Source organism: Gordonia sp. OPL2 (assembly GCF_003797825.1).
In the GTDB taxonomy this organism is placed as follows: domain Bacteria; phylum Actinomycetota; class Actinomycetes; order Mycobacteriales; family Mycobacteriaceae; genus Gordonia.
Genome location: NZ_RKME01000009.1, coordinates 57,672 through 115,342, shown reverse-complemented (window position 1 = coordinate 115,342; position 57,671 = coordinate 57,672). Strand labels below are relative to the sequence as shown.

At 68.0% G+C, this 57,671-nt stretch carries 40 protein-coding genes and 1 riboswitch (1 of these 41 only partly in view); of the genes, 16 read left to right on the top strand and 24 right to left on the bottom strand.

What is annotated here, in order from left to right; all coding sequences use genetic code 11:
• Positions 1–3: 3 nt before the first annotated feature.
• From EEB19_RS11645 to EEB19_RS11635, 3 genes are all read left to right on the top strand, one after another.
• Positions 4–1,473, top strand: coding sequence for an MFS transporter (locus tag EEB19_RS11645; protein WP_187586345.1), 1,470 nt, complete (start codon positions 4–6; stop codon positions 1,471–1,473).
• Between the two features lie 59 nt (positions 1,474–1,532).
• Complete coding sequence (locus EEB19_RS11640) at positions 1,533–2,261, top strand: transporter (protein WP_262365598.1); 729 nt, start codon at positions 1,533–1,535, stop codon at positions 2,259–2,261.
• A 68-nt stretch (positions 2,262–2,329) separates the two neighbouring features.
• On the top strand, positions 2,330–3,211 hold the full coding sequence (locus EEB19_RS11635; RefSeq protein ID WP_187586343.1) for an NAD(P)-dependent oxidoreductase: 882 nt from the start codon (positions 2,330–2,332) through the stop codon (positions 3,209–3,211).
• A 9-nt stretch (positions 3,212–3,220) separates the two neighbouring features.
• On the opposite strand, the gene EEB19_RS11630 is transcribed toward EEB19_RS11635, so the two are convergent.
• From EEB19_RS11630 to EEB19_RS11620, 3 genes are all read right to left on the bottom strand, one after another.
• Positions 3,221–4,339, bottom strand: coding sequence for a Zn-dependent alcohol dehydrogenase (locus tag EEB19_RS11630; protein ID WP_187586341.1), 1,119 nt, complete (start codon positions 4,337–4,339; stop codon positions 3,221–3,223).
• 106 nt (positions 4,340–4,445) lie between these two features.
• Entirely contained in the window at positions 4,446–5,963 is a 1,518-nt protein-coding gene (locus tag EEB19_RS11625; RefSeq protein WP_187586339.1) for a class I adenylate-forming enzyme family protein, read from the bottom strand.
• Positions 5,960–7,126: a saccharopine dehydrogenase family protein gene (locus EEB19_RS11620; RefSeq protein ID WP_187586337.1), complete on the bottom strand. Its 1,167-nt coding sequence runs from the start codon at positions 7,124–7,126 to the stop codon at positions 5,960–5,962. The genes EEB19_RS11625 and EEB19_RS11620 overlap by 4 nt, the downstream gene beginning before the upstream one ends.
• 127 nt (positions 7,127–7,253) lie before the next feature.
• Here EEB19_RS11620 and EEB19_RS11615 point away from each other — a divergent pair, with 127 nt between their 5' ends.
• The 7 genes from EEB19_RS11615 to EEB19_RS11585 all read left to right on the top strand — a co-directional run bounded on the left by EEB19_RS11615 (position 7,254) and on the right by EEB19_RS11585 (position 15,233).
• On the top strand, positions 7,254–7,946 hold the full coding sequence (locus EEB19_RS11615; protein WP_187586335.1) for a TetR/AcrR family transcriptional regulator: 693 nt from the start codon (positions 7,254–7,256) through the stop codon (positions 7,944–7,946).
• A gap of 270 nt (positions 7,947–8,216) precedes the next feature.
• Complete coding sequence (locus EEB19_RS11610; RefSeq protein ID WP_187586333.1) at positions 8,217–9,308, top strand: alcohol dehydrogenase catalytic domain-containing protein; 1,092 nt, start codon at positions 8,217–8,219, stop codon at positions 9,306–9,308.
• Positions 9,309–9,348: 40 nt separating this feature from the next.
• The gene (locus tag EEB19_RS11605) at positions 9,349–10,776 is read left to right on the top strand and encodes an APC family permease (RefSeq protein ID WP_187586331.1); all 1,428 of its coding nucleotides are present in this window, start codon (positions 9,349–9,351) and stop codon (positions 10,774–10,776) included.
• Positions 10,777–10,834: 58 nt separating this feature from the next.
• The gene (locus EEB19_RS11600) at positions 10,835–11,878 is read left to right on the top strand and encodes a dihydrodipicolinate reductase (protein WP_187586329.1); all 1,044 of its coding nucleotides are present in this window, start codon (positions 10,835–10,837) and stop codon (positions 11,876–11,878) included.
• Between the two features lie 8 nt (positions 11,879–11,886).
• Positions 11,887–12,090: a hypothetical protein gene (locus EEB19_RS11595; protein WP_187586327.1), complete on the top strand. Its 204-nt coding sequence runs from the start codon at positions 11,887–11,889 to the stop codon at positions 12,088–12,090.
• A gap of 69 nt (positions 12,091–12,159) precedes the next feature.
• Positions 12,160–13,611 (top strand): gamma-aminobutyraldehyde dehydrogenase, encoded by a 1,452-nt coding sequence (locus EEB19_RS11590; protein ID WP_187586325.1) that lies wholly within the window; start codon positions 12,160–12,162, stop codon positions 13,609–13,611.
• Positions 13,612–13,982: 371 nt separating this feature from the next.
• Positions 13,983–15,233: an HNH endonuclease signature motif containing protein gene (locus tag EEB19_RS11585; RefSeq protein ID WP_187586322.1), complete on the top strand. Its 1,251-nt coding sequence runs from the start codon at positions 13,983–13,985 to the stop codon at positions 15,231–15,233.
• A 300-nt stretch (positions 15,234–15,533) separates the two neighbouring features.
• On the opposite strand, the gene EEB19_RS11580 is transcribed toward EEB19_RS11585, so the two are convergent.
• The 6 genes from EEB19_RS11580 to EEB19_RS11555 all read right to left on the bottom strand — a co-directional run bounded on the left by EEB19_RS11580 (position 15,534) and on the right by EEB19_RS11555 (position 31,939).
• Positions 15,534–20,126 (bottom strand): non-ribosomal peptide synthetase, encoded by a 4,593-nt coding sequence (locus EEB19_RS11580; RefSeq protein ID WP_187586491.1) that lies wholly within the window; start codon positions 20,124–20,126, stop codon positions 15,534–15,536.
• A complete protein-coding gene (locus EEB19_RS11575; RefSeq protein ID WP_187586320.1) occupies positions 20,123–25,471 on the bottom strand; it encodes a non-ribosomal peptide synthetase in 5,349 nt (1,782 codons plus the stop codon). Before EEB19_RS11575 ends, EEB19_RS11580 begins: the two co-directional genes overlap by 4 nt.
• Positions 25,472–25,598: 127 nt before the next feature.
• The gene (locus tag EEB19_RS11570; RefSeq protein WP_187586318.1) at positions 25,599–26,573 is read right to left on the bottom strand and encodes a hypothetical protein; all 975 of its coding nucleotides are present in this window, start codon (positions 26,571–26,573) and stop codon (positions 25,599–25,601) included.
• A 35-nt stretch (positions 26,574–26,608) separates the two neighbouring features.
• Complete coding sequence (nbtC, locus tag EEB19_RS11565) at positions 26,609–29,824, bottom strand: nocobactin polyketide synthase NbtC (protein WP_187586316.1); 3,216 nt, start codon at positions 29,822–29,824, stop codon at positions 26,609–26,611.
• Positions 29,817–31,148: a polyketide synthase gene (locus tag EEB19_RS11560; protein WP_187586314.1), complete on the bottom strand. Its 1,332-nt coding sequence runs from the start codon at positions 31,146–31,148 to the stop codon at positions 29,817–29,819. The genes nbtC and EEB19_RS11560 overlap by 8 nt, the downstream gene beginning before the upstream one ends.
• Entirely contained in the window at positions 31,145–31,939 is a 795-nt protein-coding gene (locus EEB19_RS11555; RefSeq protein ID WP_187586312.1) for a thioesterase II family protein, read from the bottom strand. The genes EEB19_RS11560 and EEB19_RS11555 overlap by 4 nt, the downstream gene beginning before the upstream one ends.
• 86 nt (positions 31,940–32,025) lie before the next feature.
• On the opposite strand from EEB19_RS11555, the gene EEB19_RS11550 reads away from it, so the two are divergent.
• The gene (locus tag EEB19_RS11550) at positions 32,026–32,670 is read left to right on the top strand and encodes a GNAT family N-acetyltransferase (RefSeq protein ID WP_187586310.1); all 645 of its coding nucleotides are present in this window, start codon (positions 32,026–32,028) and stop codon (positions 32,668–32,670) included.
• 8 nt (positions 32,671–32,678) lie between these two features.
• Here EEB19_RS11550 and EEB19_RS11545 read toward each other — a convergent pair whose 3' ends face one another.
• From EEB19_RS11545 to EEB19_RS11535, 3 genes are read right to left on the bottom strand one after another with little or no spacing between them, the layout of a single operon-like run.
• Positions 32,679–34,004 (bottom strand): SidA/IucD/PvdA family monooxygenase, encoded by a 1,326-nt coding sequence (locus EEB19_RS11545; protein ID WP_187586308.1) that lies wholly within the window; start codon positions 34,002–34,004, stop codon positions 32,679–32,681.
• A complete protein-coding gene (locus EEB19_RS11540; protein ID WP_187586306.1) occupies positions 34,001–37,585 on the bottom strand; it encodes a non-ribosomal peptide synthetase in 3,585 nt (1,194 codons plus the stop codon). The genes EEB19_RS11545 and EEB19_RS11540 overlap by 4 nt, the downstream gene beginning before the upstream one ends.
• Positions 37,586–37,635: 50 nt before the next feature.
• Complete coding sequence (locus EEB19_RS11535; protein WP_187586304.1) at positions 37,636–38,976, bottom strand: salicylate synthase; 1,341 nt, start codon at positions 38,974–38,976, stop codon at positions 37,636–37,638.
• 144 nt (positions 38,977–39,120) lie between these two features.
• Between EEB19_RS11535 and EEB19_RS11530 the strand changes: the two genes are divergently transcribed.
• Positions 39,121–40,770 carry a (2,3-dihydroxybenzoyl)adenylate synthase gene (locus EEB19_RS11530; protein WP_187586302.1) on the top strand — a complete coding sequence of 550 codons (1,650 nt, stop codon included), beginning with the start codon at positions 39,121–39,123 and terminating at the stop codon, positions 40,768–40,770.
• A 244-nt stretch (positions 40,771–41,014) separates the two neighbouring features.
• On the opposite strand, the gene EEB19_RS11525 is transcribed toward EEB19_RS11530, so the two are convergent.
• The 6 genes from EEB19_RS11525 to EEB19_RS11500 all read right to left on the bottom strand — a co-directional run bounded on the left by EEB19_RS11525 (position 41,015) and on the right by EEB19_RS11500 (position 47,070).
• Positions 41,015–41,947: an ABC transporter substrate-binding protein gene (locus tag EEB19_RS11525; RefSeq protein WP_316245469.1), complete on the bottom strand. Its 933-nt coding sequence runs from the start codon at positions 41,945–41,947 to the stop codon at positions 41,015–41,017.
• Positions 41,944–42,744, bottom strand: a complete 801-nt coding sequence (locus EEB19_RS11520; protein WP_187586300.1) for a hypothetical protein — start codon at positions 42,742–42,744, stop codon at positions 41,944–41,946. The genes EEB19_RS11525 and EEB19_RS11520 overlap by 4 nt, the downstream gene beginning before the upstream one ends.
• A 306-nt stretch (positions 42,745–43,050) precedes the next feature.
• Positions 43,051–44,043 carry an ABC transporter substrate-binding protein gene (locus tag EEB19_RS11515; RefSeq protein WP_187586298.1) on the bottom strand — a complete coding sequence of 331 codons (993 nt, stop codon included), beginning with the start codon at positions 44,041–44,043 and terminating at the stop codon, positions 43,051–43,053.
• Between the two features lie 32 nt (positions 44,044–44,075).
• Positions 44,076–44,930 (bottom strand): ABC transporter ATP-binding protein, encoded by an 855-nt coding sequence (locus EEB19_RS11510; protein ID WP_187586296.1) that lies wholly within the window; start codon positions 44,928–44,930, stop codon positions 44,076–44,078.
• On the bottom strand, positions 44,927–46,015 hold the full coding sequence (locus EEB19_RS11505; RefSeq protein ID WP_187586294.1) for an iron chelate uptake ABC transporter family permease subunit: 1,089 nt from the start codon (positions 46,013–46,015) through the stop codon (positions 44,927–44,929). Before EEB19_RS11505 ends, EEB19_RS11510 begins: the two co-directional genes overlap by 4 nt.
• On the bottom strand, positions 46,012–47,070 hold the full coding sequence (locus EEB19_RS11500; RefSeq protein ID WP_262365597.1) for an iron ABC transporter permease: 1,059 nt from the start codon (positions 47,068–47,070) through the stop codon (positions 46,012–46,014). Before EEB19_RS11500 ends, EEB19_RS11505 begins: the two co-directional genes overlap by 4 nt.
• 136 nt (positions 47,071–47,206) lie before the next feature.
• Here EEB19_RS11500 and EEB19_RS11495 point away from each other — a divergent pair, with 136 nt between their 5' ends.
• On the top strand, positions 47,207–47,395 hold the full coding sequence (locus tag EEB19_RS11495) for a hypothetical protein (protein WP_187586292.1): 189 nt from the start codon (positions 47,207–47,209) through the stop codon (positions 47,393–47,395).
• Positions 47,396–47,419: 24 nt separating this feature from the next.
• Here the strand turns inward: EEB19_RS11495 and EEB19_RS11490 are convergent, their stop codons facing one another.
• Both EEB19_RS11490 and EEB19_RS11485 read right to left on the bottom strand, forming a co-directional pair.
• A complete protein-coding gene (locus tag EEB19_RS11490) occupies positions 47,420–48,178 on the bottom strand; it encodes a siderophore-interacting protein (RefSeq protein WP_187586290.1) in 759 nt (252 codons plus the stop codon).
• 85 nt (positions 48,179–48,263) lie between these two features.
• Positions 48,264–48,611, bottom strand: a complete 348-nt coding sequence (locus EEB19_RS11485; RefSeq protein ID WP_187586288.1) for a GNAT family N-acetyltransferase — start codon at positions 48,609–48,611, stop codon at positions 48,264–48,266.
• Between the two features lie 213 nt (positions 48,612–48,824).
• A riboswitch (TPP riboswitch) is annotated at positions 48,825–48,939 on the top strand.
• On the opposite strand from EEB19_RS11485, the gene thiC reads away from it, so the two are divergent.
• Positions 48,930–50,609 (top strand): phosphomethylpyrimidine synthase ThiC, encoded by a 1,680-nt coding sequence (thiC, locus tag EEB19_RS11480; protein WP_187586286.1) that lies wholly within the window; start codon positions 48,930–48,932, stop codon positions 50,607–50,609. (Overlaps the previous riboswitch by 10 nt.)
• Positions 50,606–51,475, top strand: coding sequence for a bifunctional hydroxymethylpyrimidine kinase/phosphomethylpyrimidine kinase (gene thiD, locus EEB19_RS11475; RefSeq protein ID WP_187586283.1), 870 nt, complete (start codon positions 50,606–50,608; stop codon positions 51,473–51,475). The genes thiC and thiD overlap by 4 nt, the downstream gene beginning before the upstream one ends.
• A 118-nt stretch (positions 51,476–51,593) precedes the next feature.
• Here the strand turns inward: thiD and EEB19_RS11470 are convergent, their stop codons facing one another.
• From EEB19_RS11470 to EEB19_RS11455, 4 genes are all read right to left on the bottom strand, one after another.
• Positions 51,594–53,261 carry an ABC transporter family substrate-binding protein gene (locus EEB19_RS11470; RefSeq protein WP_187586281.1) on the bottom strand — a complete coding sequence of 556 codons (1,668 nt, stop codon included), beginning with the start codon at positions 53,259–53,261 and terminating at the stop codon, positions 51,594–51,596.
• Positions 53,258–55,345, bottom strand: coding sequence for an ABC transporter ATP-binding protein (locus EEB19_RS11465; protein ID WP_187586279.1), 2,088 nt, complete (start codon positions 55,343–55,345; stop codon positions 53,258–53,260). Before EEB19_RS11465 ends, EEB19_RS11470 begins: the two co-directional genes overlap by 4 nt.
• The gene (locus EEB19_RS11460; protein WP_262365609.1) at positions 55,342–56,367 is read right to left on the bottom strand and encodes an ABC transporter permease; all 1,026 of its coding nucleotides are present in this window, start codon (positions 56,365–56,367) and stop codon (positions 55,342–55,344) included. The genes EEB19_RS11465 and EEB19_RS11460 overlap by 4 nt, the downstream gene beginning before the upstream one ends.
• Before the next feature lie 96 nt (positions 56,368–56,463).
• Positions 56,464–57,447, bottom strand: coding sequence for an ABC transporter permease (locus tag EEB19_RS11455; RefSeq protein ID WP_187586276.1), 984 nt, complete (start codon positions 57,445–57,447; stop codon positions 56,464–56,466).
• Positions 57,448–57,590: 143 nt separating this feature from the next.
• Between EEB19_RS11455 and EEB19_RS26920 the strand changes: the two genes are divergently transcribed.
• Positions 57,591–57,671, top strand: partial view of a hypothetical protein gene (locus tag EEB19_RS26920; protein ID WP_262365596.1) — the 5' end (the start) only. Its footprint extends 441 nt past the window's final position; 81 of the gene's 522 nt are visible here — the first part of the coding sequence; the start codon lies at positions 57,591–57,593; its stop codon lies beyond the right edge, outside the window.

Sequence of the window (57,671 nt, the reverse complement as noted above, 5' to 3'; positions counted from 1 at the left end):
CCCATGTCAGACAGCCTCACGGTGCCCGGAGACCTTGCCGGCGGCAACACCGTCGAACGGTCACGTCGGCTCCTGCTCATCGGTGTCGCCGCACTCATCGTCATCTTGACCAATGCGGTCACCTTCCTCCTTCCACCGCTGCTGCCCGTACTCCAGGCCCAGTATCACGTGACGTCGGTGTCCGCGGTCACCTGGATCTTCACCCTGCTCACCCTCGGTGGCGGCGCAGGCTTCGTCGTCCTGCCGAAACTGTCCGACGTCATCGGCGACCGCAGCACCGCCGTCATCGCATGCGTCGCGTTGACCGTCGGTGCAGTGGTGGCGGCGGTGGGTGACTCGTATCCCGCGATCCTGGTCGGTGCCGCGGTCATGGGGTTCGGCGGCGCCGCGCAACTGCTCCCGCTGGGATTTCTCCGGCGGACGTTGGGCGAGGCGGGACTGGCCATCTCGGTTGCCGTGCTGGTGGTCGCGACCGGCGTCGGCATCGTCGTCGGCATGATCGGCGGCGGGTTCATCGTCGAGCACCTCTCGTTGCGCGACTTCTTCGTCATCCTCGCCGCATGCTTCGCTCTCACGACGCTGGCGACCTACGTCGTGCTCCCGCGTTCGGCGTCAGGAGACAAGGCCGAGGGCGGTGTGGCGATACTCGGCACAGTGTGGTTGATCGTCTGGGTCGGCCTCCTCCTGCTGGCGCTGACCCAGGGCCTCGTGTGGGGCTGGGGAGCGTTGGTGACGCTGGCCGTGGCTCTCGTCGCGGCCGTGGCGTGGGTGCACTCGCAACGACGGTCGTCGAACCCTGTCTTCGATCGGGCGCTCTTCACCGCGCCGTATGTCGTCGTGTCGTCCGTCGTGATCGCCCTGATCGCAGCTGTCAATGCGGCTTTTCTCGTGCTGCTGAGCACATTTGCGCAGACCGACCCGGCCTTCCTACCGACATCGGACGCGTACGGTCTGGGCCTGAACGCTTTGCAGACCGGTGAACTGATGGTGCCGTTCGCGATCACCTTTCTCATCGGTGGCGTGGTGGCCGAGCGTCCGCTTGCCGCTGGGCGAGGCCCGTCGGTCCTGATATCGGGAGCGATGCTCAGTGCCGTCGGTCTGGCTCTGCTGGTGGTAACCCACGACCAGGCGTGGAGCTATCTCGTTGCCGCCGGCGTGATCGGATTCGGTTGCGCCATAGTTTATTCTGCGTGTTTCGCACTGGTTCAGAATGCCGTTGACGAGCGCGAGGCCGGCATGGCGGGTTCGATGGTCGGTACCGCCATGGCAATCGGATTCGCCTTCGGGTCCGCGCTCATCACTTGCGTCCTCGGTTCATCGACGATCGCCATCCCGGGCACCGACATCCAGGTTGCGAAAGAGGGTCTGTTCGGCGTGAGCTATGCGATCTCGATCGGTCTCGCGGTGCTCATCGTGTTCGCGGTCGGGGTCTCGACGATACGGAGACGGCAAGCGGCGACACTGCCTGCGTAGACGATGCCCAAACATTCACTGACAACAGGTTTCACCCTCATCCCAAGGAATCTTCAGACATGAAAGACGTAATCTTCCTACTTTCCGACGTCTGGCTCATCGTCGCCGGCTTCGTGTTCGGATGGAAGTTCATCCGCAACTACAGCAACCATCTGCTCGGGATCGAATGGATGATCGTCGGGGTATCGGCCACCAACTTCTTCATCGGTTCGCTGCTGGGCTCGACGGGCGGCCTCCCCTTACAGATCTCGTTCTTCCTCGACGCGTTCTCGCGGTCATTCGGCTTCACGGTGATCCTCGTCGTGGGCCTCATGGCCGTGACGCATGGGTACAAACCGCCGCTTGCCGTCGAGATCGGCCTCTTCGGGATCACCATCGCGGCTGCGTTCCTTTTGCGGCCCTTCCACGATGACACGCTCCATGTCGGCCCCGCGACGTTCTACCTCGTGATGAACCTGCTCACGACGCTGTTCCTGGCCTACTTCGCCACACGACTGTGGTCGGCCGGATTGCGAGGCCTGGCCGTCGCCACCGGCGTGGTCACGATCGCGGCGACGGTGATCGCCATCGCCTATGACTTCGCCCCCTTCCCCTTCGACGACGCCGATCGCACCTTCTTCTACACCGCGGCCCTGGCGACGTGGGGAGCGCAAGGCGCCGTCTACTACTACGCCTACCGCGCATTGCACGCCCATAACGAGGCCGCCGTTGCCAACGGCGTTCCTCGCGCCCAGCGGCGCCGTCACGAGGACGGCACCGTGGCCGGCGAGCAGCGTCGGGTTCGCTGACCCATCCCCACCCACAGACCCACGAACACCACTGTCGTCGACTTCATTTCCGAACGGAGAGCCACATCATGCCTACTGAATCACTGTCTGCGAACTCCCCCACCGTCGCCGTGCTGGGAATGGGGAACATGGGCTCGGCCATCGCACGTGCGCTACTGGCCGCTGGACGGACGGTGGTGGTGTGGAACCGAACCCCCGAACGTGCCGATGCCGTGATCGCCGAAGGTGCAACAGCAATGACTACCGTCAGTGCGGCGGTGCGGGCCGCACCGGTCACGATCGTCTGCTTGAGTTCGTCCGACGATGTCCGTGCGGTCTTGGACGAGGTGGCTGACCAGGACGTCGCCGGTCGTGCGGTCATCAACGTCACGAGTGGTACGCCGGCGGATGCGCAGGCGCTGAGCGACCGGGCGAGCACGGCGGGCATCGGGTACCTCGATGGCGTGATCGGCGCCTATCCCGAACAGATGGGCACCGCCGAGGCCCTGATCATGGTCTCGGGCGCCCCTGAGCTGTGGGAGACCTATCGTGATGTCGTCGTCGCCGTCGCCGGCAGGTCAACTCACGTCGGCGACGAGGTGGCCGCCGCCAACGTCATCGATGCCGGCCTCACCGGTGCGTTCTACATGTCCAGTCTCGTCTCGTTCATCGAAGCCGTGCGCTACATGAACGCCGTCGGCGTCTCGAATGACGCGGTCGCCGAGCTCGTCGCCTATGCCACCGGGGTCTTACAGCACCAGATGCTGGCCGCACTGAACCACATCGACGAAGGGAACCTTGAGACCGATCAGGCGACGATCACGGTCTTCGCGAACGCGTCGGCGGCGTTCGCGGAGGCGATGGGGACGGTGGGCGAGGCAACCATGATCGAGGCGGCGGCCGATATATGTCGCCGCGGAGTCGAGGCCGGCATGGGCGACCAGGATCTATCCGCTCTCCACAAGCTGTGACTCGGCCGATCAGTACGTGATCACCGTGCGGATACCGTTGCCGCGCTTCATCTCCTCGAACCCATCGTTGATCTCACCCAGCTCGATCACGCGTGTCACCAACGAATCGAGGTCGATCCGCCGGTGGAGGTAGTGGTCGACGAGGTTCGGAAAGTCGATGTCGGGCCGACTGGAACCGTAGTTGGATCCGACGAGCGACAGTTCTTGATCCGACATGACGAAGGGATCGATGGAGACAGTCACGCCATCGGCGACCTGCCCCGCGACGACGGCCCGTCCGCCGCGCGCAAGGGCGCCGTAGGCGGCTTCGATGGTCTGTGGCAGGCCGATGGCCTCCACAGCGACCTCCACGCCGCGTCCACCGGTGATCTGATCAATCCGTTCACTGAGTTCCTCAGTGGCGGTGTTGATCACGTCGTGAGCGCCGAACAGCCTGGCTTGCTCTAGTTTTCGGTCAGAGATGTCCGCCGCGATGATTCGGCGCGCACCGACGAGCCGAGCACCCTGCACGGCATTGAGCCCGACCCCTCCGCACCCGATGATGAGCACCGTATCGGTCGGACGGATCGCCGCGGTGTTGACCACGGCACCGATTCCGGTGGTGACAGCACAGCCCACGAGTGCCGATTGCTCGAACGGGGCGGCCGGGTCGACGGCAATGGCCGCCGATTCCGGCAGCATCGCGTACTCGCCGAACGTCCCGAGGCCGGCGAAGCTGTAGACCTTCTCATCATCGGAGGATGTGATGCGGGTGCCACCGTCGAACGAGACATGGTTGGCCGAATGCTCCGCAGCCTTGTCGCACAACACCGGTCGACCGCTGACGCAGTACCGGCATCGTCCGCATGACGGGGTCCACGACAGCACCACGTGGTCGCCTGCTTCGAGGTGGGTGACGCCGACGCCGACGGCTTCGACGACGCCCGCACCTTCGTGGCCGAGGACCATCGGCGTCGGCACACCGTCCCACTCACCGACGATGACATGCAGATCGCTGTGGCAGAGCCCGCTCGCCTTGATCCGCACCAACACTTCGCCCGGGGGCGGCGTGGACGGTATCGAGACCGTCTCGACGGTCAAAGGCGTGTTCGGCGAGCGGAAGACGGCGGCCTTGAACTCGATGGTCATGGTTGTTCTCGCTTCTGTGGGGTGGTCGGCTCTGGGTGTCGAGCCCAGGCCGGGTGGATGAGCGTCTTGTCCCTGAGGCGGCACAGGCATCGACGTGGGCGACGTGTCAGCGTGATGTCTGGTCTCGGCCCAGGTCCGCACGTAAAGCGCGGCGATCGAACTTGCCCGAGGCATTGACCGGCAGCCTGTCGCATGTCACCCATGTGTCGGGAATGGCGTAGTCGGGCAGTGTCGTACGGAGGAACGAGCGAAGATCGTCGACATCGAGCATCGCGCCGTCGCGGAGTTCGACCGCGGCGGCAATCCGTTCGCGCAGGATCTCGTCCGGGTACCCGAAGACACATGCGGCGGCGACGGTGTCGTGGCGAGCGATGTGCGACTCGACGACTGTGGGCATGATCTTCTCGCCGCCGCGGTTGATCACGTCGTCGACGCGACCGTGAAGCCACAGGAGACCGTCGGCGTCCATGCGTCCGACATCCCCCGTCCGCAGCCAGGGTCCGACGAGCTTCGTCGCCGTCAACTCCGGCGCGTTCCAATAGCCGAGCATGCGAGTCGGCCCGGACAACCACACCTCGCCGGACTCCCCCCGCTCGACGTCGCGTCCGTCGTCGACGACTCGGACCTGCACTCCGGGCAGTGGTTTGCCGGCGGATTCGGCTGCAGTAGAGGCGAGCTCACTCGGCAGGACGGTGCAGACCGACGTGAACTCAGTCAGGCCGTAGGCGTGTGCCAGCGCCAGATGAGGCCACCGTCGGTGCAGTTCGTGCACCCATGCCTCGGGAATGGCGCTACCGCCGTACATGATTGTTTGCACGCCGGCAAAGATCGCGTCGGCGTCGCTGTGCAGCATGAGCATGCGCAGCATGCTCGGCACGGCGGCGAGGAATGAGGCAGGGCGAGCGATCAGTTCGGCGGCGGCATCGTCGGTACGGTATCTCCGCAGCAACCTCGTGGTTGCTCCCGCGGCGACCATGTGTGCCAGCTGATCGGCGAAACCGGTGTTGTGGAAGATCGGCACGATCACCAGGGTGCTGTCGTCGGGACCGGTGCCGAAGTACCCTGCGAACTCGTGCGCATACACCGACAGCGCGGATCGAGACACTGTGGCGCCCTTCGGTGTACCGGTGGTCCCCGACGTGAAGCTAATCAGTGCGGGTGCGTCGTCGAGATGATCTTTGTCGTCGGCGACACCGTTCGACTGCGGGCCGACGCGCAGTGCGTCGACCACGGCGGCGAGCTCCACGCAGTCCACTCCATCCAGCGATGGGATCTCGGAACGTGCGTCGAACAGAACGACTGTCGCCTCCACCGCACGCACCTGTTGCTCGATCTGGGACTGCGCCAGCCGGGTGTTCATCGGAACGACCACCGCCCGCGCTCGCTGACAGGCGAGGAATGCGACGACCCAGTGCAGACTGTTCTCCCCGAGCAGCACGACGCGGTCGCCCACCCCCACGCCTCGGTCGTGCAGGTCCGCGGCCAACCTGGTCATCGTCTGGTCGAGCTCCGACCAGGTGACAGCGTCGCCCGCGCACTCGACGGCGATCCCATCAGATCGCACCTCGGCCCAGTGACCGACGGCGCTCGACAGCGTGCGCCGGTTCGACACCGCGGTTGTCATGACGGTGCCGAACCGGCGGGAGACTGGATCCCCGGACCAAAACCGCCCAGCGCGAGCCCGATTCGCTCATACTCGCGCAGAGTGAACTGCCACGGGAGCACCTCCGGACCCCAAGCACCCGCGGCCGGAGGCTCACGCAGTGCGGCGAGGACCGCAACGGCGGCGCCCAGTCCCGTGCCGCGGGACATCGGCGCGTCATCGAGCACTGCCAGCGAGCCGAGGACCTCCGCTCCGCCCGCACCGGCCGATTCGCGGAACACCTGCACCATCAACGCGGTCAGTGCCACACCCTCGTCACCGCGAGCTGCGGCATCGTGTCGCGCCCACATCATCTTCCACAGGAACTCAGCCGGTTCGATGTCATGACCCGCGACGTCGACCGCGAGGTCGTGGTATCCGAAGCCGATGCGACCCAGGGTCGAAAAGGCCGCATTGGCCCACGCAGGCCGTAGTGATCCCTTGCAACTCGCGGTGGTGAGACGAGGGTAGTAGCGGGCCAGCGTACGCGGTTCCGGATGAGCTGTGTCGTACGCCTCGATACGGCCCAGCGGCTCCGGGAAGTCGAACTCCGCTGCGGTCTCCGGAACGAATCCGGGAGAGTCGATCCACTGACCGCCGGACCATACCGGGCACGGGCTGACGGCCATGTGAAGCATGTGTCGAAGAGGGGCGAGACCGCCGGGGTTGCGTTCGTGCGTTGCCCAGACCACCTGGACACCGTCGGCGTCCGGATGCTCGTCGAGCAGCCGTGCAGCGCACCAGTTCGTGACGCCGGGCGACCAGCCCGCACCGGTGATCAGCGCGACGCCGGCCGCTGCGGCATCCGCGTCGAGCGCCAGGACACTGTCGGTCGCCTCCAGGTCGTCGCCGATGTCGATATAGGTGATGCCCGACCGCAGAGCGTCGTGAGCAAGACTCCCCGAGCCGGCGAAGAAGGGGCCGGACATGTTGAGCACGAGGTCGAGTCCAGACAGGTCCACCGACTCCGCCGAGACGTCGACGACTCGTCCGCCGACCCGCTGCGGATCGAGCGCCTCGGCGCGAGCGAGGGCCTCGGGTGCTCGATCCATCGCCAGGAAGCGCGCATCGGGCATCTGCTCCAACAAGATTCGAAGCGCCGCGCCGCCCATCTGGCCGACGCCGACAATTCCCACAGACACCATGGCGAAGCTCCTTGATCAAACGAACGAATATTCGTTAAGCTAGCGTCCATCGCCACCGCCGTCAACAGTTGGTCGCCCCGTTTCCGTTCCGTCTGTCCGTTGTGGAGGTCGCGGTACTGTTGCGCCTATGCGGCCGGCCGAAGGAGGAGACATCGCATCGACAGCGGGGGTCCGGCCTGCTCGCGCCGCACGTTCGGCAACCGGGAACCAGCAGGAAGAGTTCAGCAGCCTCGAACGTGTCTTCAACAGGAACGTCGGGCGAGAGCGCATCCTGGCCGCAGCGGTCACCATCGTCGCGACCCGCGGATTCGGTGCGTGCACCGTTCGCGAGGTGGCCCAGGCGGCGGGCATCAAGGCACCCGGCCTGTACAGCCACTTCCGCTCGAAGGAAGAGATCCTGACCGAGGCCGTCTCACGCGTGCTGGCCGATTTCACCGAGAACGCGGCGGCAATCGAGCGCGGTAGCCCGGAAGAGGAACTCCGCGACACCGTTCGTCGGCATGTTCTCTATCAGATACAGAACGTCCACCTCGCTCGCGTCGCCGACATGCTCCTCGACACCGCCTCCGCGGGCGACTTCGTCTCGCACGACGACTACGAGCGACTGGTCTCACAGCAGCGCGACTACCTGGAGTTGCTCGGTCGACGAGTGGCCACGTTCGCTCCGACACTTCCTGCACCGCAGGTGAACGTCGTTGCCATGGCGATCCTTGCGATGTGTGATCGGGTCGCGATCTGGTACGACAACGATGGTCCGTTCACGCCGGACGAGGTGGCGGACCTGCACTGGCAGCTCGCCCGTCGGATGGTTGCCGAGTAGGCCCGGCGCTCTCACCACCACCCGTGGCATGCGGGGCGGAGCGATCCATGCGCCTCATGGCGACTGCGATCCGCCCCGGTGGGTGCACTATGCACCGCCGCTGACAGCGATTGGTTGAGAAGTGCTGTAGCTGTCGAGGGCTACGACCGGCGATGGTGAGAGCCACACCACTTTTCGCATTCCGATCTCGATGCGCTGATCACTGCCGGCCCCCGGTGCCCGAGCGCGAAAGTCGTACCATCCGCGCCGGCAGAGAAGAGGAACAGGCCCATGCGCGCTGCGCTGTTCACCGATACAGACACCCCGGTCGACATCGTCGACGTCGACCTGCAATCCCCCGAGGCGAACGAAGTACGGATCCGTATCACGGCCGCAGGGGTCTGCCATTCCGAGTTGCACCTCATCCGGGGCGAGTGGGAGGCGCCCGTTCCGCTCGTCCCAGGACACGAGGGCTCCGGGATCGTCACCGAGGTCGGCCCCGGCGTGGCGCACCTCCACGAAGGCGACCACGTGGTGCTGTCCTGGAATCCCTACTGCGGAGAGTGCCGTGAGTGTGTCGCAGGTCGTGAAACCCGTTGTCACAAGGTGGCATCGGTCATCAACGCCACCGGCACCCTCCTGGACGGCACGAGTCGACTCAGCATCGACGGCACCCCCATCCACCACTACCTCGGGGTCTCGTCGTGGGCCGAAGAAGTCGTCGTCCCCGCGACCGGTGCGATCAGGGTTCGCGACGATGCGCCGCTCGACGCGATCGCACTGGTGGGCTGCGCGGCAGCGACCGGCGTGGGCGCCGTCGTCAACACAGCGCGGGTCACACCGGGCTCCACGGTGGCCGTGATCGGTTGTGGTGGAGTCGGACTCAATATCGTGCAGGGCGCGCGCATGCAAGGTGCGGAGCGGATCATCGCCGTCGACCTCTCCCCGGATCGGGCGGAGTTGGCCAGGACCTTCGGTGCCACCGATGCCGTCGGCAGCGCCGTTGCCGCCGAGGCGATCCGAGAGCTCGAGCCACACGGCGTGGACTTCGCGTTCGACGCGATCGGACACGTCACCACCACCGAAGCAGCGATCAACTCACTGGGCTTGGGTGGCGCCGCGGTGATCGTCGGCCTCCCTCCGGCCGGGGCGACGGCGTCCTTCGAGCCGCTCGCTCTCGCCGAGATGGATGCCCGCATCCTCGGCTCCAACTACGGCAGCATCCGCCCGCAGTACGACATTCCGAAGCTTGTCGATCTCTACATGACCGGCGAATTGCTCCTCGACGAACTCATCACCGCCCGCCGGCCGCTCGACGAGGTCGCCCAGGCCGTCACCGACCTCGCCAGCGGCGCTCAGCTCCGACAACTGCTCATTCCCTGAGCGCACCCGCGCCGACCTGGTCACCGAGAAGGAACATTTCATGAGTACAACGACCGCCGAGAACTCCCCGCAATCCCGCGAATCCGGGCGTCTGTCCGGCACACTGGGAGCCTTCTCGATCTCACTGATGATCATCGCCGGCGCCGCACCCCTGTGCGTCGTCGGCGGACCGATGGCCCTCGGCCTGGCGCTCGGCAACGGTGCCGGCCTCCCGGCGGCGTATCTGGCCACGCTTGTCGTACTGCTCCTCTTCGTCGTCGGGTTCACCACCATGACGCCGTTCGTCCGGTCCGCGGGCGCCTTCTACTCCTACGTGCACGCCGGCCTCGGCCGCGCGGCCGGGATCGGCACCGGATACCTGGCCATGCTGTCGTACACCTGCATCTACGTCGGGCTGTACGTCCTGCTCGGCATAGGGGCCAATGGACTGGTGGAGTCCTACGGCGGCCCTTCGATGCCCTGGTGGGTGTGGGCTGCGGTGGGACTGGCGATCATCTCGTTCCTCGGCTACCGGAACGTCGAGGTCTCCGGAAAGGTGTTGGGCGTCCTGCTCGCCGCAGAGGTGGGCCTCGTCCTCGTGCTGAACGGCTGGATCATCCTGGCGGGCGGCGGTCCGGAAGGCCTGTCACGCGGGGTGTTCTCCGTCGGCGAGATCTTCAGCGGGGCTCCCGGAGTGGCGCTCATCTTCGCGGTCCTCAGCTTCATCGGGATCGAAGCGGCCGCGGTCTTCCGCGACGAGGCTCGCGACCCCGTCCGCACGGTGCGTCGTGCGACGATCATCTCGGTGACCGTGGTCGGCCTGTTCTACGCGATCACATCGTGGGCGGCGATCAGCGGTGTCGGTGACAGCAAGGTCGTCGCGACCGCGGCTGCCGACCCCGAGGGCTTCCTGCCGTCGATCGCGTTGCAGTATCTCGGCGGCGTCGGCGCCGACCTGGTGGTGCCGCTCTTCGTCACCAGCACCTTCGCGGCGGCACTGACCTGGCACAACATTCTCGCCCGCTACACGCTGTCGCTGTCGTCGCGCGACCTGCTGCCGGGCCGCCTGGCCGCGGTGCACCCGAAACACGATTCGCCGCACCGCGGTTCGATCGCCGTGATGGTCGTCGCGGCCGCCATCATGATGCTCAGCGTGGCCATCAGGCTCGACCCGATGAGCCAGCTGTACACCTGGACGTCGGGGTTGGGGTCGATCGGATACATCATCCTTCTGGTCCTGACATGCTCAGCCGTGCTGGCCTTCTTCCGCCACGAGTCCCATGGGGCCTCGGTCCTCGGAGCCCTTGTCGCACCGCTCCTCGGACTGGCCGGGCTTCTGGTGATCCTGGTCGTGATGCTCCTCAACCTCGATCTTCTGGCGGGCGACAGCAAGGGCGTATCGATCGCCATCATCGTGCTGCTCGTCGGCGCCTGTGCACTCGGCCCGGTGATCGCGAGGATGCGACCCACCGCCGGGCAGGAGCAGTGACCGCCGTCGACGTCTGTCCGGTCGATCACCGTCACCATCACCCATCACTACCCAAGGAATGACGTTGGCACACACCATCGTGCTGGTCGGCCTCGGTGCCACCGGCCTCGCCATGGCGCAGTCACTGCTGCGACGCACGGACGTGGACATCGTCGGTGCGGCCGACCGCAACCCCGCGGCCATCGGCGCCGACCTCGGCACACTCGCCGGGCTCGGCGCGCGCGGGGTCACCGTCATCGAGGATCCCGCAGGACTTCCCGCCGCCGACTTGGCGATCGTGGCCACGACGTCAGATCTGGAGCAGGTCGTCGGCACTCTCGTGCCGTTGCTGGAACGGTCCTACAACGTCATGAGTATCTGTGAAGAGCTGTCCTACCCATGGGCGAGTCATCCGGAGCTCTCCCGGCGCCTCGATGAGACCGCCAGGGCGCACGGCGTCACCGTCGTGGGCACCGGGGCGAACCCCGGCGTGCTGATGGACACCCTGCCGCTTCTGCTCACCACACTGACCCAACGTGTGGATCGCATCTTCATTCGTCGGAGGACGAATATGTCGCGCTACAACGCGATTCTGTCGAAGTTCGGCTTGGGTTTGACGCCAGATGAATTCGCCGACGCGAAGGACTCCGGCGCTGTCGTCGGGCATTACGGATTCGAACAGGCCATCGGTGCACTCGCAGCCGGTCTCGGCTGGTCGCTGGATGCGGTCGACGTCGGCCCGGTGACGCCCTCGCTCGTCAGTGACACCGTTCGCGTCGGCGAGCACGTCACGATCGAGCCCGGCCGGATCGCGGCTGTCACCCACGCCGCACGCGGCATGCTCGGTGGCCGAGCAGTGATCGATCTGGAGATCATGTTCGGCTTCTTCGACACGGGTGACCGGCTCACCGCTGGGGACGACTACCGTATCGAGGGCTCGGACCAGGTGATAGCGCTCTCCGCCCCGATCGGATTCGAGTCCTTCATGAGTACGATCGCGGCAGCGGTGAACGTCGCGACAGCGGTCGTCGATGCGCCCTCTGGGTTCCTGTCCATGGGTGATCTGCCCACGAAGGAAGTGGCATCCAAGGGCTCTCGCCTCCGTGCACGGGGGTCACGGTGACGCACTCGATGTCTGCACTGAATCCGGTCTGCTTCCTCGATAGGGCGGCGGCACATCATGGCGACAAGGTGGGTGTGATCGACGGCGCTCGATCGCTGACCGTTCACGGTCCCGGACCGGATCGAGTCCACCTCGCCCCCAAGACCACGACCGGAAAGATCCAGAAGCTCGAACTCAAGAGCCGGTTGGCCGCCGATACACGAACGAACTGACGTTCCTGTCCCCGAATGCATATCGCTCAACGACATCACCATTCCGACAACAACCACAGGAGGATCATCATGCTCGACACGACCGACTACAGCGCCAAGAACCTGATCAACGGCGGGCTCGTCGACGCAGCCTCCGGAGAACTGCTCGATGTCATCGAGCCGGCCACCGGAGAAGTACTGGCACGTGTACCCGCGAGCGGTGCGGACGACGTCGATGCGGCAGTGACCGCGGCCGAGCAGGCGTTCCGTTCGTTCAAGCGCACCACCCCTGGTGAGCGCGCAGAGATGCTGCTGACCCTCGCCGCCAGGATCGAGAAACACGCCGAGCACCTCGCCTACTTGGAAGCACGCAACGTCGGCAAACCCATTCCCGTAGCGCGCGAGGAACTTCCACTGGTGGTCGACAACCTTCGGTTCTTCGCCGGGGCCGCCCGCACGATGGAAGGACGCGCCGGTGGCGAGTATCTGCGGGGCTACGAATCCTACGTGCGACGCGAGCCGATCGGCGTCGTCGCCGGCATCGCCCCGTGGAATTACCCGCTCCTCATGGCAACCTGGAAGATCGGTCCAGCACTTGCTGCCGGGAACTGCAGTATCCTCAAGCCGTCTCGCCAGACGCCATTGACCGCCCTCTACGTCGCCAAGCTCGCGCAGGACATCTTCCCCGCCGGGGTGTTCAGCGTCATCTCGGGCTCGGCCTCCGACATCGGCGATCAGTTGGTAGCCGACCCCCGCATCGGACTGGTCTCGCTCACCGGCGACACCAGCACGGGTCGCCACATCGCACGGGTCGCCGCCGACCACGTGGCACAGACCCATCTCGAGCTCGGTGGGAAGGCGCCGGTCATCGTTCTCGACGACGCTGATCTCGACGCTGCGGTCGCCGGTATCGTGGCCGCCGGGTTCGCCAACAGCGGCCAGGACTGCACCGCAGCCTGCCGGGTGATCGCCACCCAGGGGATCTACGACCGCCTGCTCGAGGCCCTCATCCCCGCGGTGCAGGCCATCAAGGTCGGAAATCCCACCGACAGTGACGATCCCGACAAGGGCGATCCGGAGATGGGCCCGCTGATCTCCGCCACTCACCGCCAGTCCGTCCTCGACGTCTTGGCCAAGACCGACGGCACGATCGTCGCCGGCGGCAACGCCCTGCCCGGCGACGGCTACTTCCTCGAGCCCACAGTGGTGGCTAACCCGAGCCAGAACGATTTGATCGTACAAACGGAGCAGTTCGGACCCATCGTCTCCGTGCAGTGTGCTGCGGATATCGATCAGGCCTTCGAGTGGGCGAACGACGTCGAATTCGGTCTCGCATCATCCATCTGGACGAAAGACATCACCCATTCGACACGGGCGGCCCGCGATCTCGACTTCGGCTGCGTGTGGGTGAACGATCACATGCCGATCTTGTCCGAGATGCCGCACGGAGGCTTCAAACAGTCCGGATATGGCAAGGACATGTCGATCTATGCGCTCGAGGAGTACACGCGTGTGAAGCACGTGATGACGAAGACGGATTGATCGATGTCCTTTCACTCCACGGTCGAGGCCGGTCGACGAACCTCCTCGCAGCGGTAGCATTCCGTCTCGGTGAGCGCCACACGAAGCTACGGCTACCGAAGAACAGGTCCCTGAACGAACTTCGCGAACCTCGACTTGGTACCCGAGGTGGGTGCGCCGGGCCTATCGGGTCGGCACAATGTCGTCCGGGGTGCCATCGTGGGTCGCCTCTTGTCGCGCTCTGATCGATTCTGTCGGTGCCATGTCGTAGTGTTGTCATCAGCAGGAATGAAGAAGACGAAGCGCGCCCCGTGTCCATCTGCCGGCCCGTCGCACAGAACACGTGAGACACCTGAGTCCTGCTGTCCTGTTCTGTCATTCGGGAGGCCGCCATGTCATCGACCACATCACTGGACGCTATCGGCGACGCTCTACGTGCCGTTCACCTCGACCACGAGTCGATGACCGGGCAGAGCGCCTTCGAGGAGATGCGCGCCCTGTATAAGATCCGAAATCTGATCGACCATCACGCAGCACAGCTGACCGGAACACTCGAGCGGCTGCGGGTGGCGAAAGATCACGGTCGCACCACGCGAGAGTTGTTGATCGTCATCGGCTTCGCCCCGTCTGTGGCGCAGCGTTACGTCCGTATCGCCAGTGCGCTCGCGCTGCTGCCCACCTTATCGGCGCATGCCGTCGACGGCGTCATCTCGAGTGAACATGCCGACGCCATCGTCCGCGGCATCGAGCACATCGGGAAAAGATCACCGGAACCGATCGACGACGCCCACCGTCTAAGGTATGTGACAGATCTTCTCGGACAACACTTCTCCGGCGCCGCCCCCGCTGAGATCGTCGATCGTGCCCGCACCCTGGGCAATGTGATCGCCGACGACACTCCCGGCGGCGTGCCCGCCGCCGAAGACCGCACCATCAACACGCTCACCAAACACAAGACCACCGACGGACGCATACACGTCGAAGCCGACCTCGACGTCGAAGTCGGCGAAAAGTTCCAGGCGGCGATGGAACGCTACGGGGCGCCCAGGCCCGAACCCGACGGCTCGGACGACGCCCGCTCCACCGAACGGCGTTTGGCCGACGCCCTGGAAACCGTTCTCGATATCGCCGCCGCAGGCGGAAATGACCTGAGCATGGCACCGAGAACTCATGTGCTACTGACCATTCCCGCCGACGCACCATCGCTGTCGTCTCTCGAGTTCATGGGATCGGTCACCCGCGCCACGATGAACCGACTGGCCTGCGACCCGACCATCACACCGTTGCTCGTCGACGGCGAAACCGTCCCACTCGACGTGGGCCGTGACAAGCGGCTGTTCACCCCGGCTCAACGCAAGGCCCTGTACATCCGTGACAGGTGCTGCATCAAGTGTGGGGCGCCCGCCGAACGGTGCCACGCCCACCACGTCGTCCATTGGAGCGATGGCGGCGACACGTGCTTGGAGAATGGGTGCCTGTTGTGCCCGTCGTGTCACGCCGACGTCCACCACAACGGGTGGGAGGTGTTCATCGGCGCCGACCACCATGCCTGGCTGATCCCACCGACCGCCGTCGACCCCGAGCAGCGAGCGTTACCCAGTTACAGCAGACGCACACTGACCCTCGACGCCGTCGCCGCCTGACCCCATAACGACTCTCCACCCACCACAATCTCGCACCCGGCCACGCCGGGACCGCATCTGTACCTTGACAACTCAACAGTGTGAAAGCGGCGGCCTGACACCGCTGACCGAGAAGGCCGGCATTCAACAGGCCCTTCTCGGTCAGCGATGTCGGCAACCACATCTGGATCGTCCGGAACCATGTGGCTCGCGCTCGTAACCAGGGTTTCGTGGCATACCCCTGTACCCGGTACCAACGCCACGGCGGCTGTGCGTCGCGCCGAGCTCGCATACCACGTGCAGGCCGATAAAGGACCCGGTCTACGCCTCGAGGGCTCCCGCCAGCGCAACCACCGACCGCTCCCACATCGCCGTCAACTCGGCGACCTCGTCGGCGGTCAGCACGGTCTCGCCGTAGCGCCAATTGGCCACCAACTGCGGACCGTCGTCGGTCGCCCGGATCACCGCCACCACGTCGAGCGCATACCGCAACGGCAGATCCGGTTCCGGGTCCGTCGGAAGATGCTCGTTGACGTCGAGATCAGTGATGGGCGACCACGGTTGCCACTCCGTGTCCGGCGTATGAAGATCGAACCGACCGAGATAGTTGAACTCGATCTGCGGCATCGGCGCCTGCAAACCAGGAATGCGGGAAAAGTACTTGAGGACACCGAAATCCACTCCACCGGTCGGGATCTCCGTGACCTGGCGGGCAACCTCGTCCAACAGCTTCCGTCCGACGCCCGCTTCGGCGAGCACGTCGTCGGCACCGACCGACTGCCCCACACCGAGTCGCACCGGGAAGACACTGGTGAACCAGCCCAGCGTCCGCGACGTGTCGATGCCGGGACCGGCCAGATGATCCTCACGGCCGTGGCCCTCGAGCGCGATGTAGGCACCGCCCGTCGCGTCCTGACCTCGGCGCGCCCGCCAGCCGGCGACAGTGAGGGTGAGCGCGGCGAGAAGGAACTCGCGCACGCCGACAGTGCGGTCGGCCGCCTTCAGGATCGTCGCGGTGACGTCGACGTCCGTCGTGGTGACCGCGGATCGCAACGACGCCCAGGTATCGGTGGTGGGATCGACTGCCCGGGCCCCGACGGCCGGATCGGGTCCGGTGACCCGGGCGGTCCAATAGTCCTGCTGTGCTAGCACATCCGGACTGTCGGCGCGTCCCTGGACGAACCGAGACCAGGCCCGGTAGTCGGTGTGCTCTTCCGGGAGGGCGGGGACCGTCGGCGAGTTGTCGACCATCTCGAGTGTCGAGCCTGCTCGTGCGAGATCAGCGAACAGCACCTGCCAACTGACCGCATCCACGGCGAGGTGATGAACGGCGAGCAACAGAACGTCCGTCGATACAGCTGTGGGGCCGGTGCCACCTACAGAACCGCGGTCATCGGCAGAACTGTCTCGGCGCATCCGGACCGCGGACACCATACGGCCGGCGTCGGGATCGATGCGCTCGTTCGCCTCGCGCGCCGCGGCGGTGACGCTGCCGGCGAGATCGTCGACATCTCGGACCACGAGTACCGAACCGGCATCGACCGTGCCGCGTTCGCGAGTGATCAACCCGTCGGCGGTGACGATCGACCGGAGCATGTCGTGGGCGTCGATGATCACCTGCAGGACGTCGATCAGGCTGTCGTCGGTCAGATCGGGCGGGAGGGCGAACAGCACAGTCTGCGTGAACCGCCGATGATTGCCGTACTCGTACATCCACTCCACAACCGGCAGCGGGGCGACCAGACCCGGACCAGCGGAGAGGGATTCGGTCTCGGCCGCGTCGTCGATCGCGTCGGCGAGGTCGAGCACCGTCGGATACGACAACACCATCCGCGGTGTGACCGTGAGGTCGTGCCCGCGCAGTGCGTTCACGGCGGCCATGGCGACGATGCTGTCGAGACCGAGGTCGAAGAAGTCCTCGTCGGGTCCCGGTGCGGTCCCGAGAACGTCGGCGATCACTCCGGCGACGATCGTCGCGGTCGGAGTGAGGTCCACCTCGTCGGCCGTGGCCCGGGCCTGCAGCGCGGCGGCAGCCGCCTCCGCCAGAACGATGGCATCCACCTTGCCGTTGCTGTTCATCGGGAGGACCGGCACGCCGACGATCCGTGACGGGACCATATGCGCGGGAAGCGTCTTCGCGAGGTCTGCGCGAACGGTGCGGGCGTCGAGGTCGTCTCCGGCGGCGAATCCGACCAGCGCCGGTCCGGCGGCGCGGTCGACGACGACCACGGCGGCCGCGGTGACACCGTCGACTCGTCGGATCGCGGACTCCACCTCGCCGGTCTCGATGCGATAGCCGCGGATCTTCACCTGATCGTCGCTGCGGCCGACGAAGAGGATGTTCCCGGCTGCGTTGCGACGCACCAGGTCTCCGGTGCGATACATCCGCTCGCGTGGGCGGAACGGGTCCGCGACGAACCGGGTGCTCGTCATCGCCGACTTGCGTTGGTAGCCACGGGTCACCTGGGCACCCGACAGGTACAGCTCTCCGGCGACGCCGGTCGGCGCGGGGCGCAGCCGGGAATCGAGGACGTAGGCGCTCATCCGGTCGGCGGGTGTCCCGATGGTGGGCGTGGCCGAATCGGAGACTCGCGCGACGATCGCCTCGACCGTCGTCTCGGTCGGTCCGTAGCAGTTGTGGACGACGGTGTCGGGCAACGCCGACAGCTGACCCCACAGAGCGGGGCCGATCGCCTCACCGCCCAACGCCAGCACCGACAGGTGCCCGCTCGCACGGGTCGAGACGTCTGCCGCATCGTCACCGACCAGACCGGCTGCCGCCAGCTGCCCGAACATGGACGGGGTGGTGTCGATCATGTCGATCGCATCCCGCGCGAGACCTGCCACGAGCCGCCCGGCGTCGCGCATCTCGTCCTCACCGAAGAGGTAGATCGCATGACCGTCGAGCAGACCGGCCAGCGGTTGCCACGAGGCGTCGAAGCTGAATGTCCACGCGTGCGCGATCCGCAGCGGGCGTCCCAACCTGGTCCGTGCGGGGACGAGGATGTGATCGCGGTGGTCGCGGCAGTAGCTCACCAGGGCGGCATGGGTTCCGATGACGCCCTTGGGTTCGCCGGTGGAACCCGAGGTGAAGATCAGGTAGGCAGCACTGGCCGGCCCGATGGTCGGAGCGGTCTCCTGCCCACCAGGTGTACCCGCACGCGCGGCGATTCGCGCGGCGGTTGCGGCGTCGTCCACGACGACGACATCGCCGGCGAATCGGTCGGCATGAGCCTGGTCGGTGACCACCACGGCGGCTCCGGACTGTTGCAGGAGGTTCGCGACCCGTGCGTCGGGGAAGGCCAGGTCGATGGGTACGTAAGCGGCGCCCGCGAGCATCGTCGCCAGGATGGCGATCACGGACTCGGCCGATCTCGGCAACGCGACGGCGACAACCGATTCCGGTACCACACCATGGTCGAGCAGCTCCGCGGCGAGGCGCCGCGCGCTCCCCAGCAGTTCTGCATAGGTGAGCGACCGGGCCTCGCTCACCAGGGCGGGTGCCGCCGGTGTGCGCTCGCACTGCCGGACGAAGGCGTCGACGACTGTCGACGGCAGGTCGGCGGGTGCGTCGCGCCCCGACGGGGCAAGGGCGGCCTGCTCGTCGGGCAACAGGACGTCGAGCTGGTCGACACAGGTGTCCGCGGCGTCGGGGAGCTCACGCAGCACCGCCAGGATGCGCTGGGCGACATCGGCGGCGTCGATCTCGCCCAGCGCCTCGTCGATCGACTCGGTGATGACGATGAGTTCGCCGTCGAGCAGGTAGGCGACCACCGTCAGCGGGTAGTGCGCGAGGCTCTCCATGGCGAGCGGCAGGAACCGGGTGCCGTCGGACGCGCTGACCGGTTCGGTCGCCGCTCCGATGGGCGCGTTCTCGAAGATGAACAAGGTGTCGAACAGCGAACCGTGCCCCGACGACCGCTGGATCTCCGACAGACCGAGATGTCCCTGATCGCGCAGAGCGGCCGAGTCCCGTTGCAGCGCTGCGCACACCGAGGCAACGGTCGCGGGAGCCCCGTCGGCGGAACCGGACAGCCGAACCCGTGCGGGCACGGTATTGATGAACAGCCCGATCATCTCGTCGGCGCCGGCGAGACCCTGGGGCCGACCGGAGATGGTGGTGCCGAAAACGACGTCGCGACGATCGGTGAGCCGCGACAGCACCACCGCCCAGGCGAATTGGGTCACCGTGTTGACCGTGAGGCCCGTCGACCGCGCCCACGCCACCAGCCGTTCGGTGTCGGTGACCGACAGGCGATGCCGGGTGCGAACGGGCTCGGTCACCGGAACCCTCGGCGCGGCGAGCATCAGCGGTTCGACGCCGTCGAGGTGTTCACGCCATGCGGCACGGGCGGCGTCGGTGTCCTGGGCGGCGAGCCAGGCGATGTAGTTGCGGTACGGGCGGACCGGCGGCAGCGACGCGGCGGAACCGTCCGCGGAGTAGATCGCCAGCAGTTCGGCGAAGAACAGGGCGACGGCCCAGCCGTCCATGAGGATGTGGTGCGCGGTGACCAGCAACCGGCGGCGGTCGCCGGGTAGGTCGACGAGTTTCACCCGCAGCAGCGGGCCGTCGCGTAAGTCGAACCGTCGGGCGCGTTCGGCCACGGCGAGCGCGTCGAACTCCGCCGCGGTCGCGGTCATCTCCTCCCACGGAACCTCGACGTGACTCGGCACGATCTGCACGGGCGTCGGTAGGTCCTTGTCCCACAGCGATACCCGCAGGTTGGGATGCCTGTCGACGATCGCGTCGACGCTGCGATGCAGACGGTCGACGTCGAGCGGGCCGGTGATCTCCACGACGAACTGCATCGAGTAGACGTCGAGTCCGTCGCCGGACATCTCCGAGAGCGTGAACAGCCCCTGCTGCAGCGGGCTGAGCGCCAGGACGTCCTCGATCTCCGGGGCGGCGCTCACCGCTGCGACTTCCAGGCGCTGCCCAGCGATTGCAGCATGTCGTCGCTCAGGCCGGACGCACTCATCGGCGCAGCATCCACCGTTGGTTCGGCGGCGGATTCGCCGTCGGGCGCCGATCCGGGATCGCCGGCGTCGACCGCGGCCGCCAGTTCGGCGATCGAGTAGTGGTCGAAGATCTGTTGCGGGGCCAGCGGTAATCCCTCGGCCGCGGCGCGCGCCGACCATTGGATGGAGATCACGCTGTCGCCACCGACGGCGAAGAAGTTGTCGTCGCGGCCGAGGCCGTCGACGCCCAACAGGTCGGTGAGGATCGCGATCAGCCGTTCCTCGGTGGGGGTCTGCGCACCACCGCCGGCCGTTGCGGCCATCGCCAGGACCGTCGGTGCGACGTCCTGTTCGGTGAACGGATCGGTCAGCCGCGATCCCGGTGCCAGCGCCGAGAGCGTCTCCCCCAGCGCCGCTCCGGCGCCCGGACCGGTGACGACCCATTCGCGGACCGACGTGAGATCCGTTGTCCCGGTGTGCGGCAACGCGGCCAGGGTCCGCGGACCGGCGTGTACCCGGCGTGGGTGCTCGCCGGCGATCAGGGCGGCGAGGGTGGCCGGGTCGTCGTCGTGGCGGTCGACGGTGAGCACACCGGGCAGCGCGGGCAGGTCGATGGCGGCGACGACGGTGTCCGCACCGTCGGCGAAACCGCCGAGCATGGCCGCGTACGCCGCGGCGATGCCGTCGACCGACTCCTGGTCGTAGAGATCGGCACTGCCCACCACTCGGCCGTCGAAGCCGCCGTCCGCGGTGACGGTGAGGATGACGTTGAGATCGAGGAACGAGGTGTCCTGCTCGACCGGGAGCATGGTGACCGAGGTGCGCGCGTCGGTGTCCAGTGGTCGGCCGATCGCGTTGGCGTCACGGTCGCGGAAGTGGATCATGCTCTGGAACAGCGGGTTCCGCGAACGCGTCCGTCGGGGATTGAGTGCCTCGACGAGACGTTCGATGGGCACGTCCTGGTGGGCGAAGGCGTCGAGGACGACGTCGCGGCTCCGTCGGATCGCGGTGCGGACGGTCGGCGAGCCGTCGGTTCGGGTCCGCAGGGTGACCATGTTCGCGAACAGGCCGACGAGATTCTCGGTTCCCGGATCGAGGCGGCCCGCCGCAGGTGTCCCGATCGCGATGTCGTCGCCTCCGCCGAGTCTGCTGAACAGACCGGCGAGGGCTGCCGTGACCGTCATGAACTCGGTGGCGCCACACTCGTCGGACACCGCTCGCAGGCGTCGGCGCACCGACGCCGGGACGGTGAGGTCGGCGAGAACTCCACTCTTGGTGAGCGCCTGGGGCCTTGGACGATCGGCGGCGACGGTGATCTCGTCCGGCTGGCCGGCCAGCGCCGCACGCCAGTGCTCGACCTGCGCCCGCCCGAAGTCCGCGTCGGAGGAACCGTCGGACCCAGGCCGGGTCGATTCCGCGCCGACCGGGAACACACGATGCTGCCAGAGCGCGTAATCGGTGTAGGTCAGTTCCGGCGCAGGCAGATCCGGTGCTGCACCCGTCGCGCGTGCCCGATAGGCGGCGACCAGATCGTCGACGAGCACGTCGGTGGACCAGTGGTCGATCACCATGTGATGCACGACGAGCGAGAGGACGTGGTGGTGGTCGGCGACGCGGAACAGTCGGGCACGGACGAGCGGTGCGACAGACAGGTCGAACAGGTGCTCGCGGGCCTGCGCCAGTGCGGCTTCCGTCTCACCGGCGGCCACCTCGGTCACCGGTAGGTCGATATCGACGTCGTCGTGGACCACCGCGATCGGAAGGCCGTCTCGTTCGACGAATGTGGTGCGCAGCGATTCGTGTCGTCGGATCACATCACCGATCCCGGCACGCAGCGCATCGGGGTCGACGGGGCCGTCGAGCCGGAATGCGAGCGGGATGTTGCCGGCGGCACCGGGCCCCTCGAAGCGATGTTGGAACCACATCGCCAACTGCGAGAACGACAGTGGGATCGGATCGGGGCGATCGACGTGGGTCAGCGGGGGCCGGCCGCTCGACGATGCGTCGGCGGCAGACGCCGGTTCGACGACGGCGAGCTGCCCGTCGTCGTCGCCGTCGAGGTCACCCAAGTCGTCCAGGTCGATGCCGAATTCGTCGACGACGGCCGTGTTGACCGCCGCGGCGAGTTGCTCCACCGTCGGGTTGTCCAGGGGCAGGCGGACATCCACGTCGATGCCGAACTCGGTGGTGAGTGTGGTGACCAGTCGGGCGGCGAGCAGTGAGTGCCCACCCAGGTCGAAGAACGACGACCCGGCGGTGATGTCGTCACGTCCGAACAGTCCGGCGAAGACCGCCGCTATCCGCTTCTCGGTGGGTGTGCGCGGTGCGCGGTCGTCGGCCGCCGACGTCGACAGGATGGGCAGAGCCTCGCGGTCGAGCTTGCCGTGGGTGGTCAGCGGGACCTCGTCGATCATCGCGATCGCCGACGGCACCATGTGGCCGGGCAAGGTGGTGCGCGCGAAGCGCAGGACCTCCTCGAGGTCGATCGCCATACCGGCGTGATCCTCCGGGATGACGTAGGCGACCAGCCGCGCGCCGGTGTCGTCGGCCTCGACGAGGACCACCGCGTGAGCGACGTCGGGGTGCTCGGCGAGCCCGGCCTCCACCTCACCGAGTTCAATCCGGTAGCCGCGGACCTTGACCTGCTCATCGGCGCGGCCGACGAACTCGAGCTGGCCGTCGTCGTTGCGGCGCGCGAGGTCACCGGTCCGGTACAGGCGTCCGCCCGGCGCGAACGGGTCGGCGACGAATCGCCCGGCGGTCAGCGGCGGTCGGCCGAGATAGCCGCGCGCCAGTTGCGGCCCGCCCAGGTAGATCTCGCCGACCACGCCGTCGGGCACGAGGTGCAGTCCGGGATCGAGGAGGTAGCTGGTCACGTTGGTGTTCGGGGTGCCGATGGGGACGATCGAATTGCCCTGCGGCGCATCGATCGGGTGATGGGTGGCGGCGACGACGGCCTCGGTCGGGCCGTAGTTGTTCGACAGCGCCGCGTCGAAGGTCGCGGTGAAGGAGTCGGCGACCTCGCCCGAGAAGGCCTCGCCACCGACCGGGACGGTCCGCAGCATGGTCCACTGCTTGACCTCGGGCACCATCAGCAGCGTGGCGAGCAGGGTCGGCACCATGTGCATGACCGTGACCCGCTGCCGTACGAGCAGGTCCGCCATGTAGGCGATGTCCTGCACCGCTGCGGGTTTCGGGACGACGAGGGTCGCGCCGACGGACAACGTGCAGAAGATCTCGAACATGGAGGCGTCGAAGCTCACCGACGACGTCTGCACGAGGCGGTCGTCGGGGCCGAGGACCTCGCCGGCCCCGAACCCGATGAGGTGATCGGCGATGGCGTTGTGCGCCACCGCGACACCCTTGGGCGTCCCGGTCGACCCGGAGGTGTAGATGATGTACGCGAGATTGTCGGGTCGCAGGGACGCGCGCCGATCGGCGTCGGTGGGTGCATCCGACGTGAGGTCTGCCGCCTCGGTTTCCGCGGCGGACAGTGCGTCTGCGTCCAGCACGAGGAGCGGGTCGGCATCAGCGATCAGGAAGTCGGTGCGGTCGGCCGGGTAGTCCGGGTCGATCGGCAGGTAGGCGGCGCCGGCCTTGAGTACCGCCAGCGCGGCGACGACGAACCCGACCGAAGCGGTCATCCGCAAACCGACAAGCGTCTCGGGGCCGATCTCGGATCGGATCATCCAGTGCGCCAGTCTGTTCGCGCGCTCGTCGAGTTCACGGTAGGTGAGGGTCTTCTCGTCGGACACGATTGCCTCGTGGTCGGGGCGTGAGGCGACGGCGGCGGCGAAGAGGTCGACGACGGTTGCGTCGGTCACGTCTGTCTGATGGCCGGTGGAGGCGGCGAGGATTCGGTCGTACGCTGCCGGGGTCAGCAGATCGAGTTCACGCACGGATCGGTCCGGTTCGGCGATGGCCGCCCCGAGCAGTTGCAGGTAGGAGTCGAGGATCCCACCTGCGGCGTCGGCCCCGAAGAGCGCCGTGTCGTACTCGAGTTCGAGCTGCGGTCCGGACTCGGACGCAGCACCTCCGACGACGGTGAATTCTAGTGGCAGTTGACCGTTGGGCGTGCCCAATTCGTCCAGATGGCGCGCGCTGATCCCGTCGAGGGAGAATCCGTCGGCGCTGCTGCGTGCGCTGAGACTGACCGAGACGAGCCGGCCGAGGCCATCGGATCCACTGCTGCGCTCCGGGTTGAGCGCTCCCACCACGACGTCGACCGGTGCGCTCTGATGGGCGATGGCTGCGACGATCCGCTCTGCCGCAGCCGCGACGAGCTGGTCGAAGGTGTCGGTGGCGGACAGACGCGTGCGCGGGAACACCGTGTTGCCGAAGTAGCCGATCAGGTCGGCCGCGTCGGCCGGGCGATGCGTGACCGGCACGGCCACGGTGAAATCGGTGGCGCCGGTGAATCGGTGGACGAGCAGGTCGACGACCGCCGCGTGGATGGTGAAGGGGGTCACCGAGAATCGCCGGGCGGTGGCGTCGACGGCGGTCACGAGGTCGGCCGGGAGCTCGCGGTGCAGCCGTGCGCTGATCCGCGGACCGACGGCCGGACGACGCGATGTCGGCAGTCCGAGGGGTTCCGGGATGGGCGTGAGCTCGTCCCGCCAGAACGCCAGATCGTCGGAAACCGTGTTGCCATCGGCCAACGGAACGTCGACGTACTGCCCTGCCAGAGGGGGCATCTCGGCACCGGGGCCGCCGTTGTAGGCACGGTTCACCTCATCGAACAGCACCGACCAGGATTCGTCGTCCCAGGCGATGTGGTGGACGGTGAGCATCAGGACGTGGGCGTCGTCGGCGATCCGGATGAGCAGCAACCGCAGCGGCAGTTGCGCGGTCAGGTCGAACGGAGTCCCGAACTCGCGTCGCGCGAGCACCTGGAGGCGGCGATCGCGGCTGCGCGGCGCCAGGTCTCGGATGTCGAGTTCTCGCCAGTCGATCTGTCCGGTCGCGTGGTGGCGAGCCCGCGGCTCACCCGTGGGATCGAGTTCATAAGTGGTGCGCAGGATCTCGTGACGGGCGACGACGGTCTCGAAAGCCGATCGCAGACGTTCGGGTGCCAACAATCCGTCGAGCCGGTACGCGACGCCGACGTTGAGGGTGGTGTCCTCCGGGTCACGGTGTGACACGAACCAGAGCCGGCGCTGTGCGGGCGAGAGGTCGTTCGTCGCACCATCCGGCCGAACGGTCGGGCGCTGCTCGGAGACGGCGGCCGAGCGGGCGAGCCCTCCGGCCTCGAGGCGCTGCCGGAGCAGCTCTTTCTTGCGCCGGGTCAGCTCGTCAGACATGCGTGACAGTCTACAGAGGTAACCCTAACCAACGCGGACTCACCGGTCCCTCGTTCGTCCGCCGAGAGTCATACCGTCCGCCTCGTGCTCGTGGGGGCGAGTCGCTACCCGGGCGACGAACAGACGCTCAGAGGCTGCAGGGAATCTGCGCGTACGACCCGATGTCGCAGATCGAGCGATTCGAGAGCTTCCACTGGCCGTCCTTCCAGACCCAGTAGACCGGCATGCGGGCCGGCTGATAGCCCGGCGACCGGAGCTCGAGGGTGGCCTTGGCGGTGTTGCCGGTGACGCTGACCGGACCGACCACGCGATAGGTGAAGCCGAGCGGCTTGAACCGCTGGAGCAGCAGCACGATCGGCTGGGCCTGGGTGGCGGCCCGCTGGCCCCCTTCGAGCCGCTGACCCTTCTGCGCGGCCGAACCGCCACCGACGAGCGCGTTCAGGTCACCCTGCAGCTGTCCGACGGTCGGTGTCGGGCGCGATGTCGGGGTCTGCGCCTGCTGCTGGGTCTGCTGCGGCGCGGCCGGCACCTCGGGTGCGGGCTGCGGGGCAGCACCAGGCGCGACTCCGCCACCGGAGGCGCCGCCACCCGCGGGGAGATCTGCGCTGCTGCCCTCGCCGGGGGGCCCGGCCGGTTCGCCGACGGCCGGAGCGCCGGCGGCGGGAGCGCCGGGGGCCGTCGCCCGCGGTGCGGCCCCCGGTGCGCTGGCCTGCGGGCCCTGGCTCTGCGCGGATCCGAGGTTGACCACGGTCGGTTGCGCACTGTTCGACGCGGCGTTGTTGTCGCGCCCGATGTCGGAGAGCAGCAGACCGACGACACCGATGGTGACGACGAGTGCCGAGATGATCGCGGAGATGCCACCGGCCATGAGCACGGTCGGCCAGTTGACCCCGTCACCGTTTCGCGGCGCGCGCTCGTCACCAGCGGGTTCGGTGGTGTCGGGCTCCGGCGTCGACGCGGAGTAGGCCGGTGATCCGATCGGCCCGGTGGCGGTGTCGTCGTAATCAGGCGACATGGTGGACAACTCCCCTTGCTTCGGCAACAGTGCATGATCGTCGGTCACCCGATGGCCGACCACCCCGAGGGCCCGCCACACTGCCATTTAGCGTGACCTTACTTGATCGGGCGCGGTGGGCGTCACCCCATCAGCTCGATGACCTCGCGCAACGTCGCGCCACCGAGGATCGCCTCGATCGGCAGATCCTGGTCGAGGACGGTCTTGACCCGCTTGCGCAGGTCCAATGCCTGCAAGGAGTCGAGGCCGAGGGCGACGAGCGGGAGGTCGGGATCGAGGTCGACCTGGGCCGGATCCAGGCCCATCGTGACCGCGAGCTCGGACCTCAGCAGGTCCGCGACGGACGCGGTCGTCGCGGGACCGCCCGACCCGGCGGGTTCGGCGGTCGCGGCAGGTTCGCCAGGCTGGGTTGGTTCGACAAGCTGGGTGCGCTCGGTGTCCTCGACGACGTCGGTCGACTCGACTGTGCCCGGAGCCGGTCGCACGATGGCACTCGGAGCGGCCGCGTCGTCCGGGATCTCGGCCAACAGTCGCTGCGCACCGAGCAGTGCGAGCACGTCGCGCAGTTCGGCGAAGTCCGCCGACAACACGATGCTGTCCGTCGACAGATCACTCAACCCGACCGCCAGCGCCGCCGACGGCGTCATCGGCACCACGCCGGCGCCCTGCACCCGCGCGACTCCGGTGACGTCGAGCGGTCCCTGCACCCGCCACAGGCCCCACTGGATCGAGGCCGCACGCGTCCCGTCCGCGCGCAGTTCCGCCGCGACGACATCGAGCATCCGGTTGCCGAGCGCATACAGCGCCTGATCGCGCCCGCCCAGGGTCGCCGACAGCGACGAGCACAGCAGCACACGGACGTCGTCGGCGCTCGGGATCGCCGACAGCACCGAGCGCAGACCGGTCACCTTGGCCCTCAACGCGTCGTCGAGGTCCGCGCGGGTGATGTCGCCGGCCGGTGTCGCGACGTAGTTGACCGCGGCATGCACCACCAGGGTCGCCGGCTCGGGCAGTGCCGCGGCGAGACCGGCGAGTGCGGCCTCGTCGGCGATGTCGCAGCGCACGACGTCGATGACGGTGTCGTGCCGCCGACGCACGGCCTCGATGCGGCGGGCCACGTCGGAGGTCCCGCCGGAGCGGCTGACGAGGGTGATCCGCCCGGCACCCGCCGCGGCCAGATGATCAGCGAACTCGAGTCCCAGCTTGCCGGTGCCCCCGGTGATGAGGACATGGGTGAGATCCGGCGTGGACTCGGTGACGACGTCACCCTCATCGCCCTCCTCGCCATCGTCACCGTCGGCCTGTGTGAGCCGTTTGACGTAGAGCGTTCCGGCGCGCACCGCGAGTTCGGCCTCGTCGGCGACATGCACGGCCGAGACCACCTCGGCACCCGGATCGCCGTCGGAGAGCGGGTCCAGATCGAGGTGCCGGAATCGGACCGCCGGGTGGTCGGCTGCTGCACAGCGCAGCGCCGAGGTCAGCGACGCGTGCACCAGATCCGGAGTCTGGTCGGCGTCGACCACCTGCTCGCCGCCCATGGTCACCCACCAGAACTGCCCGGGCATCGGATCGAGCCCCGCACGCCACCGACCGTCGACGAGGACGTCGGCCAGATGATCCGGCGCGCCATCGGGTTTCGTGCCGGCCGGCCCCACCAGCAGGACCGCCGTGTCGGCGTCCAGGGGCTGATCACCCGCGCCGACGACGACTGCCGATGCGCCCTGCTGCTCCGCGGCGGCCTCGATGGCCCGCGCCAGGCCGGCACCCTGGTCGGTCGGATCGAGGATCGCGATCCGCCTCGGCGGCAAGAGACTCCGACGCTTGCACGGCCGCCACGTCTCCACCAGACGATGGACCGCGTTGCCTGCCTGTCGCGCTGCCCAGCCGGGCAGGTTCACCTCGTCGTCGCGCCCCGCCTCGCGATCGGCCCACAGGTGGACGCGACGCATGACGGTGTTCGGGAAGCCGAGCAGCGGCGGTTCACCGGGGCCGACGGGATCATCGACGGGTTGCAGTGCGTCCCAGCGGAATCCGCTGTCGGCCACGGCCACGGCGGCGACGTTTCGGGTGAACTCCTCGAGTCCGGCGGCGTCGCGGCGGGACGTGCCGATCACCGGCCGCGCAGCGAGGCCGGCCTCGTCGACGTCGGAGAGCGTCTCTCCCATGGCCAGCAGGAGCGTCGGATGTTCGGACATCTCGATGAAGAAGTCGGCGCGGTGGCCGACGACGGCGTCGGTCATCGCCTTGTCGAAGCGGACCCGGTTGCGCAGATTCCAGAACCAGTAGTCACCCAACGACATCGTCTCGTCGACCGCGCGGCCGAGGGTGGCGCCGATGCACGGCATCGCCCCGGCGAGCATCGACTCGTTTTCCAGGTAGGTGCCCAGTGCATCGAGGAACGCCGGCTGATACTCACTGACGATGCTGGTGTGGGCCGGGTACTCGACGCGGATCTCCTTGGCGAACTTGCCCTGTGCGGTCAGCGCGTCCACCATGCCGAGGACGGCCTCGCGTTTGCCCGAGATGCACAGGATGTGGGCCGAGTTCACCACCGACAGTTGCGCCCACCCCGAGTTCCGCGCGAGCAGGTCCTCGCACTCGTCGACGTCGATACCGACGACGGCCATCGTGTGTCCGCGGGGCGACAACTCGTGGACGAGGCGCGCCCGGACGGTCACGATCGTCAGCGCGTCGGACAGGGTCATCGCGCCGCTGCGGTACGCCGCGGCGATCTCGCCCTGCGAATGTCCGACGGTCGCCGCCGGTGTCGCACCTGCCCCGTCCCACATCGCGGTCAGTCCCGCCATCTGCATGAACAGGGCAGGCTGGATGGTCCGGACGTCGGTCGCGGACGGGTCGTCGGCGGCGAGTTCGCCGAGGACGTAGTCGCGGGGCGACTCGCCGAACAGTCTCATCGACTGTGCGTGACACGCATCGACCTCACGCCGATAGTGCTCGGACAGTTGGTAATACGAGGCCCCCATCCCGGGACGCTGACCACCCTGCCCCGGGTAGGTGTAGGCGATCCGACGCGGCGCGGCCGCACCTGCACCTCGTACGACGTCGGGGTGGACGCGACCGGCCGCGAGGGCGTCGAGCGCGTCGAGCAGTTGCGCGTGTTCGCTCGCGAGAACGAGTGCACGATGGCGCCGCGCCGGCCGGGTGCGCAACAGGTGGGCACCGACTCGCGCCGGGCCGACGTCGGGATGCCGACGCACCCAGTCACCGATGGCGGCCGCTTCCTCGACGACGAGTTCGGCCGTGTCCGAGGAGATGAGGATCGGGACGCGGCCGTCGGGCAGGGTGGGCCCCGGTGTGGCACTCGGATGCTCAGACATGGGCGCCCTCGGTGTCGGCGGAGTTCGGGACGGGCATGCCGATGATGGCGTGGGCGTTGGTGCCCGACACCCCGAAGCTCGACACCGCCGCGTATCGGTGTGTTCCCCGGGGAATCCACTCGCGTCGTTCGGTCGCCAGGCGCAGCGCGCCACGGTCCCAGTCGAGTTTGTCGGTCGGGTCGTCGGCGAACAGGCTCGGCACCGTCTCCCCGTTCGCCCCGCAGAGCAGGATCTTGATCAGGCCCATGATGCCGGCCGCCGCCTGGGCATGTCCCGCATTGGATTTCACCGAACCGAGCAGGACCGGGTCGTCGGCGGGTCGTGACGCGCCGTAGGTGTTCTGCAGTGCCTCGAGCTCCATCGGATCGCCGAGCGGGGTGCCGGTCCCGTGGCCTTCGATGACGTCGACGTCCGCCGGGCAGATCCCCGCGGCGGCGATGGTGCGCTCCACGAGCCGCTGCTGGGCCGACGCGCTGGGCACCACGATGGGAGCGCCCCGCCCGTTGTGGTTGACCCGGGTGGCGAGCACGGTACCGAGGACGCGGTGGCCGAGTCGTCGGGCCCGGCCCTCGGGTTCGACGATCACGACTCCTGCGCCCTCACCCCACAGGGTGCCGGTCGCCGACGCACTGTAGGACCGCAGGTGCCCGTCGGTGGCGAGTCCGTTGTTCTTGGCGAACTCGACGAACGCGGCAGGCGATCCCATCACGCAGACCCCGCCGGCCAACGCCCACTCGCAGTCGCCGGAGCGGATGGCGGCCGCAGCCAGATGCAGTGCGGTCAACGACGAGGCACAGGCGGTGTCGACGGTCATCGACGGCCCGATCAGGCCCAGTGAGTGCGAGATCCGTCCGGCGACGGCACCGAGTGCGGTGCCGGCGATCCGGTGACCGGAGTACTCGTTGACGGCGGCCGCACGTGGTCCGTACTCGGCGATCGACGCGCCCATGTAGACGCCGACCTCCTCGTCGCCGAGGGACGCGGGATTGATGCCCGCGTTCTCCAGGGCACGCCAGGCCACGCGCATGGCGACGCGTTGCTGCGGATCCATCGCGACCGCCTCGCGTGGGCTGATCCCGAAGAACAGCGGGTCGAATTCGGCAGCGCCGCGCAGGAATCCGCCAGCGTCCGGCACCGATCCCCAGCCGTCGAGGTTGCCGAGCGCGAGCACCTGGTCGACCGGCCAGTCACGGTCGCGGGGAAAGGGTTCGATCAGTTCGACGCCGTCGGCGAGGGCGGTGAAGTAGTCCTCGGGGGTCTCGATACCGCCGGGCGCCTCCACGGCCATCCCGGCGATCACCACGGGTTCGACGCCGGGTGTCATCGTCGCGCCCGATCCGGTCGGGCGGCATCGCGTGTCTCGGTGAGCACCTCGAGGATCTCCGGCCCGCTCTCGTGCAGGTAGAAGTGCCCGCCGTCGAACACACTGACGGTGACATCGTCGGCGTGTGCCGACCAGGTGTGCAGGTCGTGCGGCTTGATGACCGGGTCGTCGGCGCCACCGATCACCGTGATCGGCGTGGCGATGCGGACGTCCGCGGAACACCGGTATCCGTCGAACGCCTGGTAGTCGGCCCGCAGCACGGGCAGCGCCATCCGCATGACCGCCTCGCTGCCCATCACGCCGGTGCCGGTTCCCTCCAGGACCGACAGGTGCGCCATCAGGCCTTCGTCGTCGGTCGGGTGCGGTGGCAGATCGGCGACGCGGCTCGGTGCGGTCGCGGCGGAGACGACGAGTCCGGTGAGCGGGACGGACCGGCGCTCGGCCCGGCGGACGAACTCGAAACCGACGAGCGCACCCAGGCTGTGGCCGAACACCGTCAGCGGCGCGGTCGCCGCGTCGGGACGGTCGAGGTAGTGGTCCACGGCCTCGTCGGCGAGGTCACCCAGGTCGGCCGCGGCCGGCTCGCGCATCCGATCCTGCCGTCCCGGGTACTGCATGATCAGCACCGTGAACTGTCTGCTGAAGATCTCGGAGAGTGCGCGATAGGCCGACGCCCCGCTGCCCGCGTGCGGAAAGATCAGCAGCGGCGGCAGATCCGGCCGCAGCGGCTGGTGGAACTGTCGCAACGCGCCGAGCGCCGGTCGGGTGGGGCTGTCCTGGTTCTGCGTCATGTCGCCTCCGGGAGTGGGCTGGGGCTGTCGGGGCATGGGTTAGCCTGGCGTGACCGCATCACCGAGACCGAACGGAGACGTCCGGAATGGATTCCGCCGACACGGGGTCGAGCGACCAGTACGCCATCGGCCGTGAGATCACGGATGTCCCAGCCGAAGTCGCGGCGGCGGGACCGCCGGTCGTACCGACGACGGTCGGACGCTTCACGGTTCGTCCGGTCGATCCGGCCCGGGACGCCGCGATGTTGGTGTCGTGGTTCACCCGGCCACACCTCGCGGAGACCTGGGAACAGCAGGACTGGTCGGCGCAGCGGTGGCAGTCCGACTCCGGGCATCGACTGTCCGGGGACTACTCCCGCCCGCTCATCGTCTCCCGCGACGGCACCGACGTCGCCTACATCGAGCTGTACCGTCCGGCACGCGACGAGATCGCACGGCTGTACCCGGCGGACCCGCACGACATGGGCCTGCACGTCGCGACCGCGGATCCGGAGCTGATCGGCAGAGGAGTGATGTCGGGATTCATGGCCGACCTCGCCGGCGTCCTGTTCGACACCGAGCCGCGGTGTCGCCGAGTGGTTCTCGAGCCCGACGCCCGCAATGAGCGGATGCGCAGGGCGCTGCTCCGGCGCGGCTGGACCGATGTGGGCGAGTTCGACGTCCGGCCGGACCGCCGTATCGCGCTGCACATCCTGGGCCGCACCCCCGAGGACGTCCCGCAGGGACTCTGAACGTCGCATCAGCCGACCTCACCGATGGAGGTCGCACGGCTGTCGCGGCGTCGGCGGGTCGAGATCCGCAGAATGCGGTTCGACAACTCCCCGAGGCAGCTGAGGTTCGGGAATCCGGGCCCCTGCGCGAAGCCGGCGAGATTGGGCAGGAACAGCGTCGGCGTCAGGCCGGTGACCGCCAGATCGTGTCCGATCACCGATTCGACGCGCTCGAGCGTCGGCGGCCACCCGAGGGTGAGCTCGAGGAGGTCCGCGGCATCGTCGGTGAACAGGTCGAGGAACCACAGCGGCTGGCCACCGGTCGCGTCGACGACGAGGTCGAAGGTGTGGGTCGCCGACGGCCGTCCCGGATTGTGCAGGGTGACCGCGATCATCTCCCCGGCCCGCCGGGCGGCGACCACCCGACCCTGCAGATGGTTGATCCTGTTGTCGCCCAGCAGGTTGTCCTGGACCCGAACGGAGAACACACCCCGGTCGGTGCGCCGGATCACCTCACGACGCTCCTCCGGGGAGATGTTCGCCCATCCGGTCGGATCGGTGAACATGGCGTTCTCGAAGTAGCTCTCGCCGCGGGTGTAGATGGTCGCGCCCGGCGAGATCACCGACACCGTCATGACCTCGTGGCGGGCGAGTTCGTCGAGTGCCGAACCGGCCGTCTCTCCCCCGCCGATCACCGCCGCGCGTGAGGCGACCGGGAGGTCGCGGCGCGACACCCGATCCCAGAACGATGCGATGGACAGCACCCGTTCGTCGTCGAGCAGCGCCGTCTCGCTGGCGCCCGGCCCGGTGATCATCAGTGCGTCGCCGATGATCTCACTGCTCGTCCCGTCGGCGGCGACGACTTCGAGCGTCCAGGTCTCGTCGTCCGCCGACACCGAACGCACCGTGGCGTTCACGATGTCGAGATCGATGCGGTTGGCGACCCACTGCAGGTAGCGGGCCCACACGTGGTGGTGCGGATTCGGTCGGCCCCGATCGATCCATTCGGCATAGGTCTGGTGCTCGACGAGGAACGACATCCAGCTGTAGTCGAGCATCCGTCGGGAGATCTCGGCGTTGAGATCGCCGCCGGCAGCGTCCTTGCCACCACGCCCGGCGAACGCCGAGCGGTAGGGGAAGCCGATGTCCTTCTCCGGGCTGGTGCCGAGGCGGTGCCGCCCGTCGGTCCAGCCGCCGATCGACTGCCAGTTGGCGCCGACGGCGTGGGCCTCGATCACACGGACGTGTGGCGCCGGCATGCCGAGGTCGCGGCACACCTTGGCCTTCGCCGCCACGGCGAGGGCTTTCGGTCCGGCACCGATGATGAGCAGGCGCTCGGTCGGTTGTGCGGTCATCGCAGCGACTCCGACAACTGATCGTCGTCCATGGCGGCGACCTCCAGATACAACGCGGCCACCTGCTCGAGCCGGCCCGGCCGTTCGTCGGCGGCGTCGATGCGGCGGGCGAGATCGCGGACGTTCCGCGCGGCGAAGATGTCGACGACACCGACCTGGGGCGCGTCGAGCCACTCCCGCACGCGCGCGACCACGGTGGTGGCGAGGACGGAATCCCCACCGACGGCGAAGAAGTCGTCGGTCACACCGAGACGATCGGCGTCCGCACGCAGCACCTCGGCGACGATGGACAGCAACGCGCGCTCGAGGTCGTCGGCGGGCTCGACGCGTCGCTTCGCGTCGCCACCGTCGGAGCCGTCCGCGGTGGCGACCGACCGCGCGATCGCCGCGCGGTCGAGTTTGCCGTTGGAGGTCAGCGGCAACTCATCGACGATCTCGAGCCGCGCCGGGATCATGTACGCCGGCAGCAGTTCTCGGAGCTCGCCGAGGATCTTCTCGGCCGTCGTCGCCGCCGGCGGCGCGTCGGTGGTGATGACCGCGGCGAGCGCCCGCGGGCCGTCCGGGGCACCGGTCAGCATCGCCACGGCGTGACGCACCCCGTCCACCGAGCGCAGCGCTCCCTCGACCTCGCCGAGTTCCACGCGGAAACCACGTACCTTCACCTGGTGGTCGGCGCGACCGAGGAACTCGATGGTGCCGTCCGGCCAGTACCGGGCGAGGTCGCCGGTCCGGTACCAGAGACGCCCCTCACGTTCGACGAAGCGTTCTGCGGTGCGGTCGGGATCGTTGCGGTAGCCATGGGCGACGCCGGCACCACCCACCCACAGTTCTCCGGTCACCCAGTCGGGGCGGTCTCGGTCGCGTGAATCGACCACGCGGCATTCGACATTGCGCAGCGGGGTGCCGAACGGGACGGCGGTCCAGTGTGCGGGCGGGTCGACGACCTCACAGACCGTGCCGTGGATGGCGAACTCGGTGGCCCCGCCCAGACCGGCGAACCGGGCCGCGGGGGCGAGCGCGTGGAGCCGGCGTGGCAGGTCGACGCCCACCCAGTCGCCCCCGAGGAGCACGGCGCGCAGCGAGTCCAGAGTGTGCTGATCTCCTGTCGCCCGGCCGGATTCGGCTGCGGTCAGCAGCATGTCGAGTGCGCTCGGGACACAGGTGAGCACCGAGGCGCCGTGGCGGGACGACAGCTCGAGCCAGGCGGCGGGATCACGGGCGTCGTCGGCGCCCACCGCGATCACCGCACCGCCGGCGCCGAAGATGCCGAAGATGTCGTAGACCGAGATGTCGAACTCCAGGGCCGCGACGGTGAGCGTCCGATCGGCGGGTCCGACGTCGAACCGGTCATTGATGTCGTCGATGGTGTTCATCGCCGCCCGATGAGACACCTCGACCCCCTTGGGGGTCCCCGTCGATCCAGAGGTGAAGAGGATGTAGGCGACCGACTCCCGAGGCGGGAGAACGGCTTCGGTGAAAGAGGTGCGATGGTCGAGCGCGCTCGTCAGGTCGAGGCCGGCGACGCCCTCGGGCAGATCGTCGAGAGCACGTCCCTCACCGAGGACGACCCTGATGTCGCCGGTGCGCAGGATCGTGGCGCGACGTCGCGGCGGGTGGTCGTGCGCAACGGGCACCCAGATGGCACCGGTCGCGACGACGCCCAGGGTGGCGATCACCTGATCGGGCCCCTTGGGCAGCGACACCGCGACCGCATCGCCGGGCAGGACGCCGGCCGACCGCAGCGCGCCGGCCACCGTCAGCGCGCGGCGCGCCAGCTCGCCGTAGGTCAGCTCTCCGTGGCGCCAGATCAGCGCGGTGCGTTCGGGTTCGGAGATCGCGCGGGTGAAGAACTCCTGGTGTAGTACGCGCTCGCTGGTGGCCCCGGCGGTGTCGTTGACCCGTTGCCGGACCGCGCGCTGATCCGCCGGCAGCGACGGCGCGGAGGTCGCCATCCATCCGGCGTCACCGTGGCGCAGACGCTCGACGGCGGAGACATAGTGCGCGAACATCGCGTCCACCACACCGTCCGGGAACACCGACTCGCGCACGTCCCAGTTGAGCAGCAGCCCACCCCGGACCTCGGTCACCTGCGCGTCGAGGATCACCTGCGGTCCCTGCGACACGATCCAGGACGGATCGCCGAGGCGCTCGAGCACGTTCTCGGAGAACAGCTCTCCCAATCCGAGCGCGCTGGTGTAGACGACCGGGGCGAGCACCTGTTCCCCGCGGGCCCGACCGAGGTCGCGGAGCACCTCCAGCGCCCCGTACGCCGAGTGGGAGCCGTTCTCGTGCATCGTCTTCTGCATCGACCGGGTCAGGCCCAGGACCGAATCGGCATGGCGTGTGTCGACGTCGATGAGGATCGACGAGCTGAAGTCGCCGGACACCCGCTCGATGTCGGGATGGACGGGTTCGCGGTGGAACAGCGGCACGTTCAGCAGGAACCGGTCGTCGGCCGACCACGCACCCAGGGTCGACGCGAACACCGCCGCGAGCGCGATGGCCGGGGTGACACCGCGCTCGTGGGCCGCCGCCAGCAGTTCGTCCTTGGCGTCGGCGTCGAGCCAGTGATGATGCCGGACAACGCGGTTCGCGTCGTCGGCGCGCACGTCCGAGCGGGTCGGCAGGGCGGGGCCGGCGGGCAGGTCGTCGAGGCGCCCGGCCCACCACTCGCGGTCACGGTCGTGGGCAGGGTCCGGGTTGTCGGTGCGATGCCGGAGATAGTCACGGTAGGTGACGCCGAGATCTGGCGGGGTGTCGCCGTCGTAGAGGTCGACGAGATCGGCCAGCAGCGCGCGGTAGCTCATCGCGTCGGCGACGAGCATGTCGACGTCGACGTGCAGACGGTGCCGTCCCGCCGACAACAGGCTCAGCGTGATGTCGACGACCTGCCCCGACGCGACGTCGAGTTTCTGGTGGCTGGTGCGGTCGCGGGTCGCCTCGAGGACACGGTCGGCGTCGTCGGCGGCCAGATCACGCAGGTCCTGCACCGAGAACGGGTCACGCGCCGGGCGGGCGAGGACCTGCTGGGTGCCGTCGGGGAGGAACCGTGCCCGCAGCATGGGGTGTCGGGCCACGAGCGCGTTCACCGCCGCATGGAGACGGTCGGGTTCGAGTCCTGCGCCGTCGAACTCGACGTAGAGGTGGGCGGCGACGCCGCCGAGGTCGGCGGCATCCGTCCGGCCGATCCAGTAGGCGTGCTGCATCGGGGCGAGCGGGAACGGGTCGTCGGCGGCCGGTGCGGTCGGTATCGGGGAGTCGATGGATGCCGCGGTGTCGAGCTCTGGGGCTGCGGCCTCGGGAGTGGCGGCCTCACCGGCGTCGGACTCACGCGGGTCGCTCGGCGAGGCGACGGCCGGCGCGGTCGCCGCCAGCATCGTCGCCCACGCGTCCACCGTCGGGGAGGCGGCCAGCTGCGCGAAGTTCAGGCGGTGGCCGCGTTTGCGCCAGCCGCCGGCGATCTTCATCATGCGGATCGAGTCGAGGCCGAGTTCGATGAGGTCGGCGTCGTCACCGATCTCGTCGGCGTCGACACCGAGGGCCGATGCGATGGCCTGCCGGACCTCGTGTTCGGCGTTCATCGATGCGGACTCCTCTCTGTCGGGATGACTGGTGGCCGTGCGGTCGGCGGTCACGACCCGTGCCGGCGCATCACGTGGGGCGCCACGCTGGCCAGCTTCTCGCAGGTCTCCTCGAACTCGCGGTCGGGGTCGGACTGCCCGACGATGCCGGCACCGGCACGCAGCCACGCACCGTCGTCGGAGTCGAAGATCGTCCGCAACGCCAGGGTGGCCTCGAGCTCGCCCGCGGACGTCGCCGTCACCACCGCCCCGGAGTACAGCCCACGGCGGTCCGGTTCCAGCCGATAGATGGCGTCGAGCGCGGCCGCCTTGGGGATGCCGGACGCGGTGATCGACGGGAAGAGGACGGTCAGCGCCTGCCAGGGCCCGGCGTCGGGCCGCAGTTCACCGCGCACGGTCGACGCGAGGTGCTGGACGCTGCCGCGCTCGCGGATCACCATGAACTCGCTCACCGCGGTCGTGCCCGGCAAGGAGACCGACGCGATCTCGTCGAAGCACGCCCGCACCGACATCGCGTGCTCGGCGATCTCCTTGGCGTCGCTGAGCAGCTCGGCTCCGGCCGCGGCGTCGAGTTCCGCGGACCGACCGAGCGCGCGTGTTCCGGCCAGCGGCTCGGTCACGACCGTGCCGTCGGTGTCGACGGCGACCACGAGCTCGGGGCTGAAGCCGGCCGCCGACAGCCCGCCGAGGCTCAGCAGGTAGGACCGCGCCGGGCTGTTCTCGACACGTCCACGTGCATAGGTGGCGGGCAGGTCGACGGGGAATGGGATGTCGACGCGGCGGGACATGATGACCTTCTGGTAGCGCCCCGCGGCGATCTCACCGACGGCCCGCGCGACCCGTCCGCGATAGTCGTCCTGATCGTCGCGGACGTCGATCGGCGACGGCGCCGCGGTAGTGGCGACCGACTCGGCCAGCTCTCGCAGGCGAGCGGCGACCGCCGGCGCTGCGGTACCGGTGTCGATGCCGTCGACGTCCACGGACGCCTCGAACTCCGGGATGATCAGGTGGGCGAGGATCGTGTCGTCGGCGATGCGATCGGCCAGGTCATGATGCGGCGCGCAGTAGTCGAAACCCACCCAGCCGTATACCCGCCACTCCGGCGACGACAGTGCCGACAGGGCACCGGTCAGGGCGGCTGACGGGTCCCCGCTCCACGGGCGTGTGGTTCGCGTGCCGTCGGTCTCGGTGATCTCCAAGGTCTCGGCGGTGAGCACGATGCGTGCCGCGACCCCGGCCGCGAAGACCCATCGTCGCGCACGCTCGTAGACGACGTACTCGGCGACCACACCCGCACCCGCCCAGGCCGCACAGATCTGCGCGGGATGGGCGGTGCTGTCGCCGGACGTGCGGCGATCCCCGGTGGGGGTCGAGTCGACGGTCAACGACATGACCCGGACCTCCTTGTGGTTCGACCAGAGGACAGCACCTCGGACAGAAATGCCTTAGGCCAGGCTAATCTACCGGCCCGGCCAGGCCCAGAACACCTGTTGTGACTTAGGTTGCCCTAATGGCCGATGTGTTTGAATACCTCCATGAGTGACGTCGCCGACGACCTCGCCGAGGGCTTCCGGCCACACCCGCCCGCCGCCGCTGCGAGGTACCGGGAAGCGGGTCTCTTCGCCGAGGTGCCGCTGTGGCATGTGCTCGAGCGTGCCGCGACGCGACGACCCGACGCACCGGGTCTGACCGACGCCTCCATCGACGGGCCCACGACCCTCACTTTCGCCGAACTGCACGAGCGTGTGAGGCGTCGGGCCGCCGGTTTCGTGGCCGCCGGACTCGCCCCGGGCAGCCGGGTGATCCTGCAGCAGCACAACTCCGCGGAGTTCGTGATCACCTTCTTCGGTCTCCTACGGGCCGGGATCGTCCCGGTGATGACGCTCCCCGCCCACCGCATCGCCGAGATCGCCCATCTGGCAGCCGGTTCCGACGCCGTCGCCTACGTCACCGAGGACGGTCGACGCGGTTTCGACCATCGCGACCTCGCCATCGAACTGCAGTCGCGGGTGCGCGGCTTGCGCGATGTCTTTGTCAGTGGCGATCCCGGGTCGCATCAGCCGCTACCCGACGCCGATCCGGCCGAGGTCGGCCTTCCCGACGCAACCGCCACCGACCCGGACACGCCCGCGGTGTTCCTCATCTCGGGTGGCACAACCGGCCTGCCGAAGCTCATCGCGCGTACCCACAACGACTACGCCTTCAACGCACGCCGCTCGGCCGAGATCGCCGGGTTCACCGCCGACGACGCCTACCTCGTCGCGCTGCCCGGCGCGCACAACTTCCCCCTGTGCTGTCCCGGCATGCTCGGCATCATGTGGGCCTGCGGGCACACGATCGTGACCGATGACCCGAGCCCCGACAACACCTTCGATCTCATCGAGCAGCATCGGATCACCGCGACCGCCCTCGTACCCGCGCTCGCCCAGGTGTGGTGCGCCGCCACCGAATGGGAACCCGCCGACATCTCGTCGCTGCGGCTGCTGCAGGTCGGTGGGGCCAAACTCGCCGAACCCGACGCGGTCGCCCTCGACGCCGCACTCGGCGACGTCGTCCAGCAGGTGTTCGGCATGGCCGAGGGGCTGATCTGCTACACCCGCCTCGACGACCCGCGCGACCTGGTGCACCGGGTCCAAGGGGCACCGATGTCGGAGTACGACGAGGTGCGGGTCGTCGACGAGAACGGCGACGACGTCCCCGACGGTGTCGAGGGAGAGCTCCTCGTCCGCGGCCCGTACACGATCCGCGGGTACTACCGCGCCGACGAGCACAACGCCCGATCGTTCACCCCCGACGGGTTCTACAGATCCGGGGACCGCGTCCGCCGACTGCCCTCGGGACATCTCGCGGTCACCGGCCGCATCAAGGACACCATCGTGCGCGCGGGCGAGAACGTCGCCGCCGACGACGTCGAGGAGAATCTCCTCGCACACCCGTCGATCCGCGCGGCAGCGGTGATCGGTGTGCCCGATGAGTCTCTGGGAGAACGGATCTGCGCGGCGGTGGTGTTGTCGCACGAGCATCCGCGCGGCGAGGAACTCCGCCTGCCGCAGGTGCGTGCCTTTCTCACCGATCGCGGGCTGGCGTCGTTCAAACTCCCCGACACGCTGGTGACGGTCCCGGGACTGCCCGTGACCGCCGTCGGCAAGATCGACAAGACGGCACTGCGGGAGTCGTTGGGCTGACGCCCTTTCCGACGCCGACCGGGTCCAGATTCTCGCCGACCGGGTCCAGAATCTCGCCGACCGGGTCCAGTTCTTCGCCGACCGGGTCCAGATTCTCGCCGACCGGGTCCAGATTCTCGCCGACCGGGTCCAGAATCGCGCCGACCGGGTCCGCGATGCCCGGGGTCGCCGTCAGGACTGGGAGACAGCGGCCAGCGCGGGCCTCATCTGTTCGAACGCGTACGGAATCGAGTTGGGTGACGGCTCATTCAATCCGTTGATCTGAACTGTCGACATCATCGCGACGGCACCGGTCCGCACCGAGCGGAGATTTCGATACCCGGGCAAGGCCTCCATGCGCTCCTGCAGGGCGGGTGTCTGCGCTGCCATCCAACAGATCGGAGCCGAGCATCGGGATGTTCTCGGTACTGACCTGGAAACGGGGCTGTCCGGTGCGCGACGACTGTCGGATCACCTGTGGTGCCATGCGCAGCCCCAGCGATGTGAAGAGCTTCGCCGCGCCGTCCGATGCATCACCGAGAACCGACAGCTGATCTGAGCCGTACAGATACGCGAACGTATAGGTCTTACCCCGGAGTCCGGGGAATTCTCTGGTGATCTCATCGGTATTCGCCGTCACCCCGGCGATGATCTCCGTGGCCCTGTCGGGCTGATGCAGGATCGTGCCCATCAGCGTGACCATGTCCTCCCACGGGTCGACCTGCTGACCGCTGATCTTGTCGATGGTCGGCGCCAGCTTGGACAGATTCTCGAAACTGCCCGACATCGAGGCAAACCCTGGCGCGAGGATGAGATCAGGCTCGAGCGCCGCGACGGCCCCGACGACATCCCCCTCGAGTTCGATCGGCGTCGAATCGGCCAGTTTGTCCCCGAACCACGGCGGCGTGCTGCCCGTCTGCTGCCGGAGAGAGTCGAAATAGCCGACGGGGACGACGCCGAAGGACAACGCGACATCGGTCCACTGGCCGCCGAGTGTCACGATCCGCTTCGGAGTGCCGTCGACGGTCACCTGACGGCCGTCGGGCAGGTTGATCTGCACCGGGGCAGTGAACTGCTCATCGGTCGATGAGCAGCCGGCACCCATCAGCGCGACGGCCGCGACGAGGAGCACGACGACCCACGACCTGCGGACCCCGCACAGACCTCCGGTCCGTCGCATGTCGGGCAGCCCGCTCACACCGAGCACGGGATCAATGCATACGAGGCGACATCGCAGACGCTGCGATCGGAGAGCTTCCATTTGTTCCCCGCCCACACCCAGGTGAGCTGACGATAGCGAGAGCCGTTGCCGACCAACGACATCTGCAGTGTCGCACTGAGGCTGGTGCCGTTGCGCCGCACCGGACCGATCATCTGGTAGGTGAACCCGGCTCCGCTCACCCGCAGCATCTGCGCGACCTGGTCGATGGACCGCAGTCCGCGCTCGCCGCTCTGCAATTCGTCGGCGCGGGTGGCCCGCGCGGCTCCGGTGTTCATGATCAGCTTGATCTTCGTGTTGAGTTGCCCCGGTGTGAGGGCGGACGGGGATGCCGCGGGAGCGGGCTGAGCCGGGCCCGCCGCCGCCGGCGGTACGGGAGCAGCCCCACCCTGCGGCGCTCCGGCAGGCGGGGCCGCAGAAGTACCAGCGCCGGCTCCGCCGTCGCTTTCCGGCACCTGCTCGCCCGTAGGTCCCTGGCCTCCCGGAGCGGCATCCTGCGCAGGTGCGGCACCGTCCGGGACGACGACACCGTTCGGTGCCGTACCGGCCGGACCCGTAGGCGTCCCGGCGGCTCCGAGGTTGACAACCGTCGGGGTCTGCGAGCCCGGAGTGTTGCCTGCGCGTTGGTCGACAACCAGAATCCCCACCACGCCGATGGTGACGATGAGCGCCGACACGATGGCCGCAACCCCTGCCGATGCCACGATCGTCGCGATGCTCACGCCCGAGCCTGACGCGCGACCGTCGTCGTTCGCGTCGTAGTCGAACTCCGCCACTGTGCCGTATCCCCTCTCCGGGAGTACAGCCCCCGAGCCCCACGATGAAGGCCAGGCTAACCTGGCTGCGGCATCGGGCCAATCCTCCGATCGGACGATCTCCACGGAATCTGGCCATCACGTGCCCGATCGGCGAGCCGTCCGGGCACAGTGGGCGCGATTCTGGGCACGATCGGCACGATTCTGGGCACGATCGGCGAGATTCTGGGCACGATCGGCACGATTCTGGGCACGATCGGCGAAGTCCCTCGGAGTCACCGCATCTTTGCGATTACTGCACCTTCGCGATTACTGCACCTTTGCGATTCACTGCACCTTCGCGGCCGCGGTGGCGAGCATCGGCGTGAGACGTTCGAGGGCGAACCGCAGGGACTCGGGAGTACCCGCCGACATCGCCTGCACGATCGGGTCCGTCTCGGCGAGTTCGATCGCGCGTCCGTCGCGGGTGACCGGCAGGGAGTTGATGAGGTTGTCATTCTGCAACTGCGACAACGGCATACCGATCGGCGCGAAGACCGCGACCTGACCGTCGAGCGCCGTGACCTTCTCCACCGGCACCGCTGCGAAGAAGCCCTGCGCCTGCAACTGCGCGACCGGCGGATACTGGACGAACCCGAGTTCGGCGATGGTGTCGAAGCGGGCGTCACCCGGCAGGTAGGCACCGTAGGCGGAGCCGAACTTCGCGCCCCACACGAACGTCTTGCCGGCGAAGCCGGGGTTCTGCTGTTTCAACGAGGTCTGCAGGTCCGTGGTCTGCTTGATCTGTTCGTCGCCCTCGGCCGACTTGCCGAGTGCGTTGGCGATCAGCTGGGTCTGCATCTTCCAGTTGATCGCGTAGTCGGGGGTGCCGGCCGGCGCGGTCACCACCGGCGCGATCGCCTTCAGACTGTCGGTGACCTTCGAGTCCGACTTCGACCGGACGTTGAGGATCAGGTCCGGGTTCAGCTCCTTGATCTGCTGGTAATTGAAGTCGCCCGCACTGGCGGCCGAGATGATCTGCGGTGTGTCGCTGCCGAATTCGGCCGACGCCCACTGCCCGACGCCTTTGCTCTGGGCGCCGAAGGACATCCAGTCGTAGATCGCGACCGGCTTCACGCCCAGGCTGAGGGCGATCTCACCGTCGGACCAGCCGAGGGCGACGACGCGCGGGTTGTCGGGCAGACCGAGATCTGGTGTCGCCGATGGGTCGGAGTACACGGTGTTCTCGGTCGAGTCGGACTGGATGCACCCGCTCAGCGCGAGCGCGAGGACCATCACGATCCCGATCACACCTGTCAGTCGGCGCACGATGGTGGCCATCGGATCTCCTCTTCTCTCATCGGGCTCGCCGGTCACTGTCGTGAGCGGAGTGTGGCGGTGTCGCCGGGTACCTCGTCGAACGAGACGGCGCCGTCGCCGAGTGGGATGACCAGCGGGGTGTCGGTCTCCGGGTCGGCGATGATGCGGGCCCGGACCCCGAACGTGCGATGGACCACGTCGGCGGTGATGACGTCGGCCGGGGCACCCTCGGCGATGATCTCTCCGCCGCGCATGGCGATGATGTGACTCGCGTAGCGCGCGGCCTGGTTGAGGTCGTGGAGCACCGCTACGAGCGTGGTGCCGCTCTTGTTCAGGGTGGTGCAGAGTTCGAGGACCTCGATCTGGTGTGCGAGATCGAGATAGGTGGTCGGCTCGTCGAGGAGCAGGATCGGCGTCTGCTGGGCGAGCGCCATCGCGATCCAGACCCGTTGTCGCTGACCGCCCGACAGCGCTTGCACGCGCCGCTGCGCGAGATCGGTCAGTCGGGTCACCTGCAACGCGAAGTCGACCGCGGCCTGGTCGGCATCGGTCCACTGCCGGAACATGGTCTGGTACGGAAAGCGTCCCCGCGACACGAGATCGATGATGGTGATGCCCTCCGGCGCGATGGACTGCTGGGGCAGCAGGCCAACCTCACGAGCGAATTCCTTTCCGCCGTATCCCTTCACGTCCTTGCCATCGAGCAACACGGCGCCACCACGCGGGGCGAGCAGGCGGGACAGGGAACGCAGGAGGGTCGACTTGCCACAGGCATTCGGTCCGACGATGACGGTGAACGACTCGTCGGGGATGGTCACGTCGAGCTGCGCGAGGATCGTGCGGTCGTCGTAGCCGACGTCGAGTCCCGCGCCGGACAGACGCCCGGGTACGACTGGATCAGCGGTCATGGCCTCGCCTTTCGTGACTGGGCGATCAGGAGTCCGAGGAGGTAGACGCCGCCGATCGAGGTGGTGACGACCCCGACGGGCAGCTGTACGTCCGGGGCGAGGATCGTCCGGGCGATGGCGTCACAGCTGACGAGCAGCACCGCCCCCACCGCCGCCGACGTGACCAGCGGGATGCCGGGGGTCGGCGAGATCCGCGCCGCCAGTTGCGGAGCCACCAGTGCGACGAACGCGATGGGCCCAGCGACCGCGGTGATGACCGCCGCGAATCCCACGCCGATGAGCAGCAGCATCCACTGGGTCCGCGCCACGTCGACACCCTTGCTCTGGGCCGAGTCGGCACCGAGCTCGAACATACGCATCCGGGGCGCCACGACGGTGAGGAACGGCACCAGGATCGCCAGCCCCACGATGACGGGCACGGTGTCGGACATCTGTATGTCGTGCAGATCGCCCATGCCCCACGACGCGGCCGATGCGGCATTCTGCACGTTGGCGGTGGCGATAAGATAGCCGTTGAAGGCGACCAGCATCGCGTTGATGCCGATCCCCACGACGACGAATCGGTAGCCGCTCGTACCTCCGCGCATGCCGAGGTAGTAGACGGCGCCGGCGGTGGCCAGCGATCCGAGAAGGGCGCCGATCGTGGCACCGCCCGAATCGAGGTGCAGGACGAGCATCGCGATCAGAGCGCCGGTGTAGGCGCCGGTGGTGAAGCCGATGATGTCCGGACTACCCAGCGGATTCCGCGTGATCGTCTGGAAGATGGCTCCCGACAACGCGAGCGCCGCCCCGCCCACGAGCGCGAGGAGTACCGCGGGCAGCGCCGCGGCGACCAGGTCGGCGGGTGCGCCCGACGTCTGCCCGGCCAGGACGGACAGGATCTGCCCGAGGCCGAGTCCCGGGCTGTCGGTGGTGCTGACTCCGAGCGACCACGTACCGACGACGAGGGCGACGATCACGAGCAGCACCGAGATCGCCAGCGAGGCGATGTCGATGCGCAGACTCAGCATCGGGGTCCGGAGGAACTTGATCCGGCGCGGCCACCGGGCCGGTGTCGGTGGCCAGACACGGTCCTGCACGGTCATTCGTCGGCACCTCCCTTTCGCCGGACCAATGCGATGAGCACCGGTGCACCGAGGAATGCCGTCACCATGCCGACCGGCAACTCGCTCGAGGTCGCGACACGAGCGATCAGATCGGAGCCCACCATGACGATCGGACCGACCACGAGGCACGTCGGCAGCAGCCATCTGTTGTCCGGGCCGAAGAGGACGCGCACCACGTGCGGCACCATGAGCCCGACGAAGGTGATCGGACCGAGGGCCGCCGTGGCCGAACCGCACAACACCGTGACGATCACGAAGCCCGCCAGGCGCACCCGACCGACGGGGATGCCCAACGCACGCGCCCGGTCGTCGCCGAGTGCGAGTCCGTTGAGGTACGGGATCAGGACCATGGCGACCAGGGCACCGACCACGATCGGGATCCACACCACCGTCACCTGTGACCAGTCGCGGCCGTCGAGCGTCCCCACCTGCCAGCTACGAATGGCGTCGAACGACTTGGGGTTGATCATCGTCAGACCGAAACCGATTCCGCTGAAGATGGACCCGGCGGCCACACCGGTCAGCACCAGCTTCTCCGGGCTGGCGCCACTGATGCCGCGGGAGCCGACGACGTACACCAGTGTCGCGGCGGCGAACGCTCCCACCATCGCGGCGACCATGTAGCCGCTGATCGAGCTGATCCCGAAGGCCACCGCGGCGACGACCATCGCGAAGTACGCACCCGAGTTCACACCCAGGATTCCGGGGTCCGCCAACGGGTTTCGCGTCAGGCCTTGCATGATCGCCCCAGACGCCCCCAGGGCGATCCCGACCAGGACGGCCAACAGGGTACGCGGCACTCGGTTGTTGCGGATCACCTCCAGCGTCGTCGGATCTCCCTCACCGAACAGGGCGCGCCACGCGTCGGAGACCGAGTAATCGCCGGAGCCGACGAAAAAACCGACGAATGTCAGCACGACGACGGTGGCGATCAGCAGGAACAGGATCGCGGCCCGCGACAGTGATCCTGCCCCGGGCCGCACCGATCCGGGCGCACCCGGGGAGGCGGGTCGGTCCGCGGTATCCACACTCACAGGCGTCACCAGTCGTCGAGGTTCTGTGCCGTTCCACTATAGGTTAGGCAGACCTACTTCAGCCGGAGGTGCGGTCGGTCGGACTCGCCGACAGCGACCCGAATTTCCGTCGAGCGGGTCCAGATTCTCGCCGATCGTGCCCAGCGCCGGACCAGACACGCCGACCGAGCGGGCACCTCGGCGCGTGAAGGCGCGTCAGAACACGATGGACGAAAATCTGGGCACGATCGACGAGATTTCGGGCACGATCGGCGAAAACTTGGGCACGATCGGCGAAAATCTGGGCACGGTCAGCGAACGCGGGTTCGACCAGCGCGCGAGCTGAGCCGTAGGGGCGGACCGGACCGACTCAGGACTCGGGGCCGTTCGCGCGCCAGTACGCCTGCGATTTCACGGCCGTCTTGGGAAGCTTGTAGTCGTTCTTGAACGACGCCGACACCGCACGGGTGGCCTTCATGTCGAGTGCGACCCAGCCGAAGTGACCCGTGGCGTCGAACGCCGCGTCCTTCACGGCGTCGGCGATCGCGTCTCCGTCGCTCCCCCGGTGAATCCAGTTGATGGTGTCGTGATCCCGGAGGCGTAGCGGGAGTGTCTTGTCCGACTCGTGGGTGTACTCGAACCACACGGTCGCCGGTGCAGACGGATTGGCCGACGCCGAGATGGCGTCGAGCAGCGAGTTGATCGCCGGGAGTGCGGCCGGATCGCCGGCGATCAGCCACCCGGCGGGCGCCGGTTCGGGGATGGCGAACTTGGAACCCATGAATGTCGCACCGATGGTGTCCCCGGGCTCTGCGGCGAGAGCCCATCGCGCGGCCGCGCCGTCGTGGATCGCGAACTCGATCGAGAACGAGTCCGTCGCGCGGTCGGGGTCGACGAGCGTGTAGCCGCGCTGATGCATCTTGCCGTGCTTGTTCTCGAACCAGATGCGAACCCACATCGTGGGGTGGACCGGACGATCGGCCAGCAGTCCGCCGCCGGTGAAGCCCAGCCGGATGTACTGGTCGGTGACCTTCTCGTTGCTGGTGACCGTCAACTCGTAGTCATCGGCGCCGAGCAGTTTGAGGACGGCGCCCTGCCATCCCCGCGACTTGGATTTCGTCTCGACCATGTCCGGACGGGCCTTCCCCTCGAATGCAGCAACGATCGCCAGCTTAGCCTACGCTAACTTGGTGCTGCGTCCCTCGGACGGACGATCACGCGGGCGCGAGCGCCACGATCCCGGGATGCGAGTCGAGGTACGACTTGGTGAACGAGCACACCGGACGCAGTCGGGCACCCTGCTCCCGCACGTAGCCGATGGCACCCACCATCAATCGGGTGCCGAGCCCGTGGCCCGTGTACTCGTCGTATAGCACGGTGTGCAGGATCGTGACGGTCGGGCGGCCGTCGACGATCTCCCTGCTGTAGCCGAGCACTCCGACGAGGTCGCCAGCGACCCACAGCTCGAAACGATCCCGGTCGGTGTTGTGGACCACCTGGGCGATCTGCTGCAGGATCGCCTGCGCAGACTGCGGTGGCCGCTGTCGATTCTTCCTCTGCACGATCCCCTCCTGCGGACACACTGCACTGATCGCCGCAGCCCGGACTCCCCTTCCCGACGACGACGCGGACCCTTGTGATCCGGGTCACACTCTACCTTACGATGCCGTAGGTCGCGCGAAACCCGAGCAGATTTTTCGCACGGCGAACAACACCTCGGCAGCCAGGACACGTTAGGGTGTGCAGTGGCCCGGCGACAGCCTCCGGGCCCGACAAATACACAACGCGGGGGCTCCCACGATGACCAGGGGCTGAGATGGCGACAGGCGGTCGCCGACCGCCTGAACCTGTCCGGATAATGCCGGCGTAGGGAGCCCCTCATGGGAACATCTGCATCCACATCTGCGTCCACACCCACCGTCTCGACCCTCACGACGGGCCCGATCGAGGGCAGCGCCAAGCACTACCGCGAGATCGACCATCTGCGCGTCCCGCAGCGACGGATCTCGCTGACCAACAGTGAGCACCTCGACGTCTACGACACCTCCGGTCCCTACACGGATGCGACCGCGACGATCGACGTCGAGAAGGGCCTGGCGCCGACCCGCGACTCGTGGCACCGGCCCGACCCCGTCGACGGGGCCACGACACAACTGGCGTGGGCCCGCGCGGGGATCGTGACCGACGAGATGCGGTTCATCGCGGCCCGCGAGGACGTCGACGTCGAACTGGTGCGCACCGAGGTCGCCGCGGGGCGGGCGGTGATCCCCGCCAATCACCGTCACCCCGAATGTGAACCGATGATCATCGGCAAGCGGTTCGCGGTGAAGGTCAACGCCAACATCGGCAACTCCGCGGTGACGAGTTCGATCGCCGAGGAGGTCGAGAAGATGGTGTGGGCCACCCGCTGGGGCGCCGACACCATCATGGATCTGTCCACCGGCAAGGACATCCACATGACCCGCGAATGGATTCTCCGCAATTCGCCGGTGCCGGTGGGCACGGTGCCGATCTATCAGGCACTCGAGAAGGTCAACGGCGACCCCACGAAGTTGACCTGGGAGATCTACCGCGACACCGTCATCGAGCAGGCGGAGCAGGGTGTCGACTACATGACGGTGCACGCCGGGGTCCTGCTGCGGTACGTGCCGCTGACCGCCCGCCGGGTCACCGGCATCGTGTCGCGCGGCGGATCGATCATGGCCGCATGGTGCCTGGCCCACCACGAGGAGTCGTTCCTCTACACGCATTTCGACGAACTGTGCGAGATCTTCGCCCGCTACGACATCACGTTCTCCCTCGGCGACGGCCTCCGGCCGGGATCGATCGCCGACGCCAACGACGAGGCCCAGTTCGCCGAGCTGCGCACCCTGGGCGAGTTGACGACGAAGGCGAAATCGCATGGCGTGCAGGTGATGATCGAAGGCCCGGGTCACGTCCCGATGCACAAGATCGCCGAGAACGTACGCCTCGAGGAGGAACTGTGCGAGGAGGCGCCGTTCTACACCCTCGGCCCGCTCGCCACCGACATCGCGCCGGCATACGACCACATCACCTCGGCCATCGGCGCCGCCATGATCGCCCAGGCAGGCACGGCCATGCTGTGCTACGTCACCCCGAAGGAGCATCTCGGCCTGCCCAACCGCGACGACGTGAAGGTCGGCGTCATCACCTACAAGATCGCCGCACACTCCGCCGACCTGGCGAAGGGACATCCGCGCGCGCAGGAACGCGACGACGCATTGAGCAAGGCGCGCTTCGAGTTCCGCTGGACCGACCAGTTCAACCTCGCGCTCGACCCCGACACCGCTCGTGAGTATCACGACGAAACGCTGCCGGCCGAGCCCGCCAAGACCGCGCACTTCTGCTCGATGTGCGGGCCGAAGTTCTGCTCGATGCGCATCTCGGCGGATGTCCGCGCCTACGCCGAGGAGAACAATCTGGTGACCGCCGAGGACATCGATCGCAAGATCGCCGAGGAGATGGCCGCCAAATCGGCCGAGTTCACCGAGGCCGGCGGTCGCGTGTACCTGCCCCTCGAGGCGGCCGGCGCACCATGACCGATTCTCGGCTCAGCGACCTCCGATTGCCCACCGCCGCACCGGGGATCACCCCGACCCGGGTTCTGACGATCGCCGGCTCGGACTCCGGCGGCGGTGCCGGCATCCAGGCCGATCTGCGGACCTTCGCACTGCTGGGTCTGCACGGTTGTGTTGCGGTCACCGCCGTGACCGTGCAGAACTCGGTGGGCGTGCAGGGTTTTCAGGAGATCGCGCCGGAGACGGTCGCCGCCCAGATGCACAGCGTGGTGCCCGACATCGGCGTCGCCGCCGCGAAGACCGGCATGCTGGCGTCGGCTCCGATCATCGACGCCGTCGCCCAGGCGTGCGACGAGCTCGGGATCGGTCGCGACGCCGACGTGCCGCTCGTCGTCGACCCCGTGTGTGCGTCGATGCACGGTGATCCGCTGCTGGCGAGCGAGGCGTTGGACACGCTGCGGTCTCGGCTGATCCCGCTCGCGACCGTGGTGACACCGAATCTCGACGAGGTCCGGCTCATCACCGGGATCGACGTGGTCGACCCGGCATCGCAGCGGTCCGCCGCACAGGCGCTGCACGATCTCGGCGCACGCTGGGCGTTGGTGAAGGGCGGCCATCTGCGGTCGTCGGATCACAGCCCGGATCTGCTGTTCGACGGCCACGAGTTCCACGAGTTCGATCATCCGCGGATCGACACCGGCCACGACCACGGCGCCGGCGACACGTTGGCTGCCGCCACGGCCTGCGCTCTGGCCCATGGATATTCGGTACCGGATGCCGTCGGTTTCGCCAAACGCTGGGTGACGCGTGGTCTGCAGGCGGCGTATCCGCTCGGCGCGGGCCACGGGCCGGTCAATCCGCTGTGGCGGGTCTCGGTCCAGAGCTGATCCCCGGGCCGGAGCCGCGAGTAGGAAAGTCTGACCGCATGAGCGTCACCGCTGATGTGGGGATGTCTGGACTATCCAGTTGTCCACTACTCAGTGGTGATGCTCATGCCGGCGGTGATCAGTTCTGCCACCCGATGTCCTCGACGGGTCCGATGTAGAACTGGCCCGCGCCGTAGTTGGCGAGCTTCTCCTTGACCGCGACCATCGACGGCCCGTTGAACAGCGGGAGATCCGAGTACTGGGCGAAGGCCTGTCGCTCCACCTTGTTGCCGGCGGCGATCTGGGCGGCCGGTTCGGGAATGGCGGCGACCCGGGCGATCTCGGCGTCGAGTTCCGGTGATCCTGCTCCCGCCTTGTTCAGCTGCGAACCCTCGCACCATGTCTGGCAGAGATAGGCCATGCCGAACGGATCGCTGGACGAGAAGCCGATCAGGAACAGGTCGAATTCCTTGTTCACCACGACCTTCGAGAAGTCCGACGCCGGGCGCAGGGCGATGACGACATCGACACCGATCTGCTTCAGGATCGCCTGGAACGCACGGGCCAGGTTCTGGCTGGCGGCGGCGTCGGAGAGGATCGGGAGCGTCACGGACAGGCGTCGGCCGTCCTTGACGCGGATGCCGTCGTCCCCCACCGCCCAGCCGGCCTCGTCGAGGATGGCCCGTGCCCGGTCCGGGTCGTAGCCGATGACGCCGTCGAGGTTGTCTTCGTAGCCGGGCTGGAACGAGTACATCTGCAACGATCCCGGCAGTGGCTCGGAGTAGTTCAGGCCGGTGAACCGGATGCGCGCCAGGGTGCTGCGGTCGACGCCGAACAACAGTCCCTCGCGAACGCGGCGATCGGCGAGGATCGGGGTGTCGAGATTGACCACGAGCAGCGACTGCTGCGGCGACGCGGCGGTGCGGATGTCGACGCCTCCCATGGTGATCACCTGAGCGCGGGAGTCCTTGCTCGCCACGCCGATGGCGTCGAGCTCGCCGTTGCGGAACGCGTTGATCGCCGCCTGATCCTCCATCTGTCGGAACACCCGTCGATCGAGCTTTCCGGGCTTGCCCCACCACTTCGGGTTGCGGGTGAACACGACGACACCGGTGTTCGGGTCGTAGCTGTTCACGGTGTACGGCCCCGCTCCCCACTCGGGGTGCGGGTTCTGCAGGTAGCCCTGGTTGTACAGATCCGCGGTCGAGACCTTCGGGTGCAGAAGCAGGTTGAACAGTCCGTCGGGCCACGCCCAGACACCTCGGAACCGGACCACGGCCTGCCGGTCGTCGACGCCCCGGGTCACCGACTCGATCTGGTCGTAACCGTCGGTGGCCCCGACGATGTAGTCCGGATCCGTACCGCTGCTGGTGCGCCAGGTGGTGACGAACGATCGGTAGTCGATCGGTGTGCCGTCGTTGAAGTACGCCTTCGGGTTGATCGTGTACGTGACGACGGTCTTGCCGTCGACGAGTTCCTTGCGCACGTCCGTGAGGTAGTCGCGGTTGAACGAGTAGGTGCCGTCCGGCGCGAAGTACGCCAGCGTCGGGTTGTACCACCGCCACATCAGCAGCGTGTAGGCCGAACCGTCGGCGTGGAAGGTGTTCCACTGCGGGGACACCTCGGGGACGGCGGTCGTCAGACTCCCACCGTCGCGGATGTTCTCCCGCGGCTGCGGATTGAGGTCTGCTCCTGTGGTGGAGATCGCGGAGTCGTCCAGCGCCACACCGCAACCGGCGGTGCCGACGACGCCCAGCACGACGGCGGCGACGAGCACGAACAGTCGACGGACGATCGGGTGTCTCATCGGTCGTCCCCTCCCGACACGGGCATGCGATCGGTGAAATGACAGGCCGACCCGTGCCCGGAGTCGGTCTCGCGAATCATCGGCACCTCGGTGCGGCACACCACGCGGTCCGACTCGGGCAGTCGCTGATGCAACGGGCACCGCCCGGCAAAGGCGCATCCGACGATCTCCTCCGACGGGCTGGGCAGCTCGCCGCGGAGGACGATCGGCGACCGCGCCCGTTCGGCATGGGGATCCGGGATCGGGACCGCCGACAGCAGCGCCTGGGTGTACGGATGTGCGGGACTTTCGAACACTTCTGCGGTGGAACCGAATTCGACGAACCGGCCGAGGTACATCACCGCCACCCGGTCGGCCATGTGGCGGATCACCGACAGATCGTGTGCGACGACGAGATAGGAGACGTCCCCGTCGGCCTGCAGACGCCGGATGAGGTTGACGATGTCGGCCTGCACGGACACGTCGAGCGCCGACAACGGCTCGTCGAGGATGATGAGCCGGGGATCGGTGGCCAGGGCCCGCGCGATCGCCAGGCGTTGTCGCTGCCCGCCGGAGAAGGCCGACGGATAGCGGTCGGCGTGCGCCGGGTCTAGCCCGACGCGGCGCAGCAGCCGGGCCACCCGGTCATCGGTCTCCGATCGTGACAATCCCAGCGCCCGTAGAGGTTCCGAGACGATGTCGAACGCGGTGAACCGTGGATCGAGCGCCTCGGCGGGGTCCTGGAACACGATGGACATGTCGCGACGCAACACTCGCGCCGCACGGCGCGACAACGACGACGGGTCGGTGCCCGACAGCCGGACCACCCCGGGCGGCTGGGCGAAGTCCATCACCTCGAGCAGCGTCGTCGATTTGCCGCTGCCCGATTCGCCGACGATCGCAAAGGTCTCGCCGCGTCGAATCCCGAACGAGATGCCGTCGACCGCCCGCACCGTCCCGATCCGACGGCGCAGCAGCCCCTTCGTGAGCGGGAACTCCTTGCGCAGCCCGGTGACCTCGAGGAGTACCTCGTCACTGCGGTCGGTGGGCGTGGAGTGGGGCGGCAGTCCGGGATCGTCGAAGACCGGTCTGCCGTCGACGGTGCCGTCGGCGGCGATCTCCCCGAGCCGAATACACGCGGCGTCGTGGGCGGCGCCGGGAGTCACTGCGGCCAGTGGTGGTTCGCCATGACGGCAGTCGTCGACGACGATCGGGCACCGCGGCGCGAATTGGCAGGCGTCGGGTGGGTCGATCAACACCGGTGGGCTGCCCGGGATCGGGGTGAGCGACTCGGTGACCCGGTCGACTCGCGGCATCGCCCCGAGCAGTCCGATCGTGTACGGCATCCGCGGCTCGTCGAAGAGCGGATCCACCGCCGCCCGTTCGACGGCACGCCCGCCGTACATGACGATGACGTCGTCGGCGGTGCCGGCGACCACACCGAGGTCGTGGGTGATGAGAACCATCGCGGCACCGGTCTCGGCGCGCGCCGTCGCGAGCAGGTCGAGGATCTGCGCCTGGATGGTCACGTCGAGGGCGGTGGTCGGTTCATCGGCGATGATCACCGCCGGATCGTTGGCGATGGCCATCGCGATCATCACCCGCTGACGCATCCCGCCGGACAGCTCGTGCGGGTACGACGTCGACCGGCGGATCGGGTCGGGGATGCCGACGAGGTCGAGCAAGTCGATCGCGCGGTCGGTCGCGGCCCTGCGCCCGATGGACTGATGGGCCTGCAGTGCCTCGACGATCTGCGCGCCGACGGTGAACACCGGGGTCAGCGACGACAGCGGGTCCTGGAAGATCATCGAGATCTCCCGCCCGCGCACCGACGACATCTCCGTGTCGGTGAGCCCGATCAGCTCGCGGCCGTTCATCGTCACCGACCCGCGGACGTCCGCCGATCCGGGCAACAGGCCGAGAACGGCCAACGCCGACACCGACTTCCCCGACCCCGACTCGCCGACGATCGCCAGGGTCGTCGCCGGGGCGACGTCGAAGGACAGGCCGCGCACGGCCTCGACTCGTCCGGCCTCCGAGCCGAACGCGACGTGGAGATCGCGCACCGACAACACCGGAGCGCCCGTCTCCGTGCCCGCCGTCATGCCCGCGCCCCCGATCCCGAGGTGGGGTCGAGGGCGTCGCGCAGGCCGTCGGCGATCAGCGCCATCGAGACCGTGAGCAGGGTCAGCACCGCGGCGGGGAAGTAGAACAGCCACGGCGAGGCGAACAGCGCTCCCGCCCCCGACTGCAGCAACGCGCCCAGGGTGACGTCGGGGATCTTCACGCCCAGACCGAGAAACGACAGCCCGGTCTCGGCGAGGACGGTCGCGACGACGCCGAGGGTGAAGTTGATGACGAGCAGCGAGGCCAGGTTGGGCAGGATGTGGCGGGCGACGATGGTCAGCGGCGGCTCTCCGAGATACCGTGCGGCCGCGACGTAATCGCGCTCCCGGATGGACTGCGCCATCGAATGGATGATGCGGGCCAACATCATCCAGCCGGTCACGGTGAACACGACGATGAGCCAGCGCCAGTCCCCACCGGTCTTGTTGGAGATCAGCGCGATGATCAGGAACGTCGGGATCACCAGCAGCAGATAGATGACACCGAGGATGGCGCGCTGCACCCACCCGCCGAAGTAGGCGGCGAACGCGCCGACGAACGCCGCGATGACGGTGGTCCCGATCGACACCGTAAGTGCGATGACGAGGGACCGCTGAAGCCCGTGGACGACTTGCGCGTAGAGGTCGTTGCCTGCGTCGTTCGTGCCGAACCAGTGGCCCGACGACGGCGGGAACCCGATCGCGAGGAAGTCGGTGTCGGTGTACGACCAGGGGGTCACGAGACCGCCGAACACGGCGAACAGCACCAGCAGGACGAAGATGACCAGGCCGACGAGGGCGGTGCGATTACGTGCGAATCGCCGGGCGATCAGCAGGATTCGGCCCGACCGTCCGCGGGCGACCGGTGTCTCGAGGCTGTCCTCGACAGGGCCGACGCCGTCGGCGAGCAGTCCGCCCGTCTCCCCCATGATGGGGGCGGTGGCCGTGGGGTCGTGATGGCCGCGACGGCGCGCGACGTCGGCGCGGGGCGACTCCTCGCGATTCGGTTCGGGCGGCATCATCACCATGTCGGCCTCACCGCCGTCGACCTCGCGACCATCGATCTCGCCACCATCGAACTCACCACCGTCGATCTCACCCTCTCGGTCCTCGCCATCTCAGGTCACCCGCACGCGGGGGTCGAGATAGACGACGGCGATGTCGGCCAGGATCGCACCGACCGCCGTGGCGACCGCACCGAACGCGGCGACCGCAACGACCCCGTAGACGTCGTTCGTGTTGATGGAGGTGACGAAGTAGCGGCCCATGCCCTCCCACCCGAAGATGGTCTCGGTGATGACAGCCCCGGTGAAGACGGCCGGAATGGCGAAGGCGATGCCCACCGCGACCGGGATGATCGCCGTGCGCAGCGCGTGCCTGCGGACCGCGACCCCTCGGGTGAGCCCCTTGGCCCGCGCGGTCCGCACGTAGTCGGCGTCGATCGTGTCGAGCAGCAGCGACCGCTGCATCAGGTGCAGGCCCGCATACTGGACGACGACCAGCGTGATCGTCGGCAGGATCAGGTGTTTGAGCCGGTCGAGCAGGACCGGGAAGAACCCATGGACATCGATGCTCGACGATCCGGCGACGAACACGACGGTGTGCCCGACCTGCTGATTGATCGCGATCCCCACGAGGACGACGGCGAGTCCGGCGACGGCGACCGGGACGTTGATCATCACGATGGAGACGAACTGCCACGCGCGGTCGGCGAGACGATAGTGGCGCAGTGCGGTGTAGACGCCGAGGGCGATGCCGAGGAGCGTGGCCAGCACCGTCGCGGCGGCGAGGAGCTGGACCGACGACCACAATCGGAAGGCGACCTGGGCGTTGACACTGGTCCCGACCGGCGTCGAACCCCAATCCCAGTGCAGCAGAATGTCGGTCAGCCACGTCCACCACCGCGCGAGGACGGGGGTCTTGTCGTTGAGGTTGTAGGTGCTCAGCGTGTTGTCGACGATCTCGGGCGGCAGTGGCGGTTTGCGCTGTGCGTAGTTCGAGCGCGGATCGAGGAACCAGGTGGCCAGGAAGAAGGCGAAGTTGGTGGCGATGAAGACAAGGACCGCCCACGAGGCGATGCGCTTGCACAGGTAACCGATCACCTACGACCTCTGCTCGGGCTGGGGGCTGGTCTGGCGTCCCGTCTTCTCTGTCAGCGTCAATGTGTCAGCGTCATTGTGTCAGCGGGCGGGCGTATTCGCCGGGTTTGGCGCGACCCGGGTGTGATCCCGCCATAATTCGGGGCATGGCCTGGAATTACCTGATGGACATGGACGGAGTGCTCGTCAGCGAGGAACACCTGATCCCCGGCGCCGATGCGTTCCTC

What these genes read in the sequence shown, in the direction of transcription:
- thiC (WP_187586286.1), top strand. Translation starts at nt 48,930, where the DNA reads ATGGGAACATCTGCATCCACATCTGCGTCCACACCCACCGTCTCGACC.
- EEB19_RS11545 (WP_187586308.1), bottom strand. Translation starts at nt 34,004, where the DNA reads ATGACCGCACAACCGACCGAGCGCCTGCTCATCATCGGTGCCGGACCG.
- EEB19_RS11515 (WP_187586298.1), bottom strand. Translation starts at nt 44,043, where the DNA reads ATGGCCACCATCGTGCGCCGACTGACAGGTGTGATCGGGATCGTGATG.
- EEB19_RS11540 (WP_187586306.1), bottom strand. Translation starts at nt 37,585, where the DNA reads ATGAACGCCGAACACGAGGTCCGGCAGGCCATCGCATCGGCCCTCGGT.
- EEB19_RS11645 (WP_187586345.1), top strand. Translation starts at nt 4, where the DNA reads ATGTCAGACAGCCTCACGGTGCCCGGAGACCTTGCCGGCGGCAACACC.
- EEB19_RS11585 (WP_187586322.1), top strand. Translation starts at nt 13,983, where the DNA reads ATGTCATCGACCACATCACTGGACGCTATCGGCGACGCTCTACGTGCC.
- EEB19_RS11640 (WP_262365598.1), top strand. Translation starts at nt 1,533, where the DNA reads ATGAAAGACGTAATCTTCCTACTTTCCGACGTCTGGCTCATCGTCGCC.
- EEB19_RS11635 (WP_187586343.1), top strand. Translation starts at nt 2,330, where the DNA reads ATGCCTACTGAATCACTGTCTGCGAACTCCCCCACCGTCGCCGTGCTG.
- EEB19_RS11595 (WP_187586327.1), top strand. Translation starts at nt 11,887, where the DNA reads ATGTCTGCACTGAATCCGGTCTGCTTCCTCGATAGGGCGGCGGCACAT.
- EEB19_RS11555 (WP_187586312.1), bottom strand. Translation starts at nt 31,939, where the DNA reads ATGACGCAGAACCAGGACAGCCCCACCCGACCGGCGCTCGGCGCGTTG.
- EEB19_RS11490 (WP_187586290.1), bottom strand. Translation starts at nt 48,178, where the DNA reads ATGGTCGAGACGAAATCCAAGTCGCGGGGATGGCAGGGCGCCGTCCTC.
- EEB19_RS11560 (WP_187586314.1), bottom strand. Translation starts at nt 31,148, where the DNA reads ATGACACCCGGCGTCGAACCCGTGGTGATCGCCGGGATGGCCGTGGAG.
- EEB19_RS11505 (WP_187586294.1), bottom strand. Translation starts at nt 46,015, where the DNA reads ATGACCGTGCAGGACCGTGTCTGGCCACCGACACCGGCCCGGTGGCCG.
- EEB19_RS11630 (WP_187586341.1), bottom strand. Translation starts at nt 4,339, where the DNA reads ATGACCATCGAGTTCAAGGCCGCCGTCTTCCGCTCGCCGAACACGCCT.
- thiD (WP_187586283.1), top strand. Translation starts at nt 50,606, where the DNA reads ATGACCGATTCTCGGCTCAGCGACCTCCGATTGCCCACCGCCGCACCG.
- nbtC (WP_187586316.1), bottom strand. Translation starts at nt 29,824, where the DNA reads ATGTCTGAGCATCCGAGTGCCACACCGGGGCCCACCCTGCCCGACGGC.
- EEB19_RS11600 (WP_187586329.1), top strand. Translation starts at nt 10,835, where the DNA reads ATGACGTTGGCACACACCATCGTGCTGGTCGGCCTCGGTGCCACCGGC.
- EEB19_RS11575 (WP_187586320.1), bottom strand. Translation starts at nt 25,471, where the DNA reads ATGTCTGACGAGCTGACCCGGCGCAAGAAAGAGCTGCTCCGGCAGCGC.
- EEB19_RS11620 (WP_187586337.1), bottom strand. Translation starts at nt 7,126, where the DNA reads ATGGTGTCTGTGGGAATTGTCGGCGTCGGCCAGATGGGCGGCGCGGCG.
- EEB19_RS11610 (WP_187586333.1), top strand. Translation starts at nt 8,217, where the DNA reads ATGCGCGCTGCGCTGTTCACCGATACAGACACCCCGGTCGACATCGTC.
- EEB19_RS11590 (WP_187586325.1), top strand. Translation starts at nt 12,160, where the DNA reads ATGCTCGACACGACCGACTACAGCGCCAAGAACCTGATCAACGGCGGG.
- EEB19_RS11530 (WP_187586302.1), top strand. Translation starts at nt 39,121, where the DNA reads ATGAGTGACGTCGCCGACGACCTCGCCGAGGGCTTCCGGCCACACCCG.
- EEB19_RS11625 (WP_187586339.1), bottom strand. Translation starts at nt 5,963, where the DNA reads ATGACAACCGCGGTGTCGAACCGGCGCACGCTGTCGAGCGCCGTCGGT.
- EEB19_RS11550 (WP_187586310.1), top strand. Translation starts at nt 32,026, where the DNA reads ATGGATTCCGCCGACACGGGGTCGAGCGACCAGTACGCCATCGGCCGT.
- EEB19_RS11535 (WP_187586304.1), bottom strand. Translation starts at nt 38,976, where the DNA reads ATGTCGTTGACCGTCGACTCGACCCCCACCGGGGATCGCCGCACGTCC.
- EEB19_RS11570 (WP_187586318.1), bottom strand. Translation starts at nt 26,573, where the DNA reads ATGGCAGTGTGGCGGGCCCTCGGGGTGGTCGGCCATCGGGTGACCGAC.
- EEB19_RS11465 (WP_187586279.1), bottom strand. Translation starts at nt 55,345, where the DNA reads ATGACGGCGGGCACGGAGACGGGCGCTCCGGTGTTGTCGGTGCGCGAT.
- EEB19_RS11470 (WP_187586281.1), bottom strand. Translation starts at nt 53,261, where the DNA reads ATGAGACACCCGATCGTCCGTCGACTGTTCGTGCTCGTCGCCGCCGTC.
- EEB19_RS11510 (WP_187586296.1), bottom strand. Translation starts at nt 44,930, where the DNA reads ATGACCGCTGATCCAGTCGTACCCGGGCGTCTGTCCGGCGCGGGACTC.
- EEB19_RS11605 (WP_187586331.1), top strand. Translation starts at nt 9,349, where the DNA reads ATGAGTACAACGACCGCCGAGAACTCCCCGCAATCCCGCGAATCCGGG.
- EEB19_RS11460 (WP_262365609.1), bottom strand. Translation starts at nt 56,367, where the DNA reads ATGATGCCGCCCGAACCGAATCGCGAGGAGTCGCCCCGCGCCGACGTC.
- EEB19_RS11615 (WP_187586335.1), top strand. Translation starts at nt 7,254, where the DNA reads ATGCGGCCGGCCGAAGGAGGAGACATCGCATCGACAGCGGGGGTCCGG.